This is a genomic window from Candidatus Epulonipiscium sp. (genome assembly GCA_012519205.1).
Classification (GTDB): domain Bacteria; phylum Bacillota; class Clostridia; order Lachnospirales; family Defluviitaleaceae; genus JAAYQR01.
The window spans coordinates 1-57,671 of the sequence record JAAYQR010000022.1 but is presented as its reverse complement, the minus strand read 5'-3'; the positions used below and the strand labels follow the sequence as shown (position 1 = coordinate 57,671).

Genomic DNA, 57,671 nt, shown 5'->3' with positions numbered 1-57,671 from the left:
GTTTTATAATAAAGAATATCTAAAAGGAATTATATATTTTTTAATAGAAGTCGTAACCATTATTTTTATTCCATACTTTAAGAAATCAATATATGGACTAATAACCCTAGGGGATACTCCTCTGCATTATGTGGATGGTATAGCACAGGGAGATCATTCTATATTTCTTTTAGTAGATGGCCTTATAGCAGCATTATTATTAACTTTAGTAGTTATAGTATATATTCTTAATATTATAGATGCTAAAAAATCTGGAGAGCTAAGAGCACAGGGAGAACCTGTTTTGACTACAAAGGAATTTTTATTATATGTATGGGATAGATATTTTCCACAATTTATTTTAGCAATACCGATGGTATTTATAATCTTCTTTGTGTTACTTCCGATTGTATTTACAGTATCTATAGCATTTACCAACTATTCAAGTCCTAACCATCTGCCTCCTAAGAATTTAGTTGATTGGGTAGGTTTCAAAAATTTTAAGCAATTATTTACCTTAGATATTTGGAACAATACTTTTGTAGGGGTAGGGGTATGGACTGTTATCTGGGCAATAGCAGCTACAGTATCCAATTACTTTGCAGGATTATTTATGGCACTTATTGTCAACTGGAAAGAAGTTAAGCTGAAGAAATTCTGGAGAAGTATTTTTATACTTCCTTATGCTATACCCGGCTTTATTTCTCTTCTTATTATGCGCCTGATGTTTAGTGGCCCAGGCCCTATTAATAACCTTTTGGTATCTTTGGGAATGAATAAAACCCCTTGGCTTACCGATTCAATACTGGCTAAGGTTATGATTGTAATTATTAATATTTGGCTTGGTTCTCCTTACTGGATGGCACTTATGTCGGGGGTATTAACAAACATAGACAAGGGTATGTATGAAGCGGCAGAAATTGACGGTGGAAATAAATTTCAACAGTTTATCCATATAACTTTGCCCATGGTACTTTATCAAACCTCTGCTCTTATTGTAATGACCTTTGCACACAACTTTAATAATTTCCAAGCTATATACTTATTAACCGATGGAAATCCTGTCAATGGAAACTACAGATATGCGGGTTCAACTGATATATTAATATCATGGATTTATAAATTGACAAGGGACCAAAATAAATACCATATGGCATCGGTTATTACGATTATACTATTTTTATTTATAGCAAGTATTTCTGCATATTCATTTACTAGAACAAAATCCTTCAAAGAGGAGGACATGATGTGATGGATACGAAGCTAAACAACCAAATTCCAGAATTAAATAAAAGATTTAGTCCCTTAAGGATTATAAAGATGATTTTTGTTTATGGATTACTTATACTGATGTCAGCAATTATATTGGCACCAGTTTTATGGATTGTAGGTTCTTCTCTTAACTCGGGAAGCAGTCTTTTTAGTTCTACAATGTTTCCCAAGAACCCTACTTTTAAGCATTATATTGATTTGTTTACCGAAACGGATTACGCCATATGGTATCTTAATACCATAAAAATAGCAACAGCTAATATGGTTTTATCGGTTGTTTTCACAACTCTAACGGCATATGTTTTTTCAAGGTTTACATTTAGGGGAAGAAAATTAACTATAATGACAATATTAATATTACAAATGTTCCCGGCCTTTATGTCAATGACAGCCATATATGTTCTTTTATTTAGACTTAATTTATTAAATACCCATTTAGGGTTAATATTGGTTTATGCTTCAGGACAGATTCCATACAATACATGGCTTTGTAAGGGTTATTTTGAAGGAATTCCAAGAAGTCTTGATGAGGCTGCCAAAATTGATGGGGCAAGTAATATCACCATATTTAGAAAAATTATTATACCCCTTGCAAAACCTATCATTACCTTCGTGGCTATAAGTAATTTCATAGGACCTTGGTTTGATTTTATATTCCCACAAATAGTTCTTAGGTCATCTAATAAGCGAACTTTAGCTCTAGGATTATTCCAGTGGATTCAAGAAAACCAAAACACCTATTTTACAAGATTTGCAGCGGGCTCTATCTTAGTAGCAATTCCGATTACAATACTATTTTTATTCTTACAAAAATACATTGTACAAGGTTTATCTGCAGGAGCTACTAAAGGTTAATAATTATTTAAAATTATTTTTATACTAAGTAAAAATATTTTACTAGTACTACCAAAATATTTAGAAATATGCTATTCTTATAAGGATTATGAAATTATGAAGAACATGAATTATTGGAGTAGGAAGTGAGTAGTTATGGTAGTTACGATTAAGGATGTGGCTAAGGCAGCTAATGTATCGCCTTCTACTGTTTCTAGGGTAATAGCAGATAATCCTAAGATTAGCGATGAAACAAAAAAAAGAGTTTTAAAGGCAATGAAGCAGTTACATTATCACCCTAATGCCATAGCAAGAAGTTTGGCAAATAGATCCACAAAGACCTTGGGAGTTTTACTTCCCAATACAGATGAAGATTTATTTAATAACCCTTTCTTTATTCAAGCTATGCGAGGAATAAGTGTATACGCACAAAAAAGAGGGTACTATATTATGTATAGTTATAGTGATAATGAAGAACAAGAAATGGAATTTATTAAAAAGTATATCCATAGTAAGTGGGTAGATGGCATTATACTACTGTCTGCAAGAGAAGAAGATGAATCTATAGAATATCTTAAAGACATTAAGTATCCATTTGTTGTTGTAGGACGTCCAAAAGATACCTCTAATGTGTTATGGGTTGACAATGATAATTTTCAAGCTATGTATAATGTAGTTACTACCCTCATTGAAAGAGGCAATAAAAAGATTGCTTTTATTGGTGGACCGGAGCAATTTAATGTTACAAAGGATAGATTGGCGGGATATAAAAGAGCTCTAGAAGGAAGAGGTATAAGCATAGATGATAACCTTATTATTACCTCAGAGTTTTCTGAATTAAAAGGTTATGAAGGTGCAAAAGAACTCATGGAATATACTATTCCCCATGCTATTGTAACAACGGATGATTTGATTGCCTTTGGAGTATTAAAGGCAATCAAAGAAAAAGACATGGGGGAAGTTTTAGTCGCGGGGTTTAATAATACCTCCCTTGCCCCTTACCAAACTCCTTCCCTCTCTTCTGTAGATATTAAAGCAGAAAAAATCGGATACTATGCAACTAAGCTTCTCATCAATAAGCTAGAAAGTAGCATAGAAAAAGGGGAAATAGCCACCCATTATATAATAGAAACAAATTTTATAGAAAGAGAGTCAACACAAAAAGCCCTACTAAAAAAGTAGGGCTACTTTGATTCTAATATGATTATATCAAAAGGCTTAAGGTCTATTTTTATTTTACCATTTCCAGCTGAATAAACGGTGTCGCTGAATATATTTTTAAAAGAAATAGCAGAATGATCAATGTCAATACTTACCTCTTTTTGCTTATCTTTTATGTTAATTATTACAATAACAGCTTTATCATCAGTATATCTACTGTATGAAATAAATTCATTATCATAATCTAAGAGTTTAAACTCTCCAGATTTTAGAGCCTCATTGCTTTGCCTTAAGGTAACTAAGGTCTTATAGAATTCTAAGGTTTTAGAATCCTGAATTTTTTCCCACTGCATATCCCTTCTGTTATCAGGATCATCTCCGCCTTCCATGGCTATTTCTGTTCCATAATAGATTACAGGAATGGCTTTATAGGTCATGACAAAAGCTAGAGCTTGTCTTAGATATTCTTCCCCATTATCCCCAGCCTGGGTTATTAGTCTTTTATTGTCATGATTATCTAGAAATACCCCATTTATCTCGGGATTAGAATAGAACTTTTCCTTTTCGATAGCACTTACTAGGGCACTGGTTTTCCCAAACTGTTTAAAGGTATCTCTAATTCCATCAAATAGAGGATAATTTGTCATACCGTCAATTCCTACCTGATGATATAACTCTAGATACCTTGGATTATTGTTCCAGACTTCCCCAATTAAATAAAAATCGGGATATTTATCTTTGATTTCCTTAGCAAATTCATTCCAAAATTCCTTTGATACATGGCGCATGGTATCAAGTCTCATGCCATCAATACCGGTATTTTCAATCCACCAAAGGGTGTTATCATAAAGATATTTACTAACTTCAGGATTATCCTGATTTAGGTCTGGGAGACCATGGAGCCATCCATCCTCAACCTGTTTTTGGTCATTCCAATTGGTAATGTCCTTTTTTGGGTGGAACCAATCTTCTTTCTCAGGAGCGGTTACCCAAGGATGGTTGTATCCTGTGTGATTTACAATATGGTCAAATAATACCTTTATGTCCATACTATGTGCCTTTTCAACTAATAATTTTAAATCCTTCATAGAACCAAAATGAGGATCGACATCATAGAAATCATAAGTCCAGTAACCGTGATAGCCATTAGGCTCATTTTTAAGAACCGGGGTAAGCCAGATGGCAGTAGCTCCTAGGGATTTTATATAATCAAGTTTCTCAATTATTCCTTTAATATCTCCCCCATGAAATTTTATTGGATCATTTTTATCGACATCATCGAAATTGTTATTTGTTTCATCCCCATCATAAAATCTATCCACCATAATAAAGTAAATTAAATCTTCACTTGAAAAATTTCCACCATCATTTTTAACAGTATATTTAATTTCAGAATCCACCGAAGGAGTATTATTATTTTCCTCTTTAGTGGAGGATTCTTGCTTTATATGAGATTTGTCTTCTATTTGTTCGGGAGCTTGTTTTGGATTACATCCTGTAAAAAGTAAAAGAACTAGGAAAAATAAGAGCAACCTTTTCAAATTATCCCTCCCTAATATGAATTAATAAGCAACCGTTTGCCTTGTACATCTAGGCAAAGATTTCATAAATTATTTAAGTAAGGGCGAACAATGTTCGCCCAAGTTTTATGCCTTGATATAAAGTTTTTCGTAATACTCTTCTAGCATTCTTTTAACTGCAAATTTGTCTTTTGTACTTAAGATACTTTCTTTCATCATTTCAACCCATTTATCGCGATTATCGTAATAGGTTGGCAGCACTTCTTCTAAAAGTACTTTATAAAGAGCCTTTAAATCATGGGCATCTAATACTTTTTCATCTTCACTTTCAAAACCATCCCCGAATTGCCATCCATTAACACCATGATCACAGGCTTCTGGCCACCATCCATCTAGGGTGCTTAGGTTTAGGATTCCATTCATAGCTGCTTTCATTCCGGAAGTTCCGCTAGCTTCCTTAGGTCTTCTTGGATTATTCAACCATACATCAGAACCTCTTGTAAGCATGGCACCAATAGTCATATCATAATTTTCAAGGAAAACCACTGCATTAGGGTATTTTTTAGACATACGAACTATATTTTCAACGATTTCTTTTCCGGTATCATCTAGGGGATGAGCTTTACCGGAGAATACAATTTGGAGTTTGCCTTCCTTCAACAAAGGATCAATAATGCTTTCATCTGTGAAAATAAAGTTACTTCTCTTATATGGAGCAGCTCTTCTTGAGAAACCAATGAGAAGCTTATTGGCATCTAGTTTAACTCCATTTCTTTCTTCAACGAAATCTACTAGTTTTTTCTTGTTTTCCATATGGATTTCCCATAAGTCTCCACCATTAGTCGCGGCATCAACCATGCGATTGTCAACCCAAGTTGGTAGATGAATCGCATTAGTAATCCCTACAATTTCAGAACGGTTGTCTATATGAGCCCACATTTTATTTGCGGTTTCGTTATGAAGTTGAGCAACTGCATTGGACTTTCTTGATAACTTAAGAGCCCCTACAGTCATATTGAATGGAGAACCGCCTAGGGAAACCAATTGTTCTAGGGTTAGCCCATTATTAGCACCCATGTACATAAGTCTATCCAAGTAGTGGGATTCGTTTCCTTGTACAATAGGAGTATGGGTTGTAAATACAATTTCATCTCTTGAAGCTTCTGCAGCTTCTGCGAAAGTCATTCCTTTATCCATTCTTTCCTTTACTAATTCAAAGCCTGCAAAAAGTGCATGACCTTCATTAAAGTGATAAACATCTACATCAATACCTAAAGCCCTAAGAGCTCTAACTCCCCCAATACCTAAAACCATTTCTTGAGCAATTCTTTCTTCCCCAAACCATCCATATAATTGGCCGGTAATCCAATTATCTTCATTTTCAGGAAGGTCTGTATCTAGAAGATACAATGGATTAGTTCCAAATTCGGTAACTTCCCAAACCTTACATACAACATCTCTTTGACGGATTTTTACAGTAACCTTAACCCCTGTATCTTTCATACAATCATAGTCATAATTATGATATGTATCGTAAGGACGACCATCTTCACCAATTTTTTGATCGGTATATCCTTGTTTCCATTTAAGACCAATCCCAATAATAGGGAAATTATGATCTTTAGCACCTTTCATATAGTCCCCAGCTAATATTCCAAGTCCACCTGCATAGGTCTTTAAGGATACATCAAGACCATACTCCATACAGAAATAGGCAACCTTTGGTAAGTTTTTATTAACCATGTGAACCCTCCTAAAATAATTATTTTTTAAAATATCAGTAAAACTGCGCCCAAAAACTTAAAACAGATACTTTATTTTATATGATTATGTATTAAGTTTTAGCAGCACTTTACTATAACATTTTAAATCTTATCTAATATTATACAAAAAAAATATAATTAACGCAATCGGTTGCATTAATTATTTATTTATTGTATAATAGCATTAAAAATATTTATTAATACCGTATCTTTATTGTACAAATGAACTAACAAAACGTCAAGCAGTAAGAAAATTAAATGAACTAAGCTGCCAGAAAAAGGAGGGATTTTGCCATGAAGAAACTTAAACTGCTTAAGCCTAAAAAGAGTGTCCTGAAAAGCCAGCATCCTTCTAAAGATTCTTTAAAAAAAGAGAGCAAAAAGGGTATAAAGATTGTTACCGGCATAATATTAATTTTATTTTTTTCTATTACCCTTTTGTTGTTTGTTGGTACACTGGGATATAGTTCCATGGGTAAGATTGAAAGAAATGCAGAGGCAATTTATGAAGATAGGCTTTTGCCGATTGTAAAAATAGGAGAACTACAAAATCAATATTATTCAATCCGTTACAATTTATCCCGAGGAACGGAAACTACATTTTATCATGAATATGATAACAGAATCAAGTCTAGTCATAAATTGATTGAAAGTATAATTAACGAATACGATCAAATAGAAATGGACGAAAACGAAGCTAAATATCTTGAAAAATTCAAAAAAGAATATAAAGATTATTTGGAAACCTGGGAAGTAATCAAATCAACTATATCAGAAAAAGGCAAAGTGGAAAGTTTACAACAAAGCAAAGTAAAGACTATAGAATCTAATATTGATTCTTCTTTACAAGGACTGGTAAGATACAATAAATCCCTAGCGGAAGGTTTGAAGGAAGAAAATAAAGCTATATACGATAACAATTTAAAGTTTTACATAATTATTATCACTATCTCTCTTTTTCTTCTGGTAAGTTTTAGCTTAGTTATTACAAGAATTATAAGAAAATCCATGAAATTAATGATAGGCAATTTAGACAAGATTTCCGAAGGGGATTTTACGGAAGAAATCAGCATCAATGGTAAAAATGAATTTGGAATCATGAGAAAGGCCCTAGCAAAAGTATCTGATGAAATTTCCAATGCATTTAAATTAGTCAAACAAAGCACATCAGATATAGAAGTATATTCTGATGATTTAGCCTCTGTAGCAGAGCAGATGAGCGCATCGGCAGAGCAAGTTTCAGAAGCCGTGCAGGATGTATCTAAGGGTGCTCTTCATCAATACAATGAACTACAAGGTATAAGCGAGAGTGTTACTGAATTTGGAATGGAATTAGATAGTATTGTTATTTCCATAGAAGATGTTCACGAAAATGCAATGAACACGAATACAATGGCTAAGGGTGGAAATGAAAAGCTAGAGAGCCTTATGTCTTCTATAAAGAGCATTGAAAGCTTATTTGGTACAGTAATTGAAAAAATTGAAAGATTAGGTGTAAACATAAGTTCTATAACAACCATTACTAATATGATTAATGCAATTTCAGATCAGACGGATTTACTAGCTTTGAATGCAGCTATCGAGGCTGCTAGAGCAGGGGAGGCAGGGAAAGGATTCGCGGTTGTTGCCGATGAGATAAGAAAACTAGCAGAACAATCAAAAAGAGCATCTAAAAACATAGATGATATGATAAATATGATTGAGGAAGAATCAGATACGGTTATAGAAACAACAGACGATGTGAAGAATCATTTAGTAGCTCAAACAGAAGAAGTTAACAGTACTATAGAATCTTTTAAAGAAATAATAAGATCTATTGAGAGTATCCTTCCACAGATTGATGCTGTAAGTAAATCTATATTTGTAATTAATGGTAACAAAGATGGCATAGTTGAAAAAGTAAAGACAGTATCCTTGTATGCAGAAGGGACATCAGCGACATCCAATCAAATAGCAGCTTCATCGGAAGAGGTGAATGCGGCAGCACAGGAATTGTCAGCAACCTCCCAACAATTAAATGAAATGGCAAAGATACTTAACCAAAGGATTAACAGTTTTAAACTTAAATAGGAATAAATTTATAAATGGATAAAGAAGGTACATGCTGCTTTAAGGGCAGGTGCCTTCTTTGATAGATGGGGAAAGTATGAGGAGGAAGGTTCTTGTATAAATTAAAAAAATTACGTGAAAAGTCAAAGCGTCAAGGAAGACATAAGGAACCTAGAGTTAGTTCTACAAATAATATAGGAATCGCTCAAAAACTAATTACGGCTTTTATATTATTAAGCATTATTCCCCTAGCTATTGTGGCAGGCTTCTCCTATTTCAATGCGGAAAAAACTGTTAAAGACAAGGTAGGGCTTTATTCTGAAAAGATGATTAAGCAAATGGCTGTAAATATAGATTATACAATAGAAGATTTTGAAAGTTTATCCAGGATGATTATTTCTAATACGGAATTAATGGAAAACCTTGAAAAGCAGGAGTTTAAAAATTCATTTGAAAAGGTTCAAAGTTTGGACAAGATAAACAAGGCTTTAATATCCATAACAACCTCCAGTGAATATATAGAAGGTGCCAATATTTACAAAGACAATGGCGATGTTTTAGGCTCAGGTATCGTGATAACAACAAGGGACGGTAGAGCAATTAATAAAAACCAATTGTTGCGACAATTTACGGAGATTGTTAAGGATACCAATGGTACACCTGTATGGGTTACAGGTCTTAATGACTCCTACGAGTATATCTATATTTTGACATCCTTAAAAAGCTTAAAAGCCCATGAACAAATAGGAGTTTTAAGTATCTGTATTAACATGGAAGGAATCAACTCGATTTTTGAACAAGCAAATTTAGGAAGCGATTTGGAGATATTTCTATTAAATAATGATAGAAAAGTCATATCCCATTTGGATTTTGATATGCTAGGAATTGAGTTAGAAGACGAATATCTAAACAATATATATAGTAATGAAGAAACAGATAACTTTACAGATTCAAATTATGTAATAAGTTATGGAACCACAAAAAATGGTTGGAAATTAGTTACTAAGGAGCCGATAAACTCTTTAATGTCAGAAATGACTACTGTAAGGAAGAGTATTATTATAATTAGCATTATATGTGTCTTGATATCCATCATAGTGGGAATTTTTATTGCCTTTAGCATATCTACCCCCTTAAAGAGCATAATAAATCTCATGGCTAAGGTGGAGGGTGGGGACTTAAGGATAGCCTCATCTATCGAAGGAAAAAATGAAATAGGAAGATTTGCAAAAAGCTTTAATAAGATGGTCCAAAACATTCAAAATTTAATTATACAAACCTCGGATGTAGCTAAACAAATAGAAAACGATAATGATATTATAAAAAACAGTTCCCATTTATCGGCAGCAGCAGCAGAACAGGTTTCTTTTGCCGTTGATGATTTAGCAAAGGGCTCCCTAGAACAGGCAAAGCAATCGGAAAATACCCACGGGACAATGGAACACTTAGCTCGTAATATCAATGACATTATAAAGCATACTGAAAACATTATGAATATGGTCGATAGAACCCAACAATCAAGGGATTACGCTGTAAATACGATAAAAAACTTAAACAAAAAGACACAAGCAGCAGTAGAATCCTCCAATATAATCAATGAAGAAATCAATAAATTAAGTGAGGAAACCTCAGAAGTCATTCAAGTTGTAAAGGTTATAGAAGATATCAGTGAGCAAACGAACCTTCTCGCTTTAAATGCAGCTATTGAGGCCGCCAAGGCAGGGGAAACAGGAAAAGGATTTGCGGTTGTAGCTGAAGAAATCCGCAAATTATCTGTAGAGACAAAAAAAGCTACAGAAACAATTGCGATAATTATATCCAATATTAAAGTAAAGACAGAGAAAACAGTATACAAGGTAGAGATGTCAGATGAGATATTTGAAGAACAAAAAGAAATCGTTTTAAAAGCCAATAATGCTTTTAATGAAATGGCAGAGTCCATACAAAAAATAATCAGGCAGGTAGAAGATACCAATATAAACATACAGGATATAAGAAGGCAGAAGGAAGAATCTGTGGGGTCAATTAAAAGTATTTCAGATATTGCTGAGAAAAGCGCAAAATCTCTTCAAGAAGTTGCACATGTTAGTAAGGAACAGACGAGTTCTGCCGAACAACTGGCTAAATTAGCAGATAAGTTATCGGAGGCAACCACTAATTTAAGCAAGTCCCTAGAACAATTTAGAGTGTAAAGTTTCTTCTCTATAATAATTATATTGAAACTTAACTAATTAATTAAAATTTATTAGAATAAGTATACAAAAATAAATACTGGGTAATTATAAATGTATAATAACAATAGCATATCTGTGAAAAACTGTTGCAAAAGATAGGCAAATATGCTAACATACCCTTGAGGTGAAAACGTTACCGATAAGGATACCGATTCCTTCAAAGTATATGCTGGTAATGTATTTCATAAAAGAATTAAAAAACAAAAAGAAAGAGGGAGAAACAATGAAAATCAAAAAGTTATTAGCATCTGCGTTATTAGTGACAATGCTTGCCGGACTAACAGCAGGATGTGGAAAGCAAGCACAAAATGGTAATCAACAAGGGGATAATAACGCAACACAACAAACAGAAAAAGATGATTCAAATGCATCTACATCTGACGTAAAAGAAATATATTTCTTAAACTTTAAACCTGAGATTGCAGAAGTATACGATAAGGTTGCAGCAGATTATGAAGCAGAAACAGGGGTTAAAGTTAAAGTCGTAACAGCAGCAGCTGGAACATATGAGACAACCTTAAAATCAGAAATTGCTAAATCCCAACCACCTACAATATTCCAAATCAATGGACCCGTTGGTTATGCAAATTGGAAAGAATATTGTGCAGATTTAGGAAATACAAATCTTTATAATACTCTATCCGATAAGAGCTTAGCAGTAACAGAGGGAGAAGGGGTTTATGGTATCCCATATGCAGTTGAAGGATATGGTATTATTTATAACAATGCCATTATGGAAAAATATTTTGCTCTAGAAGATAAAGCGGTTTCCGTATCTTCAATGGACGAAGTGAATAACTTTGATATATTAAAAGCTGTAGTTGAAGATATGACTGCAAAGAAAGATGCTTTAGGCATTGAAGGTGTATTTGCTTCTACATCCTTATCTGCAGGAGAACAATGGAGATGGCAAACTCACTTAGCAAATATTCCTTTCTACTATGAATTCAAAGATAATACAGACTTTGACAATACTATTTTAGCAGGTCTTGCAGCTGACGAAATTGAATTCAAATATGCAGATAACTTTAAAAACATCTTTGATTTATATGTAAACAACTCAACAGTTGCAGGAACCATGTTAGGGAGTAAATCCGTTCAAGATTCCATGGCTGAATTTGCTCTTGGTCAAGCAGCAATGGTTCAAAACGGTAACTGGGCTTGGTCACAAATTGACGAAGTAGAAGGAAACGTGGTAGCATCTGAAGATATTAAATTCTTACCAATCTACACAGGTATGGCTGGAGAAGAAAGCCAAGGTTTAGCTGTTGGAACAGAAAACTACTTTGCAATCAACTCTAAGGTAGCTCCTGAAGTACAACAAGCTTCCGTTGACTTTTTAGAATGGTTATTCTCTAGTGAAAAAGGTAAAGGATATGTAGCAAAAGACCTAGGATTTATTGCACCATTTACAACTTTTGGTGAAGATGAAAAACCAACCGATCCATTGGCGAAGGAAGTATTGACATGGATGGAAAAAGATACTACTGCTGTAACTTGGACTTTTGCAGCATTCCCAAGTGAAGAATTTAAAAACTACTTTGGAGATGCATTACTTCAATATGCTCAAGGAACAGGAACTTGGGATGAAGTAGTAGACGTTGTGAAAGAAGCTTGGAAGTCTGAAAAAGCTAAATAATAACTTTTATACCTTAGGGTGAGTATGACTTTATCTTACTCACCCTTTTTATAGATAGAAAAATAGAAAAGACTATTTAATAGGGGACTATAATTAAAGTTAGGAGAAGGGTACATGGAAAGGACACTTAAAAGATATTTCCCGATTTTTGCATTACCAACCTTAATAGCATTTGCGATAGCATTTTTTGTACCGTTTGTTTTAGGAATATACCTGTCCTTTACAGACTTTACCACAGTAGTTGATGCGAAATGGGTAGGTCTAGAAAATTATATTAGAATATTCTCCGATAAGGAGTTTTTAAATGCCCTTTGGTTTACCACTAGATTTACAGTGGTATCGGTTTTAATGATTAATATCCTTGCATTTATTCTTGCTATATTATTGACCAGGGGGATGTTTGGCACTAATATTTTTAGAACTATTTTCTTTATGCCTAATTTAATAGGTGGAATTGTATTAGGTTATATATGGCAGTTGATTATTAATGGGGTACTGTTAAAGTTTGGGGTAACCTTAACTTTCAGCGCTAAATATGGTTTTTGGGGATTGGTAGTTCTAATGAACTGGCAGTTAATAGGCTATATGATGGTCATATATATAGCAGGTATCCAAAGTATTCCTAAAGAATTGGTTGAGGCTGCCAACATAGATGGAGCCAACCATTTTCAAATATTAAAAAATGTAACCATACCTTTAGTAATGCCGTCTATTACAATATGTTTGTTCTTAACTTTGTCGAACTCATTTAAGTTATTTGACCAAAACTTAGCGCTAACAGCAGGGGCGCCTTCAAAACAGACAACTATGTTAGCCTTAGATATCTATAATACTTTTTACGCCAAATTATTAGAAGGCACAGGACAAGCAAAAGCAGTCATATTTTTTATACTAGTAGGATTAATTTCCTTGGTACAACTTTTGATTACTAGAGGAAGGGAGATTGAGGGCTAGTGAAAAACGCAAGGCTAAAGGATTATATAATATTCATAATTTTGTGTATATTATCTATTTTGTTTTTGGCTCCTATATTTATTGTTTTTATGAATTCCTTTAAAGGTAAATTTTTTATCAGCAATGCGCCATTTGTTTTACCCGATGCTAAAACATTTGTAGGTCTTAATAATTATGCCAGTGGTATATTAAAAACGGGTTTTATAAATGCATTTATTATGTCTTTATTTATTACGGTATCATCAGTTATTGTAATTATCTTATTTACTTCTATGACTGCTTGGTACATTACAAGGGTTAAATCAAAATTGACTGATGGATTGTATTATATGTTCGTATTTTCAATGGTAGTTCCATTTCAGATGGTGATGTTTACCATGAGTAAAATTGCTAATATGCTACGTATCGATAATCCAGTTGGACTTATATTAATTTATTTAGGATTCGGTTCAGGCCTATCGGTGTTTATGTTTTCAGGTTTTGTGAAATCGATTCCAATAGAAATAGAGGAGGCAGCTATCATCGATGGCTGTAACCCATTACAAACCTTTTTCCAAGTTATAATGCCTATACTTAAACCAATAGCCATTACGGTGGCAATACTTAATACGATGTGGATATGGAATGACTACTTATTGCCAAACTTAGTTATTGGTACAGACTATAAGACAATACCTATTGCTATACAATACTTAAAAGGTGGCTATGGATCCATCGATATGGGTGCCATGATGGCTATGTTAGTGTTAGCTATCTTGCCTATAGTAGCATTTTATTTGGCCTCCCAAAAATATATAATAGAAGGTGTTGTTGCAGGTGCAGTAAAAGGCTAAATTTTACTTGGAACTTACGCACAAGTTTGATATATTATTTATAGTCAAACAATTTCAATATTACCCATGGGCTTAGAAAGCCTTTGGAAAAGTATAATGTAGGGGAAGAAGTAAGATGGCTGCAATTACAATTAAAGATATTGCTAAAATGTGTGGAGTGGGAGTAACTACAGTATCAAGAGCAATCAATAATCATCCCGATATTAATGAGAAAACAAAAGCAAGAATAATGAAGGTAATAAAAGAAAATCATTATATTCCTAACAATAGTGCAAGAAACTTAAAAAGATCAAATTCAAAGACAATAGCAGTATTAATTAAAGGAATTACCAACCCATTTTTTAATAAGTCAATAAAGATATTCGAAAAAGAAATCAAGGATAAGAAATATTCTTTTATATTACAAAGAGTAGAAGAAAAACAAGATGAAATAGAAGTTGCCATTGAATTAGCAAAGGAAAAACGCCTAAGAGGAATTGTTTTTTTAGGGGGGGCGTTTTCCCACTCAAAAGAAAAACTCCAGCAGCTAACGGTACCTTTTGTATTAAGTACAATGAGGATGACCCAGGAATTTGATTTAAGTGATTATTCCTCTGTATCGGTGGATGATTTTAGGGAAAGCTATAAAATAGTTGATTATTTATGTAGCCTAGGCCATGAGAAGATTGCCATTATTACGGCTCCGATGAGTGATGTAAGTATTGGAAAGCTAAGGTATGAAGGATATAAAAGAGCCTTAGAGAGCCATGGATTAAAAGTCGATGATGCTTTAGTGAGAATAATGAAAGAAGGCATTGAGAGTTATTCTATGGAAAATGGATATTTGGTTACAAAGGAATTACTAGAATTTAATGAAGAATTCACAGCCATTTATGCCGTATCTGATAGTATGGCAATAGGGGCATGTAAAGCTATATTTGAGGCAGGGAAAAGAATTCCTGAGGATTATTCTGTAGCTGGTTTTGATGGGCTTGATATCTCATTTTATTATCAACCATCCATAACTACCATAAGGCAGCCTGTTGAAGAGATGGCAGAAGAAACTATAAAAATCCTATTTGATTTAATTAATGAAAAGGAAACCTACTCTCATAAAATTTTTTCGGGGGAGTTATTAATTAGGGATTCAACTAAGGCATTAAATTAACGAATAAGAAATCCTGACACATTGTGTCAGGATTTCTTATTCGTTTTTCATTACCCGCATGGCATTTAAAACTGCTATCAAGGCAACACCTACATCAGCAAATACTGCAGCCCACATGGTTGCAAGACCTAAAGCTCCAAGGGCTAATACAAATACCTTAACCCCAAGGGCAAAAGAAATGTTTTCCCATACAATACGGCGGGTTTTTTTGCAATCTTAATGGCATCTGCGATTTTAGAGGGTTCATCGGTCATAAGAACAATATCGGAAGCTTCGATAGCAGCATCGGAGCCTACCCCCCCCCATGGCAATTCCTATATCAGCCCTTGCTAATACCGGTGCATCATTTATACCATCTCCAACAAATATTAGTTTTTGTTTTTTAGGGAGCTGTCTGTGGAGGATTTCTAGTTTTTTAACTTTTTCATGGGGAAGAAGCTGACTATAAAAATCATCTAATTCAAGACTAGTTGCAACTTCTTTAGCGGTAGAATCATTATCACCAGTTAGCATGGCTATTTTACTTATACCTAGGGATTTGAGTTCTCTTATAGCCCCCATAGAATCTACTTTTATTTCATCAGAAATGATTATCATTCCTTCATAATTTCTATTAATAGCAATATAGACAACAGAACCAGTTGCATTAGAATCGACTTTAATATTATACTTATCCATTAGTTTTTTGTTTCCAGCTAAAACTTCTTTTCCATCTATCATGGCCCTAATTCCGTGCCCTGAAATTTCTTCTACTTCACTTATCCTACTTTTATCTATATTTTTTTATAGTCATTTAATATAGAAACTGCTATAGGATGGGTTGAATAACTTTCGGCAAGGGCAGAATATTCTAACAAGGATTCCTTTGAAAGATTCCCTTTTGAATCTATTTTTGTTACCTTAAAGACTCCTTTAGTTAAGGTTCCTGTTTTATCGAATACAATGGTGTGAACATTATTTAAGGCTTCTAGGTAGTTGCTTCCTTTAATTAGTATGCCTTTTTTAGACGCTCCTCCGATGCCGCCAAAGAAACCAAGGGGTATGGAGATAACCAAGGCGCAAGGACAAGAAATTACAAGGAAAACAAGGGCCCTATAAAGCCAGATAGAAAAACTTTCTCCCGGAATAAAAATAGGAGGAATAACTGCTAAAAGTACTGCACTAATAACTACTGCCGGGGTATAATATCTTGCAAACTTAGTGATAAAATTTTCTGTCGGTGCTTTTTTAGAACCTGCATTTTGAACTAAATCCAATATCTTTGATACAGTGGACTCTCCAAATAGTTTCGACACCTTTATGGTAAGGAGTCCTTCTTGATTAATGGAACCTGATAGAACTTCATCATTTGTTTTGACCTTCCTAGGAAGGGATTCACCTGTTAGGGCAGAGGTATCCAAGGTTGAAGCCCCATCTACAATAATCCCGTCAAGGGGAATCCTTTCTCCAGGCTTTACAAGGATTAAATCCCCAACACTAATCTTCTCAGGAGATACCTTTTTAACTGTATTTTCTAATTTTAGATTAGCATAATCAGGGCGGATATCCATTAAGGATTTAATTGATTTTCTAGAACGATTTACCGCCATATCTTGGAATAACTCTCCAATCTGATAAAAAAGCATTACGGATACTGCTTCAGGAAATTGCCCGATGGCAAAAGCTCCAATAGTTGCGATAGCCATCAAAAAGTTTTCATCAAAAACTTGCCCCTTGAATATGTTTTTGATAGCTTTCATAAGTACTTCAATACCAACAAAAAGATAACTAACTAAAAATACAATATTTTCTACAATAGGGGGCAAGGGAAGGATAAATCCTAAAGTAAAAAATAAAATTCCAATACCAAGGATAATCAATTCCCTTTTGTTTTCTTTTTCATTCTCTGCGATTCCCTCTTCATCATTTTCAAGAATGGAAATTCCAGATTCGATAGAGGTAGCAATAGAAGAAGCCTTTTTTACTATAGAATCCAGTTCTCTTATATTATCTACTTCCATGGTAAGTCTTTGGGATACAAAATCTACGGAGGCATCCACAACTCCGGGAATAGACTTAACTTGGGTTTCTATTTTTATTGCACAATTCGCACAATCAAGACCCTCTAATATCAGTTCTTTTTTAGCCATATTCTATCCTCCTTTATATTATTCCCTAACATGTTCTAAACCTTGAGCGAAAATCACGCTAATATGTTCATCTGCTAGAAAATAGTAAACTACCTTTCCTTCTTTTTTATATTTTACAAGTTTGGATTGTTTTAAAACTCTAAGTTGATGAGAAATAGCCGATTGACTCATTCCAAGTAGGGCAGCAATATCACATACGCACATGGAAGAAGCCGAAAGGGCATGGAGTATCCTGATTCTCGTGCTATCTCCGAATACTTTAAATAACTCCGCTAAATCATATAGGTGTTCCTCAGGGGGCATGCTTTGTCGGACTTTTTCTACGACATCCTCATGAATGACGGTACAGTCACATTTTTCGATTTTATTCTTTGTCATAATAGTCTTCCTTTCATATTTGAACATATGAACGATTATTCATACGATAATTTTATTATAAATCATTTCTTTGTAAAGTCAAGATATTTTTATTATACTAAAAAACATTTTTACTTATACTTTCAATAAAATCCCCCGTGACTTACTAATAATAAGGTTATGATTGAAAATGGTTTAAAAGTATGATAAAATCAAAAAAATCATTTTATCATAGAAGGACTAAAAGAAAGTTAAGATTAGCTTAAGGTAATTCTTCGTAATTAGAAAGAGTTTATGTATATGATGATAAAAGGACAGATTGAGGCCAATATTGATTCAATATGAATCGGTATTGGCATTTTTATATATAATAACTAAAACATCAAGGAGGAAGTGTAATGGGACAAGATATCAAAGAAACATTTATTTTATCAAAAGAAGTACAAGGTATTCTAGAGAAAGTAAAGAGTATTACAATCCCAAAGGATAGAGAACATTTACTTTCTTTAGCTTTAGGAGAGCAAGATGCAGATTTATTTCAGGTTGCCTATGATGTGGTAGGCAAGGGGAAAATTATAGAAGCGACTGTGGTAAAATGTAAAAATGGTGCGGCAGCAAATTACGAAGATATTTATATGAGAAGAAGGGATTCTAACTCCATGGTAATTGGAGATACTAGGGAAACGGATAAGGAAACCTACTCTAAAAGGTATGGTAAAGATTTAGCGAGCTTAGAGAAGCGGCTTTCACCTGGTTAGAAGAACAAAGTCTAATAGTTATGTCCTTTATGATGGGGCTCCCAATGCAACAGCATTGATATGGGAACACATTGAAGATGAGCCAGGGAAAACTTGCCCTAATCCTAGGGTGATAATGCCAAGAAATCTCGTTCCTAATGTAATCCCTGACTCGGTGAAAATAGATTATAATAAAAACTATTTAAAAGTGAAGGTGTCATTATGAAATTTCTTATATATGGATTATCAAAGCCTCTAAGATACATATCCTCTGGAAAGTTTATAACTAATGGAGATTGGAAACATTCAAAACGTAATATTGACAGCTTTGTTTTAATTATTGGACTAAGGGGGAGCTTATATATTGAACAGGGGGGACAAAGGTATGAAGTAAAAGCCGGGGATGTCTTGTTGCTAACACCTCACGCATATCATCAGGGCTTTAAAGAATCAGGAGAAGAAACTTCATACTACTGGTGTCATTTTTATTGTGAGGGCCGCTACGAGATTGCAGAAGAATACGATTTGTTTTATGGAGACAGAGCACTATTTTTTAATACTCAAAGGGAGTTAGTCATCCTACCGATTTATTGTGAATATGAGAATACAGATTATTTCAAGATCCTATTTAGGCAGCTTATTCATAATGGAAGCAGTAACCAATATACAAAGCACATTACAGATTATATATTGACTACCCTAACGATTATGATTACCGAAAATACCATTATTAAATATAGAAAGGATAGTTACTCAAAAAATAGATTAGTTGAGGTTGCCGAATGGATTCGGGTTCATTACAACCAAAAGATATCAATCAAAGAAATAGCAGAACAGTTTGACTACAATACTTCGTACCTATCAAGAAGATTTAAAGAGCAAATGGGGGTGGGCCCTAAGGAATACCTGCTTTTGCTTCGCCTCACAAAGGCTAAGGAATTACTAACCAATACGAATCTAAGTATCAAAGAAATTTCCTATAATGTAGGGTTTGAAGACGATAAATATTTTATGAAGTTGTTTAGGAAAAAGGAGAGTATTTCCCCTACCCAATATAGATATAATTTTTCCTATACTCACCTTAATAGTGATAAGAATTTATAAGGTAAAAAAAGTACACCTATTATACGTATTTGTATACTGCTTTTGAAGATTCTATATAGTATCATTAGAGCATGAAGACTATCAGATTAACCAAAAAGATGGAGGTTAGTAGAATGATAAAGCCAATTGATTTAAAACAAATCACTATCAATGAAGGTTTTTGGAAAGAAAAGATTGAATTAATAAAGGATAAGGTAATACCCTATCAATGGAAGGCCCTAAATGACTTGCTAGAAGATACAGAACCCAGTCATAGTATTGATAACTTTAAGATTGCAGCAGGAATTATGGAAGGTGAATATCATGGTATGGTATTCCAAGATAGTGACTTATATAAATGGCTAGAAGCTGTAGCTTATGTCCTAAATATATATAAAGATTCAGAATTAGAAAGTAAAGCAGACGAAATGATAGAATTAATTGGGAAAGCCCAGCTTCCAGATGGATACCTCAATACCTATTTTACAGTTAAAGAACCAGATAAAAAATGGACAAATCTAAAGGATTGGCACGAACTTTATTGTGCAGGGCATTTCATAGAAGCGGTAGTGGCATACTATCAGGCTACTGGAAAATCAAGGGGAATTGAGATTGCATCTAGATTAATCCATCACATAGAATCTATTTTTGGCCCCGAAGAAGATAAGATGAAGGGTTATCCAGGGCATGAGGAAATAGAATATGCCCTTATTCGCCTCTATAGAATTACAAAAGATGAAAAAGCGCTAAAGTTGGCTAAGTATTTCATTGAAGAAAGAGGAAAAGAGCCTAAATACTTTAAAAATGAAGCTCAAAAAAGAGACGATATAATAGACTTTTGGGAGCGTGCCAACAAAGACTATGCCTACTATCAAGCTCATAAAGAAGTTAAAAATCAAGAAGTGGCTGTAGGCCATGCAGTTAGGGCAGTATACTTCTATACCTCAGTAGCCGCCCTAGCAGCAGAAACAGGAGACCGTTTTTGGTATGAAGTGAGCGAGAGACTATGGGAAAATATAACCAATAAGCAGATGTATATCACGGCAGGTATAGGATCTAGTGAGTATGGCGAGGCATTTACCATAGACTATGATTTACCTAACGATTTATCCTATACGGAAACCTGTGCTTCCATAGGACTTGCCTTTTGGGCATCCGAAATGCTAAACTACACTATCGATAGCAAATACGCAGATGTTATAGAAAGGGCCATATACAATGGAACCATCAGTGGAATGTCCTTAGACGGCACTAGGTTTTTCTATGTTAACCCTCTAGAAGTATGGCCTAGGGCAGTAGAAAATAGACATGATCTGCGACATGTAAAGCCAGAGCGTCAAAAATGGTACGGATGTGCCTGTTGTCCTCCTAACATTGCCCGCATGACAGCATCTGTTGGCAGATTTATGTATTCTTCCATCGAGGAAAAAAATAAAATATACATTCATCAATTTGCCTCATCAGAAGCAGAAATAAATCTAAGCTGTGGCGATGTAAAACTAAATCAAAAAACTAACTATCCTTGGGATGGAGATATAGAGATAGATGTTAACCTCGGAAAAGCTTTGACTTTCTCAATATATCTACGTATGCCTTCCTGGTGTAAAAATAAAGAAATATACATTAATAACAAAAAGATTGATGAAAGTGAAGTACTCCTTAGGAATGGGTATGTAGTTCTCAACAGGCTTTGGAACAATGGGGACAAAATACAATACAACCTAGAAATGAAAATACAAAGGGTTCACTCTAACCCTAAAATATGGAGGAATGCAGGGAAAATTGCTCTGCAAAGAGGACCTATAGTGTACTGCCTAGAAGAAGTTGATAATGGATCTGAACTTACCGATATAGCTATACCAAAGAATGAAAAGCTAAGAGGTGAATATAACCCTGATTTACTCGGGGGAGTTTATGTAATCAAGGGAACTGCAAAGAGAAGCAAAATAAAAACCGATGATTTATATTTTGGAGGGGAAAATGAATTAATAAATACCCCTATTATAGCAATACCTTATTACGCCTGGGTTAATAGAACACCAGGGGAAATGCTAATATGGATTAGAGAAATGTAAAAAATAAAAAGCCTTGATGAATTTATCAAGGCTTTTTACTATGCGTTAAAGGGTGTTATGTGAAAATGAAGCAATCATATATACAGGAATGTTAGTGATAGAACCTGTATTATATATTCCGCTATATCCTCCGTAACCCCCGTAACCACCGCAGGCATTTCCTAGGGGACAAGCAGGGGCAGGACCTTGGCCTGTCACTAAAGTAACGAAGTAGGGATTTACCCCTATTAAAACTCCCGTAAATCCAGAGCCTGATTGGCCTCCGCTAGTAGTAAAAATAGTAACGGTTTCGCCTATAAATCGACTTAATTGACCTAGTATTCCACCATATCCATACCCATAGCCGTATCCATAACCAAAGGGCATAAAATTGCCTCCTTCCATAATGTGTTAGGATTTCTAATCCTGTTACATATTATGACATTTAGAGTGAAATGTTACTTATTACAAGGCTGTATAATTACTTTAAAATATATTTTATTATGTAAGGGCGAACTTTGTTCGCCCGTAAATTTTATGGGGTTATATGGCATTATGAACAAAGGAAACAATAGCATCGATAGGAATATCTGTAACAGAGCCAACAGTATAAACGGGATAACCATTCCACCCGCCGGCAGAAATAGCACCATATCCCCCTCCATAGCTACCACCATAACCACTATAACCATACCCAGGATTAAATCCCGTGCAGGCATTTCCAAGAGCACATCCAGGGGGAGGACCAACACGAGTAAGAAGGCGTATAAAAGAGTTATTTACACAAAGGACAACTCCAGTGAAACCAGAACCGGACTGACCGCCGCTAGCTGTAAAAAGAGTGACAGTTTCACCAATATAATCTGCTAAAAGAGTTGCAAGGTTTCTGCCGCTAATATTACATTTTGACATACAGTAACCTCCTTTCATTATATAAAGTCCTACTATAATATATGGAAGGTTCTATTAAAAAGTTCCGAAACCAACGTCTTATATATTTTTTATAAATAAAAACGCGTTATAAAAAGGGATTGAATTCTATGGTATAATAGGGGTAAAATAAAAGCGAAAAGTATTATAAAGGAAGCGAAAATATGGACACCATAATTAGAATGATAGACCCAAACAATATTGATTTAGAAATTATTAAAGAAAGTGCAAATATTATAAAATCCGGAGGTTTAGTTGCTTTTCCTACAGAAACCGTTTACGGATTAGGTGCTAATGCCCTTAATGAAAAAAGCATTAAAAAGATATTTTCTGCTAAGGGGAGGCCCTCTGATAACCCCCTTATTGTGCATATTTCCTCTATAAAGGAATTATCTTTATTAGTTTGTGCCATTCCCGATAATGCTCGGATTTTGGTGGAAAAATTTTGGCCAGGGCCCTTAACCCTTGTCTTTCCAAAGTCGGAAGCAATCCCAGAGGCGATTACAGGGGGGCTTTCAACTGTTGCCATAAGATTTCCCCGAAATGAAATAGCAAGGAGATTAATTGAATATTCAGGGGTTCCTATTGCTGCACCTTCTGCTAATACTTCAGGAAAACCTAGCCCGACTAGGGCTTCACATGTTATAGAGGATTTAGATGGTAAGGTTGATATGATTTTAGATGGGGGTAGTGTAGAAGTAGGACTTGAATCGACGGTAGTGGATATCAGCGGGGAAATCCCTATGGTTCTAAGACCGGGTGGTATTACCATAGAGATGTTAAAAGAAGTAATGGGGAATATATCAGTAGATCCTGCGATTCTTTCCCAAAAGAGTCTATCCTCCATCCCAAAATCTCCAGGAATGAAATATAAGCATTATGCCCCTAAGGCTAAGGTTACCATAGTAGAGGGAGAAATCCATAAGGTAATAGATACCATTAATAATCTCACGAGGGAAAAACGAAGACAAGACCTAAAAATTGGTGTAATGGCAACAAAGCAGACAAGGGATTTATACAATGCAGATTGCATAATTTCCGTTGGGGACAGGGAGAATCCAAAAACAATTGCTTCAAATCTATTTAATAGCCTAAGAGATTTTGATGAGGCAGGAATGGATATAGTTTTTTCTGAGAGCTTTTCCTATGATGAAATAGGATTTGCGATTATGAATAGATTAGAAAAAGCAGCTGCTTATGACATACTTAAGGTATAAAGGAGAGTCATAATGAAAAAGATAATATTTGTATGCACGGGGAATACTTGCAGGAGCCCTATGGCAGAGGCACTAGCAAAAAAAATAATACAAGAATCCCCTCTTAATATAGAAGTAATTTCAAGGGGGATTTCAGTTTATTTCCCATCAAGTGCTAGCAATTATGCTCATGTAGCGATGAAGGAATATGATATTGATTTAAAGGATCATAAATCAAAGGGTTTGGAATCCAAAGACATGGAAAATGCGGATTTGATATTAACTATGACACAGGGACATAAACATTACTTACTACTTAACTTTCCCGAATACGGGAAAAAAATATATACCATAAAAGAATTTACAAATGAAAATGGGGATATAGAGGACCCTTTTGGTGGGAATTTGGATAGCTATAAGAATTGCGCAGCTAACTTAAATAGGGTGATTAAAAAAGCAATAAAAACCATAAGTAGAACTATGTAAAATTAGGGTTTGCCATAGCTTTTAGAAAGTGATATATTAGAAAAGGAAAAATGGAGGGACTAGATATGCTAGCAATAGGAAGTGACCATGGAGGGTATGAACTAAAACAAGAGATAATAAGATATTTGGAGGAAAAAAACATCAGTTATAAAGATGTAGGATGTTACAGTGCAGAGGCCTGTGATTATTCAGAGTTTGGTAAGAGTGTGGCTAATCTTATTATAGAGGGAATTTGTGAAAAGGGAATAATTATTTGCGGCACCGGAATAGGAATTTCTATTGCAGCCAATAAGGTAAAGGGGATTCGTGCTGCCTTATGTCATGACTGTTTTTCTGCCCAAGCGGCAAGGGAACATAATAATGCCAATATATTGGCTATGGGAGCAAGGGTTATAGGTCCTGGTCATGCCCTTAAAGTTATAGAAACATTTTTAGGAACAGAATTTTCCAATGAAGAGAGACATATTCGCCGTATAGGACAGATAGAAGGATAAAAAAGAGGAGGATTATTATGGCGCAAGTAATCGTAATGGAACATCCACTTATTCAACACAAGGTATCCATGCTTAGATGCAAAGAAACTGGGTCAAAGGAATTTAGGGAATTGGTAGAAGAAATAGCTATGCTTATGTGCTATGAGGCTACAAGAGATTTGCCACTGGAAGAAATAACCGTGGAAACCCCTGTAGCAAAGGCAAAGGCAAAGGCATTAGCTGGTAAAAAGTTGGGTATTGTCCCTATACTCCGTGCAGGGCTTGGGATGGTAGATGGCATGCTTAATTTGATTCCGGCAGCTAAGGTTGGACATGTCGGACTATATAGAGATCCAGAAACTCTCGAGCCTGTGGAATACTACTGCAAATTACCTTATGATGCGCCAGAAAGAGATATCTATGTATTAGACCCCATGTTAGCCACAGGAGGTTCTGCTTCTGCCACTATAAAATTTATAAAGGAAAAAGGTGTAGAAAGAATTAGATTCTTATGCCTTATTGCAGCACCAGAAGGGGTTAAAAGATTAAAAGAAGATCATCCCGATGTAGATATTTATGTGGCAGCTTTAGATGAAAGGTTAAATGAGCATGGATATATTATTCCAGGTCTAGGAGATGCAGGAGACCGTCTATTTGGGACTAAGTAATCTAGGGGGATGTTTATGAGGCCGGGATGGGACGAGTACTTTATGGAGATTGTGGATTTAGTAAAAAAAAGGTCGACTTGTCTTAGAAGACAGGTAGGTGCATTAATTGTTAAGGAAAGAAGAATTTTATCAACCGGTTATAATGGGGCTCCTACAGGATGTTCTCATTGTGAAGAAATAGGATGCCTGAGGGAAAAATTAAATATCCCTTCAGGACAAAGACATGAATTGTGCAGAGCTCTTCATGCAGAACAAAATGCTATTGTTCAGGCAGCTATGCATGGAGTATCTGTCCTAGGGGGAACTTTATATGTAACCCATCAACCTTGCGTCATGTGTGCTAAAATGGCTATAAATGCAGGAATTAAGAGAATAGTGTTTAGAGGGGATTATCCCGATGAATTATCTATGGAACTTTTAAAAGAAGCAGGTATTGATATTGTTTCCTTCTAAATTCTAAAAACCGATACTAATGACAGTATCGGTTTTTTAATAATTTTAAATAATTGTAATATGAATTTAATTTGACAACTATTACAGATGAATATAGAATATACATGGTCCACATTATAATTTTAGATTGATTTTTACATAATGTGTTATATATAGCTTAATCTTTATAGTGTGAAATTTATAAAATAGGAAAAAATAAATATAGTTACAACTATTAAGGAGAGATGAAAGTGTTCCAAGGAATAGCTGTTCAAGAAACTTTTTTAATATATATAATAGCATTTATTTCAGCTTTTTTAATCAGTCTATTTACTACCCCATTAAGTAAAATTATTGCCTTTAAGGTTGGAGCGGTAGATTTGCCGAAGGCTAGGGGAATGCATAATAAACCCATGCCTAGAATGGGTGGCATAGCTATTTTTCTTGGATTTATAATTACGGTTTTTCTTCTTACTCCTATGGTTAAAGCCTTTGAATGGAAACAAATATCGGGACTTTTAGTTGGAAGCTTCATAATATTTTTATTAGGTTTCTTTGATGATATTTATAATCTAAATGCAAAGCTTAAATTATTCGTACAGATTATAGCGGCCCTTGTAGTTATATATTCTGATATTAGAATTGAGTTTGTTACTTGGCCCTTTGTAGAAAGTAATACTCTTTTCTTAGAAAAAATTAGTATACCTATTACTTTATTTTGGATTGTAGGGATTACTAATGCTGTTAATCTTATAGATGGATTAGATGGATTAGCTGCAGGAATATCTTCTATAGCAGCAATATGCCTTATGATTTTATCTATATTATCGCCAAATCCAATAGGTCCTGTAGCAGCAGTGATGACTGCGGCTCTTGCAGGTTCCTGCATAGGTTTTTTGCCCTATAATTTTAATCCTGCAAAAATATTTATGGGAGATACGGGCTCTACATTTTTAGGATTTATATTAGCAGTTACATCAGTACAGGGATTTATCAAGGGATATACAGCAGTTACGATTACAATTTCAGTTTTAATATTGGCACTGCCAATATTTGATACTACCTTTGCAATATTTAGAAGAATTATTAATAGACAACCTATTATGCAGGCAGATAGAGGACATCTCCATCACCGTCTTGTAGATAAAGGATATTCCCAAAAAAGAGCGGTCATCACTCTTTACGGAATTAGTGGGGGATTTGGGATAATAGGTATTTTAATAGCCCATAGGGATACACAGGTTGCCCTAGGAGTATTTATAGCTATGGCAGCAGCTTTATATATGATTACAAAAACAAAAAAAGAAGTTTAAAAAATGACATACTATGGTATGTCATTTTTGCTTTTAAACTTTACATAAATTAAGAAGTATCTATCTCCTTGCGCAACTAAAAAATATATGGTTAAATAGTAGTAATTATTAATCATGAAGGGTTGGATATACTAATGTCAATAAAGGTAATGAGTGTTTTTGGGACGAGACCTGAAGCTATAAAAATGGCACCCGTAGTAAAAGAATTAGAAAAAGCAGATGGGATAAAAAGTATTGTATGCGTGACAGCACAACATAGAGAAATGTTAGACCAGGTATTAGATATTTTCAAGTTAGAACCTGATTACGATTTGGATATTATGAAATCGAGGCAGAGCCTTATGGATATAACAATTCGTGCCTTAGAGCGTTTGGATGATACGATGAAAAAAGTGTCACCGGATATAGTTTTAGTTCATGGTGATACTAGCACAACTTTTGTAGGAGCCTTAGCTGCATTTTACAACAAAATAAGAGTGGGCCATGTTGAGGCAGGATTAAGAACATATGATAAGTATCAGCCATTTCCAGAGGAAATGAATAGAAAGCTTACAACTTCCCTAGCTGATCTTCATTTTGCACCTACCGCCCTAGCTAAGAGCCATCTACTAAAAGAAGATATTCCAAAAGAGCAAATTTTTGTTACAGGAAATACGGTTATAGATGCATTAAAGACTACCATAGAGGAAGACTATACCTTTGGAGTAGAACTTTTAAATAATATAGACTATGCTAAAAAGCGAGTAATTACAATGACAGCCCATAGAAGGGAAAACTTAGGGGAACCCCTAAGAAATATCTGTAAGGCTGTATACAAATTGGTAGAAACCTTCGAAGATATAGAGGTTGTTTATGCTGTACATAAAAATCCTGCTGTTAGGGAAGTCGCTTATGAAATTTTAGGAAATCATCCAAGAATCCATTTAATAGATCCCTTAGATATGAAGGATATGCACAATTTAATGAATTTATCCTATCTTGTAATGACTGATTCAGGAGGATTACAAGAGGAAGTGCCTTCTATGAAAAAACCAGTATTAGTCCTTAGAAATGTAACAGAAAGACCGGAAGGGATAGAAGCGGGAACCTTAAAATTGGCAGGAACTAACGAAGATAAAATATTTGACATGGCATATACATTGCTTACCAATAAAAAAGAATACAATAAGATGACAAGTGTTCAAAATCCATTTGGGGATGGTAATGCATCTACAAGGATTGTAGAGGCAATACTTTATTCATTTGAAATGAAGAAGGAAAGACCCAAAGACTTTTAAAATACTAGGAAGACCTTGTTATAGACACTATAAAAATAAAGGTGTATAATTATGAAATACTATTGAAAACCAATCAGTATCTTAATTTAACTATTATATTTAGGGTTGGTTTTCTTAAATAACTATATGGGTGGATTTTATGAACAAAAACAGAGACTTTTTAGCTGCTCTTTCCTTGATATCTCAAATTGGTATGGTGATGGCATTACCGATAATAGGATGTATTATATTAGGAAATTATTTAGACATTAAGTTTAATACAGGAATATTTTTTCTGATTGTATTTACTATTTTAGGAGTGGGGGCGGCATTCCGTAATTTATTCGTCATTACATCAAAAGTACATAAAAACGGAAAAAATAGAAAGGATTAATAAAATGAAGCGGCTCATTCTTCAGATACTGGGTATTGGCATTATCGTTGGGGTTATAGGCCTCTTCTTTGTAGATGAACCGTTACCCTGGATAAAAGGCCTTGCCTTTGGGATTATATTTAGTATTTTAAGATTAAGGCTTATGGATATCTCTGTAAAAAGGTCCGTGAGGATGGCACCACAAAAAGCACGAAATTATGCCATCGCTCAATACATGATTAGATATGTGTTAACTGCAATAATATTAATGATTGCTGTCTTAGAACCTAGCATTAGTTTTCTAGGCGTAGTTAGTGGCCTTCTTACGTTAAAAGCTTCTACCTATTTAATGATTATAGGTGAAAAAAAGAAAAATTAGAGTGATAATAATTTTATAGGTAATACTACATATTATTATGGAATTTTTTCAGATAAAGGGGTGTGGTAAATTTGGAAACCTTAGATTTTGCTAACAAATACGTCATTCCAATCAATATAGGTAACGAAGAATTTTATATTACACAAAGTATGATAAGTACATGGATAGTTATGGCAGTTCTTATTATTCTTGCACTAGTTATTCGTTATTCTCTTAAGAATTTTGAAACCATACCTAAGGGATTTCAAAATGGGATAGAAGCATTTGTTGAGATATTCGATTCATTTACTTCAACTACTATGGGAGAACATAATAAAAGATTTGCCTCTTTTTATGGAAGCATGTTTTTATTTATATTGTTTTCTAATTTATGGGGACTGCTTGGATTTAGACCTCCCACATCAGATTATGCCACCACTGCAGTAATGGCATTAACAACCTTTACCATGGTTCAATTTTACGGGATTAAGACTCAGGGCATAAAAAGGTATCTAAAAGGATTTTTAGAACCCATGCCATTTCTTCTTCCCTTAAATATCATCGGTGAGTTGGCAAATCCGATATCCTTGAGCTTCCGTTTATTTGGTAATATAGCTGGAGGACTTGTTATTATGGGTCTTATATATGCCGCATTGCCAGGAATATTTAAAATAGGTATCCCAGCAGTTTTACATATATATTTTGATATATTTGCAGGGGTTTTGCAGGCATTTATTTTTGTCATGTTAAGCATGATTTTTGTATCTGGCTCTATTGCGACTGAGGAGTAGAAATTCTGCTATTTTCTTTAAGAATTTAGCATTATTAAATATAGTATTTATTATAATTATTTTGTCTAATATCAAAGGAGGAATTTATAATGGGTCAAATTGATGGAAGTGCTTTAATTTTAGCATGTTCGGCAGTAGGTGCAGGACTTGCAATGATTGCAGGGATTGGACCTGGTATAGGTCAAGGGTATGCAGCGGGTAAGGCAGCAGAAGCTGTAGGTCGTCAACCAGAAGCTCAAGGAGATATTACAAGGACTCTTCTTTTAGGTGATGCGGTAGCTGAGTCTACAGGTATTTACGGATTAGTTGTTGCTATGATTTTACTATTTGCTAATCCGCTGATTACTAAATACTTATCAATACTAGCAGGGTAATACTGAAGGGGATTACCCCTTCAATTATTTTAATTATGCTTGTTTTGTAAGATGGAGAAAGGAGGATTTTCTCTTGGGTGGTAATTTAGGTGGAAGTTTTCTTGAATTTGGTAAACAATTTTTATTTTCTGCAGGGGGGCAGCTGATTAATACGCTTATTTTGTTTTTTATACTTAGTAAGCTCCTATTTAAGCCACTAAGTGATTTCATGGAAAAGCGTACAGAAAGAATAAAGGAACAAGTAGAAAACGCCAAGGCAGAAGAAGAAAAAGCATTAAAATTAAAAGTTGAATATGAAACTAAATTAAAAGAAATTCAACAAGAAGCAGATAATATTTTAAAAGAAGCAAGACAAAAGGCTCTCCAAAAGGAAACCGGTATTTTAGAAGAAGCAAGAAAAGAATCTGAAATCATAAGGAATAGAGCCCTAATAGAAATAGAAAGAGAAAAAGCTAAAGTTAAAGATGAAGTAAGAAAGCAAATTATAGAAGTATCTTCATTGATGGCAGGGAAATTTGTTGCATCTTCCATAGATGATATAAAACATAGGGATTTAGTTGAAGAGGCAATTTCTAAGATGGGGGATGTGTCATGGCACAGTTAATTTCAAAAAGATACTCTAAGGCATTATTTGATTTGGCAATAGAAAAAAATGCCGTTGATGAATTTGAAAATCAGATACATAACCTGTATCAGATTCTAAATTCTGAAAAGGAATTTATGCAGGTATTACAACATCCTCATATATTAAATGAGGAAAAGATAAGGCTTGTTAAAGAAGTATTTTTATCGAAAATATCTGATGAAATTATGGGACTTTTAATATTGATTATACGGAAAAATAGGCAAGAGCACCTTCTAGAAATACTAAATGCATTCCTAGAAAATATAAAAGAACATAAAGGAATTGTAACCGCAGTAGTATTTTCGGCTATTCCTTTAGATAATGAACAAATAAATAAAATCAAGCAAAAATTAGTAATGGGATTAAAAAAACAGGTACAAATCGAAACCATAGTTGATTCATCACTTATTGGAGGATTGAAAATTCGGGTTGGCGACAGGGTTTTAGATGTAAGTATTGAAGGAAAACTTCATTCGTTAAAAGCCAGTCTATATGATTTGCAACTCGTGTAAGAAGGGGTGTAAGGAAAAAATGAATCTTAGACCAGAAGAGATAAGTGCTGTTATAAAAAAGCAAATTAAAAATTATAAGACCCAGCTAGAAGTTGCCGATGTGGGAACCGTTATGCAGGTTGGGGATGGAATTGTTAGAATTCATGGATTAGAAAAGGCCATAGCAGGAGAGCTTTTAGAATTTCCTGGCGGAGTATATGGAATGGTATTAAACCTTGAGGAAGATAATATAGGAGCAGTACTTCTTGGTTCCGATGAAGGGATAAAAGAAGGTGATACAGTAAAATCTACTGGCAGAGTAGTTGAGGTTCCTGTAGGGGATAGTCTAATAGGTAGGGTAGTTAATGCCTTAGGACAACCCATTGATGGTAAAGGACCCATTTCATCTACTAAGTATAGGCGGGTAGAAAGAGTAGCACCGGGAGTTATTGAGAGAAAATCAGTAGATACCCCTTTGCAAACAGGTATCAAGGCTATTGACTCCATGGTACCCATAGGTAGGGGACAAAGAGAATTAATTATTGGAGATCGTCAAACAGGGAAAACTGCAATTGTAATTGATACAATAATAAATCAAAAAGAACAAAATGTCCTTTGTATTTATGTTGCTATTGGACAAAAAGCATCCACTATTGCACAGCTTGTTAGGACTCTTGAAAAACATGGTGCTATGGACTATACGACTATTGTTTCATCCACAGCCAGTGAACTGGCACCCCTTCAATATATAGCACCCTATGCAGGGTGTGCAATGGGAGAAGAGTGGATGGAAAAGGGTAAAGATGTTTTGGTTATATATGATGATCTTTCTAAACATGCCGTAGCATATCGTGCGATGTCATTACTTCTTAGGAGGCCACCAGGAAGAGAGGCCTATCCAGGAGATGTCTTTTATCTTCATTCTAGACTTCTTGAAAGGGCTGCCAAACTTTCCGATGAAAATGGAGGGGGCTCTTTAACGGCGCTTCCCATTATAGAAACTCAGGCAGGTGATGTTTCGGCATATATTCCTACGAACGTTATATCTATCACCGATGGGCAAATATATCTAGAAACAGAATTATTTAATGCAGGGGTTCGCCCTGCTATAAACCCAGGATTATCCGTATCCCGTGTTGGAGGAGCAGCCCAAATTAAAGCAATGAAAAAGATTGCAGGGCCAATTCGAGTAGAATTAGCTCAGTATCGTGATTTGGCATCCTTTGCTCAATTCGGCTCGGAACTTGATAAAACTACAAGGGATACTCTAGCTCAAGGAGAGCGAATTATGGAAGTATTAAAACAGCCACAGTATAAACCGATGACTGTAGAACATCAGGTTTTAATTTTATTTGTTGTTACCAGGAAACACCTGATGGATGTTAAAGTATCCTTAATAGGAAGATTTGAAGAGGAGTTCTTAGAATTTATTGAGACTAAGTATTCAGATATTATCGAAGCCATCAAGCAAAGAAAAGAAATTGATGATGAATTAGAGAAGAAGATAGATGGGGCAGTTAAAGAATTCAAAACCATATTTAAAAATGATTAGCAAAGGGGTGTCATAGTGGCCTCCATACGAGATATAAGAAGACGGATCAAAAGTGTTGATAGCACCAGCCAAATAACAAAGGCAATGAAATTAGTAGCTACAGCTAAGATGCAAAAGGCTAGAAGAAACTTAGAAGAAACAAGACCGTTTTTTAATAAAATGAAAAGTAGCATTTCCTCTATTGTAAATGGTAGTAAGGGGATTACACACCCCTACCTAAGAGAAAGAGAAGTAAAAAAAACAATGTATATTGTTATGACTTCTGATAGGGGATTAGCTGGGGGATACAATATTAATGTATCTAGACTTGCCCTGCAGCATATGAAGAAAAAGGAAAACCTAGAAGTTATAACGGTCGGAAGAAGGGCAAGGGACTACTTTAGTAGGAGAGCATATACTATACATGACTCATACCTAGGGATTTCAGAAGAACCTAAGTATTTCCACGCAGCAAGAATAGGGGAAATCGTATTAGAATTATACAAAAAACAGGAAATAGATGAAGTCTATTTGGTATATACTGCGTTTAAATCAACTATTAATCAAGAACCTGAAATAATGAAGTTATTGCCTGTGGATATTTCTGATTTTGGGGAAGCACAAAATAAGAGGGCCGCCCTTATGGATTACGAACCTTCCCCGGAGGGAGTATTGGATTATGTTATTCCAAAATATATAAAGAGTGTTATTTTTGGAGCTATGGTTGAATCTGCTGCCAGTGAACAGGGGGCAAGAATGACTGCCATGGATTCAGCAACAGAAAATGCGAAAGATATAATCGAAAGATTAACAGTTCAATACAATAGAGCCCGTCAAGCAGAAATAACACAAGAGATAACAGAAATAGTAGGTGGTTCGGAGGCTTTAAAATAAAGGTGGTAAATGAATGAAGGAGTGAAAATCCATGGCAGATGCAAATATAGGGAAAATCGTACAGATTATAGGACCTGTACTGGATATCAAGTTTTCCCCCGAGCATCTTCCTGCCCTTAATAATGCCATAACGATTAAAAGGCAGGATGGTGAAAAAATAACTGTAGAAGTAGCTCAACATTTAGGGGATGATATAGTAAGATGTGTTTCTATGGCTTCTACAGATGGCTTAATGCGGGGAATCGAAGCCTTAGATACAGGAAGACCGATTCAAGTTCCCGTAGGTAAAAAAACCCTTGGGAGAATGTTTAATGTGGTTGGAGAAGCAATCGATAATAAACCAGCTCCAGAAACCGAAGAATTGTGGTCAATTCATAGATCAGCTCCGGATTTTGAGGAACAATCGACAGAGATTGAAATCCTCGAAACAGGGATAAAGGTAGTAGATTTATTATGCCCTTATTCCAAGGGAGGGAAAATTGGACTTTTTGGTGGAGCAGGGGTAGGTAAAACAGTCCTTATCCAAGAACTTATCAGAAATATTGCAACAGAGCATGGAGGTTTTTCTGTATTTACAGGAGTAGGGGAAAGAACTAGGGAAGGAAATGACCTCTATTACGAAATGAAAGATTCAGGAGTATTGGATAAGACCACCATGGTATTTGGACAGATGAATGAGCCCCCAGGGGCAAGGATGAGGGTAGGACTTACAGGACTTACCATGGCAGAGTACTTTAGAGATAAAAGTGGTCAGGATGTACTTTTATTTATAGATAATATATTCCGTTTTATTCAAGCAGGTTCCGAAGTGTCGGCGCTATTAGGACGTATGCCTAGTGCTGTGGGATACCAACCCACATTGGCAACGGAAGTAGGTGCTCTTCAAGAGAGAATTACTTCAACAAAAAAAGGTTCAATTACATCGGTTCAAGCGGTATATGTACCTGCCGATGACTTAACAGACCCGGCACCGGCAACGACCTTTGCTCACTTAGATGCAACAACAGTGCTTTCTAGAGCTATAGTTGAGCTTGGTATTTATCCGGCAGTGGACCCCCTTGACTCAACTTCAAGAATACTCGACCCTTCTATTGTAGGGAGAGAGCATTATGAGGTAGCCAGGGGAGTACAAGAAATACTTCAAAGGTATAAAGAACTACAAGACATAATAGCAATGCTCGGAATGGACGAATTATCCGAAGAAGACAAAATAATAGTAAGCCGTGCAAGAAAAATACAACGCTTCTTATCCCAACCCTTCTTTGTAGCAGAAACATTTACAGGGATGGAAGGAAGGTACGTTCCGCTATCGGAAACCATAAGAGGATTTAGGGAAATATTAGATGGAAGATATGATGAACTTCCAGAAAGTTCATTCCACATGGTTGGAACCATTGATGATGCCGTAGAAAAAGCTAAAACCTTATAATTATATTCCTATGGTCATCCTGGGTGCAGCGAAGGATCTTACCCCAACATTGCAACTGTTTTACAACTTATTTAATGCCGCAAGTCGTAGGGTGGTGAATAAATGGCAAAAAAAATTAAGCTCCAAATTATAACACCGGATAAAAGATTTTTTGATGATGAAGTGGATATGGCAATTTTCAGGACGATTCAGGGAGATATAGGGGTATTGCCTAACCACACCCCCTTAACCACTATTGTTTCTATTGGAACAATTAGAATTAAACAAGAAGAAAAAGAAAAGAAAGCATCTCTAATAGGAGGCTTTGCAGAGATTCAACCGGATAGAATTACAATTCTTGCCGATGCAGCAGAGTGGCCCCAAGAAATAGATAAGTCAAGGGCAGAAGCCTCAAAACATAGAGCCGAAGAAAGGTTAGCTTCTAAAACTTCCAATATTAACATAGCAAGGGCGGAAAGTGCTTTAAAAAGAGCATTAGTAAGACTTGAATTGAGTAAATATAATTAGGGCGCATTTATTGCGCCCATTTAATTTACTTTATTTTAGTAAATCTTTTCAAAAATGAATAAATTTTTCCTACCTGTTCATACTTTAAATAAATCATAGGGTGGGAGGAATGAAAATGAAAAAAAAGGCTATCATTTTTTTATCTATTTTAGTAATTGTTTATAGTGTAGCTTTTTTACAAATGGGAAACAATAAAAATGGAGAAGAAACTTTCATAGCAGCTTTTCTTAATTCAGAATTCGAAACAATACAAATCAATTTAAATAGTTGGGGACTTTTGAACCAGTCATTTTCTAGTATAGAAGAGATGAAGTATATGGCAGAAACGATAACTGATTCCTTGGGAATATATGATACAACTATAACAGATGAAAAAGATAGTGATATATTTAAAGAAATAACGATGACTAAGGCATCTAAGAACGCAAAGACCACAGTTAAACTAGAATCCATTAAATACGAAAAAGAAAATACTACAAATACCTATATAATAGTTGATATTACTTTATATGGTCAATATGAAAGTATACCTTATTTAAAACAAAGTATCGATAAGATATTTGAGGAAAATGATATTAAGCCCACAACCAATATTACTCTTACAGGTAATAAAGATGGTAAACTAACAAAAGAAAAAAAACAAACTATTGCTCTAGATATATTAAAAAACTTAGGGGCAAAAATAGAAGAAACATATGAAACAGACGAGATTTATAGTGTTTATGGCTATACTAAACTAATAGATGATTGGCTAATTTCCAATGATAAAAAAATTAATATAAATTGTGCATTCCGGTATAGTGATTATGAAAAAAAGACCTATGTTTATTTAGCAACTCCTGTGATTATAGTAGACTACTAGAAAGGAAAGAGCATATTGGCAAAATTTATTATTCAAAAAAGTCCATCCCTAAGAGGAAATGTTAAAATAAGTGGATCCAAAAATTCTGTACTGCCTATATTAGCAGCTTCACTTCTTGCAGAGGGTAAGAGTAAAGTCGGAGACGTTCCATTCTTAAAAGATGTAGTTATCATGCAGCAATTGCTCCAATATCTAGGGGCAAATATTAAATGGAGTAAAACGAAGTCTGAAATAGAGATTAATAGTGACAATATTATTGAACATGAGGCTCCCTACGATTTAGTAAGTCAAATGAGAGCATCGTTTTTGGTAATGGGACCCCTCCTTGCTAGAGTAGGAAAAGCTAAAATCCCCCTTCCAGGAGGTTGTGCTATAGGAAGCAGACCTGTAGATCTCCATCTAAAAGGATTTGCTGCTTTAGGTGCAGAGATATCTCAACAAAATGGATATGTTGAAGCTTATGCTAAAAAATTAACAGGAGCTAAAATTTATCTGGATTTTCCTAGTGTAGGTGCTACAGAAAACATTATGATGTCGGCAGTATTTGCAGAAGGCACAACTATAATAGAAAATGCAGCAGTAGAACCTGAGATAGTCGATCTTGCAAATTACTTAAATGCCATGGGAGCAGATATAAGAGGTGCAGGCACGGATTCCATCAAAATAAATGGAGTTAATAAACTTACGGGAACAAATCACTGTGTCATACCCGATAGGATTGAAGCAGGAACTTTTATGATTGCAGCTGCTATTACAAGAGGAAACATATTTATCGAAAATATAGTAAGTGATCATCTAAAACCCATCATTGCAAAACTTAAGGAATGTAATATAGATATATATGAAACAGATAAAGGAATAAGGGTATGTGGTGAAAAAGATATAAGGGCCGCAGACGTTAAGACACTTCCTTATCCAGGATTTCCGACAGATATGCAGGCACCTTTTATGAGTTTATTAAGCGTAGCCGAGGGAACAAGCATGGTTATAGAAACAGTTTTTGAAAATAGATTCATGCATGTTGGAGAATTAAAAAGAATGGGTGCACAGATTAAGATAGAAAGTAGAAGTGCCATAATAGACGGGGTTAACAAGCTTACAGGAACCCAAGTTAAGGCCACTGATTTGAGGGCTGGAGCATCCTTAATACTATGTGCCTTGGCTGCCGATGAAACGACAGAAATCAGTGATATCTATCATGTAGAACGTGGGTATTCCGAGATGGAAAAAAACTAAAAGCTCTAGGTGCAAATATAGAAAAAGTAAAATAACCTACAGAAAAGACAAATTTCTGTGGGTTATTTATTGTAATGGGATTACTTTTTAATACATATAAATATAAAAGACATATCACATAAGAATGTTTGTTACTCTAAATGTGGTAAAGGATTTGATTTTCTAATAGATATTCATTTTATGTCATTCTCAAATTAATTGACGCCAAATTCACAGGGGGGATAATTTGAAAAAGTTTGGAGGGCTTTTTTTGATGGTTTTTTTGGCAATAATAGGGATACCTGCCTTTATTACATCCATAGTGGGTGAAAATAAAATAAATCAGCCGATGGTAAAAAGTAAAATGGATGATATCAATGAAAACAAAATGATTATCAGGGTATTAGATGAAAAGACTGGTAAAACTAATAATATTGAATTTGAAGATTACATAAAAGGCGTATTAGCCGCAGAAATGCCTGCATTATTTGAAATAGAAGCCCTAAAAGCCCAGGCAGTAGCTGCAAGGACCTATGCAGTTAAAAAAATGGATAAAAATAAGGATAATGTGGCAGATATATCAACAGAACCTTCTAAAGGACAGGCATATTTAAGTATCGACGAATTAAAAGAAAAGTGGGGAGAAAATTTTTATACATATTATGAGAAAATAACAAGGGCAGTAGAAGATACCAAGGGGCAAGTTATGTTTTATGAGGAAGAGCCCATCGAAGCAGTTTTTCATTCTACCAGTGCAGGGATGACCCAAAGTGCTAAGGATGTATGGCAAGCAGATGTTCCATACCTTCAAAGTGTGGAAAGTGATGGGGATAAGCAGGCTCCAGCCTTTGAAGAGGAGAAAAAAATTAAAAAAGAGGATGTAATTGAAATCCTCCTAACAAGGTATCCCGATATTATTATTCAAGACCTTGTGGGGCAAATTCAAATTGTAGAAAGAAGCAGTGGAGGATATATCAAATATATTCAAATCGGAAATAAGATATTAACCGGAGAGGAAGCAAGAGAAATATTTAAACTTAAATCTAGCGCCTTTATTCTTAAAGAAGAAGGAGAAAATATTATATTTGCAACCAAGGGGTATGGTCACGGGGCAGGAATGAGTCAATATGGTGCTAATTATATGGCTAAAGAAGGAAGGACTTATAAAGAAATTCTAAACCATTATTATAATGGGATTATAATTAAAGAAATAAAGGATTACGATGAAAATATTTTGAATGATGAATAGGTTAAATTACCTTCGGTTATACTATTAACGGAGGTGGATACAATGAAAAATAATAAATTTTGGATGTATCTAAATAAGAAGAGTTATTATGGCATTTTATTCTTATGTATTCTAACGATAATCGGAACAACCTCAGTTATGACTAAAAATAATAAAAAGGTTTTAGACAAGTTAAACGAAGAAAATTCTATTGATTTAAACGAGGAGTTTGGAGACTATGATTTGGAGGATGTAGGTACGATTAATGCCTATCAGAATGATTTGGAAATTACAGAGGAGGAAGCAGAAGGCGCGGGAGTTGCAATAGTAGAAGATAATCCTACTGATGAAGAGCAAGGGACGGTTACAGTGGTATCTAATAAGTCAGCTCAAGAAAATAAAGAAGAGGTAAAGCATTCCCAAGGAGAAGAAGTTATAGCTAAAGTTGAAGTCCCTGAACCAGATGAAGAAGCTCAGGAAACCTTTTCATTTAGTGAAGCAACCAACATATTATGGCCAGTATCGGGTGAAATTGTAATGGATTATAGTTCTGATAAATTGGTTTATGATAAAACTTTAGAAGAATATAAAGTTCATCCTGCTGTTTGTATTGCGCCTTCTGAAGAATCAAAAGTAAAGGCAGTGGCAAAAGGAAAAGTGGAAGTGATTAAAAAAGATCCAGAAACAGGTATTACAGTAGTTATCAATCACGGAAACGGCTGGAGAACTATCTATGGTCAATTGCAGAAAGATGTTTCCGTACAACAAGATCAGATTGTAGAAGAGGGACAAGTTATAGGGGAAATTGGTTCTCCTACAAAATACTCTGTTTTACTAGGTCAACATGTGTATTTTCAGGTGATGAAAGACGGAAAACCAGTTAATCCAAAAGAATTATTAAGTGAATAAAATTAAATACTAAAATCATAAAGTGACCTTCCTTAACATATATATTAAACAAGAGTTGTGTTAAGGGGGGCCATCTTTTGAAAGGGTATATTGAAGAAAGAGCCATAGAAGTAGCGAAGTATATCATAGGTTCTAATGCTACTGTAAGAGAAACAGCAAAGAAGTTCGGAATTAGTAAAAGTACCGTTCATAAAGATGTTACGGAACGATTGGAAAAAATAAATCCTAAACTAGCCATACAGGCAAGAAAGGTTTTGGAATTTAATAAAGCAGAAAGACACCTTAGAGGTGGTTTGGCAACCAAAGAAAAATATTTGGGAATAACAGAAAAAACAAAAAAAGAATTGGATAAAATAAAAAGGCGCTTTGGCGCCTTTTTATTTTATCGATATAATTTTACATAATTTTTATGTGAAAACCCTTTGAATAATTTAACTAAGTTATATATAATAGAAATAAAAGGCATATAGCGGCAAAAAATGGGAAAGAATTTCTTATAATGGAATAAGCATTATATGTCGATAACATAATAGAGAGAAAAAGGAGAATGAGCATGTTTGGAACAGATATAGGTATAGACCTTGGAACGGCAAGTGTTCTTGTATATATAAAAGGACAAGGCATAGTATTACAAGAACCAGCAGTTGTAGCCATCGATAATAATAATAAGACCATCTTAGCAGTTGGAGAAGAAGCAAGAAGGATGCTAGGACGAACACCTGGCAATATCGTAGCCATTAGACCTTTAAGACAAGGGGTAATTTCTGATTATGATGTAACGGAAAAAATGTTAAAATATTTTATCCAAAAAGCCGTAGGGCGAAGACTCCTTTTAAAACCTCGTATTGCAGTATGTGTTCCAAGCGGTGTAACAGAAGTTGAAAGAAGGGCAGTGGAAGATGCAACCAAACAGGCAGGGGCAAGACAAGTATTTGTTATTGAAGAACCTATTGCTGCTGCTATAGGAGCAGGCATAGATATAGGACGGGCTTGTGGAAGTATGATTGTAGATATTGGTGGAGGAACCACTGATATTGCAGTTATTTCCTTAGGAGGTTCCGTTGTTAGTTCTTCATTAAAAATAGCAGGAGATAATTTTGATGAAGCAATTGTACGGTATATGAGGAAGAAACATAATGTCCTAATAGGAGAAAGAACAGCAGAAGACCTTAAGGTAAATGTGGGAACGGCTTATGAAAGAACTCAGCCTGTTTCCATGGATGTAAGGGGAAGAAATCTAATTACGGGGCTCCCAAAAACAATCAATGTATCCTCAGAAGAAATGTTAGAGGCTCTACAGGAACCTGTTTCTAATATCGTAGAGGCAGTTCATGCAGTATTAGAAAAAACTCCACCGGAATTAGCAGCAGATATTTCAGATAGAGGTATTGTGATGACCGGAGGAGGAGGGCTACTTTATGGTCTTGATAAACTCATAAAAGAAAAGACAGGCATCAATGTAATTATTGCAGAAGAAGCAGTTTCTTGTGTAGCTATAGGGACAGGTCGCTATGTAGAATTTATGTCAGGTAATAAAAAACAGGAAGAATACATTAGATAGGGGGAATTTAGTTGATAAAAGGACTATATACTTCTGCAATAGGAATGACAACACAGTTTAAGAAAATGGACGTTATTTCTAATAATTTAGCCAATGTAGATACCACGGGATTTAAAAAGGACGTTGTTGTATCTCATTCATTTCCCGAAAAGTTGGCAAAGAGAATTAATGATAGGAAAAATGGATTTTCTAATAATAACAATATTGGGAGAATGAGTTTAGGTGTATATGTAGGTGAAGTCCATACAAATTATATGCAGGGATCCCTTAATCAAACCCACAATCCTTTTAATATAGCCATCCAAGGAAAAGGTTTTTTTGCCATTCAGACAGCGGATGGAAGTGAAAAGTATACAAGAGATGGTTCCTTTATCCTAGCTCCTGATGGAAGGCTTATGACAAAGGAAGGGAATTTAGTATTAGGAGAAAACGGGGTTATCTCTCTAGAACAAGGGGATATGCGAATTGATAATGATGGGAATATATTTCTAGATGATGAATGGGTTGATAAACTTAGGGTAGTAGATTTTGAGAATCCCGAAACCCTTAAAAAAGTAGGGGATAACCTATTAGAAAGAACAGGTAATACCCAGGGGAAAACTTTTGAAGGTAGCCTTATACAAGGGTTTTTAGAAACTTCAAATGTAAATATAGTTAAAGAAATGGTAGATATGATTACTGCTTCAAGAACCTATGAGGCAAATCAAAAGGCTATTTTGGCCCATGATGAGACACTGGGAAGGGCAGTCAACGAAGTAGGAAAATTATAATAGGGGGAATATAATATGATGCGTTCTTTATGGACAGCAGCCTCAGGAATGGTATCCCAGCAGATGAACGTAGATACTATTTCAAATAATTTAGCAAATGTTAATACAGTGGGGTATAAAAAAAGCAGAATGGAATTTAAATCTCTACTATACGAAACCATGGCAAAGGCAGGGGTGGATGGAAATGGAGCAGGACGACCGGTAAACTTACAAATTGGTCATGGGGTTAGAGCAATTTCTACCGCTAAAACTTACACAATGGGTAATATAGAAATGACTGATAACCCATTGGATTTAGCTATAGATGGGGAAGGTTTTTTTGCAGTTTTAGGTGCGAATGATGAATACCTATACACTAGGGATGGGGCTTTTAAAATTAGTATGCTTGATGGGGAAGCTATGTTGGTTACATCCGATGGATATCCCATACTAAGTACAGATGAAGAACCCATATATATTCCACCAGAAGTAAATATATCTAGTTTAATTATAGGGGAAGATGGAAACTTCTCCTATGTAGACGGTGAAGGGACTACTATAGATTTAGGTATACAACTTTTAGTTGTACAATTTCCCAATAGGGCGGGGCTAGAAAACATAGGACACAACTTTGTAAAACAAACCAGTGCTTCTGGAGAGGCTATGTATGAGATAGATGATGAAGTAAATACAAGAAGCAAGCTAATTCAAGGAAGCCTAGAATCCTCCAATGTTCAGGTAGTGGAGGAGATGGTAAAATTGATTATTGCCCAAAGGGCATATGAAACTAATTCAAAGGCAATCCAAACCTCAGATGATATGCTTGCTCAAGCAAATCAGTTAAAAAGATAGGGGTCTGATTTAAAATGAAAATAAATGGAATTAACCTACCGACTTCTTATCCCATAGAAAATGCATTTCAGATTCAAAGACAAAATCAAAAAACTGAGAGTTTTGAAGAAGCATTAAAAAAAGCTTCGAAGGATAAAGATGAGGTAGTTCTTAAAAAGGCATGTAAAGAATTTGAGGCATATTTTATCAATCAGATGTTTAAAGAAATGAGAAGTACGGTACAACCAGGAGGTCTCATAGAAAAAAGTAGAACTGAAGAAATATTCCAGGAGATGCTAGATGAAGAATATTCCAAAGGTGCTTCTCAAGGAACTGGTATAGGTTTAGCAGATATGCTCTACAAACAACTTTCCAAAGAATCCAAATAAAATCGCCATTTATGGCGATTTTATTTATAAGTATACACCCCAAGATTTTTCGATTCCCTCAGGATGACATATTAGAGACATACCTCATCATTCTGGAGCAGCGAAGAATCTTATTTAAATCTACAGGGATTGTGTTATAATCTTTATAAAAACAGTATACTATTTATATTAGAATACAATATGATAGGTGTGAATCTATGGATTTTTTTCCAGACGAACTTATGACATTTTTTATTGCTGCGGTTCCCGTATTAGAGCAAAAGGTAGCTATCCCATATGGGATTATACAGGGAATCGGCTTTTGGGAAGTATACCTTTTAACACTCCTAGGAGCTGTTTTTCCAAGTCCATTTATTATTTTGTTCGTAAATAAGATATTTAAATTATTAAGAAAAATTCCCAAAATGCATACTATTACTCACTGGATTGAAGAACGAACCATGAAAAAAAGCAAAAGCATTGCTAAGTATCAGCTTTTGGGTCTTTTTATATTTGTGGCGATACCTTTGCCGGGTACTGGGGTATGGACTGGTTCCTTGGCAGCAGCCTTACTGTATTTAGAATTTAAAAGATCGATTTTGGTTGTGTTTTTGGGAGCTATGGTATCGGGAATCTTAATATCCTTTTTAACCTATGGCATTGGGATTTTTATTTGAAAAGTCATCTACATAAATCCAAGTACAACAATATCAATGATACTCATGGCACCTAACGCCTTGACAAGGTCTTATTTAAACTGATATACTCAGTTTATCATGAATTTCATCTTAATTTCTTATCAAGAGAGGTGGAGGGATGGGCCCGATGAAACTCAGCAACCAGCATTATTATGCACTGGTGCTAATTCCCTTAGAATATTCTTATATTCTAAAAGATGAGGAAGTTCAAAACCTTGTCAAAGGTTTTTTTTGTTGGGATAAACTTCCCATGTCTTCGATTAAACGAATGAAAAATGATTCTTTAATCAAAATATAATACAAGGAGTGATACATATGTCAAAGAGACTATTTACATCGGAATCCGTGACAGAGGGACATCCGGATAAAATATGCGATCAAATTTCAGATGCAGTATTAGATGCCATATTAGCCCAAGATCCTTATGCTAGGGTGGCATGTGAAACAGCAGTGACAACGGGGATGGTACTAGTGATGGGGGAAATAACAACCAACTGTTATGTGGATATCCCTAAGGTTGTAAGAAAAAAAATCAAAGAAATAGGTTATGATAGGGCAAAGTTTGGTTTTGATTTCGATACCTGTGCTGTCCTTACATCCTTAGACGAGCAATCGGGAGATATTGCTATGGGAGTAGATAAATCCTTAGAGGCAAAACAGGAGGATTCTACCGTAATTGATGAATCTATAGGGGCAGGGGATCAGGGAATGATGTTTGGGTTTGCCTGTGACGAGACCGAGGAACTTATGCCAATGCCTATTTCCCTAGCTCATAAATTATCAATGAAATTATCAGAAGTACGTAAAAATGGCACCCTTCCATACCTAAGACCTGATGGCAAATCCCAAGTTACGGTAGAATATGAGAAAGATAAGCCCATTAGGGTGGATACAGTCGTCATTTCAACACAACATGGGCCGGAAATAGATCAGTCCACCATTAAAAGAGATATAATGGAATATGTAATAAAACCGATAATACCAAAACACCTTTTAGATAAAGATACGAAATATTATATTAATCCTACAGGTAGATTCGTAATAGGAGGCCCCCAAGGGGATTCTGGTCTTACGGGAAGAAAGATTATTGTAGATACCTATGGTGGATATGCAAGCCATGGTGGTGGGGCATTTTCCGGTAAGGATCCAACTAAGGTAGATCGTTCGGCAGCTTATGCAGCTCGCTATGTAGCTAAGAATATTGTGGCTTCCGGCATAGCGACAAAATGTGAAATAGAACTGGCTTATGCCATAGGGATTGCAGAACCTATATCCATTCTAGTAAATACCCATGGCACTGGTAAGATATCCGATGAAGCCATTACAGATTTGGTAAAAAAGCATTTTGATTTAAGGCCAGCAGCAATCATTAAGAATTTGGATCTTAGAAAACCGATTTATACAAAAATAGCAGCCTACGGACATTTTGGGAGAACAGATTTAGAACTTCCTTGGGAAAAGGTGGACAAGGCAGAAGAACTAAAAAAAGCAGCAAACATATAATTAGATTTAATAGGGGACGCTTTCCACGGCGTCCTTTTCATATTTCCCTTTTCTTTTGCACAAAAATATCTTATGGTGACATGCTCCCCCACTAAACCTAAACAGTTTTGAGGGGGCTTCTTGGGACGTACTAACCTAATGGTTGCTATTATTACCAAGCTCTACGGGTAAGCCATACCCTGTTTGTATTTAATATTTTAACAACAAGTTACCTTGATTTTTAATATTTATACTTGCGTTTAAATCTCTCTCTACCTTATTGCCATATTCACAAGTATATACTCTATCTGATAGTTTCCTTTGTGCTTTTACAAGTTTAGATTCTAATAATCTAAAAAACCTTGGATAACTAGTTCTTTGGTTTTTGGAGCTAACAAATAATTCTTTCATTGAAAAATCTAAACCTACTATGTTGTCATTACTTGGAACTTGAACTACTTCTTTTTCAAATTCCGTAGTAATGTTGACAAAATAAGCACATATAGGTACTTGGCTAATAGTAGCAGATAATATTTTACAATTTGAAGGGATTTCTCTATGAAATTTAGTTTTTAATAATCCTAATTTGGGAAACTTTAACATGTCTCCTTCAATTCTTATTGAATTGTTCGTGTTTTTAGTTGTATATGATTTAGTATTATTTTTTAGATTTGAATTTAGGATATTTAGTTCTCTTTTGAAAGAAATTTTTAAAAGCAGTGTCTAAATTTCTAAGTGCCGATTAGGGAGAAACACTATCGACTTCTTTAAGACAAATTAAGTCTTTCTTCAAAGAAGTTAATTCCTTAGCTTGATTAACATAAGTAGTTGATTTTTTTTCATTCCTGTATAATTCAATTCTTTTGTTAAGAAAATGATTATATGTAAATCTAACACAGCCAAAAGTTTTATGAATTAATGTTAGTTGTCCTTTGGTAGGATATATTCTAAACTTAAAAGCTTTATTGATTTTCATAGATTTCACACCTCCATTGTGCTATAATTGTATGGTAATTTAGCTTAGCTGTAAAGGAGTTTTAAGGTGAAAGATAATGAATTTAAAAGCAATAGACATTCAATATATAATCTAAAATATCATTTGGTTGTAACAACTAAATATAGACACAAATGTATTAACAAAGAAATATTAGATGATTTAAACGAAATATTTAAAAATATAATCAAAGGAAAGAACGGGACTATAATTGAATTTAACGGAGAACCCGACAACGTTCACTTACTATTTGAAATTCCTCCACAAGTAGAATTAGCAAAATTAGTTAATACTTTGAAAACTGTTTCTTCAAGGTTGATTAGGAAAAAGCACAGTGAATATTTAAAAGAATACTACTTGGAACCAGTGTTTTGGAGTAGAAGTTATTGCATTTTAACAACTGGAGGGGCAACAATAGAAATAATTGAAAAATATATTCGTTCTCAAGCAGGAGTTAAAGATTAAAACCGTTCCGATTCATCCTCTAGGTAGAGGAGAGAGTTTTTTAGAAACGTATTGATAAAATAAATAGATATATAAAATGAATGGTGTGAACATATGAGCGAACAAATAATAATAGAAGGAATTATGGAAGATATTATATTCCGTAACGAAGAAAATGGTTATACGGTCTGCTCTATAGAATCGAAAGAAGAAGAGATAGTATGTGTTGGGACCCTTCTAGGAGTGCACCCAGGGGAAAACATTAAAATAGTAGGAACATGGGTAATACATCCAATCTACGGGAAGCAGCTTCAGATAGATAGCTATGAGAAAACAACTCCTAAAACAGAAGAAGGTATAGAAAAATACTTGAGTTCGGGAGTAATAAAAGGCATAGGCCCGGCTCTTGCTAGAAGGATTGTAGAAAGATTTGGTCTTGATACCCTTCGTATCATAGAAGAAGAATGGGAGCGCTTAGATGAAGTAAAGGGTATAAGTAGGGAAAAGGCACTCCAAATAGGGGAAATATTTCATGAGCAAAGGGAGCTTAGAAGGGCTGTTTTATTTCTTCAAGACTACGGAATTTCCCCCACCTATGCCCTAAAAATCTATAAACAGTATGGTGAAAAAACTATAGATATAGTTAAAAACAATCCCTACCGTCTCGCGGAGGATGTTTTTGGTATAGGTTTTAAAATGGCGGATAAAATAGCAGAAACCATAGGTATAGACGGGGATTCCCCCCCTAGAATAAAGGCAGGAATTAAATTTATTCTTAATCAATATTCAAATAACGGGCACACCTATATGGTAAAAGAAAACTTAATAAAGTCTAGTTATGAATTACTTAGGGTACCGGAAGAATTAATAGAAAATGCCTTAATAGAACTCCAAATATATAAACAGATATGGCAGGAGAAAATTAATGATAGTGAGGTGGTCTACTTAACCCCCTTTTATTATGCGGAAATGAACGTGGCTAGGAGACTTATGGATTTTTTAGATGTAGAAGACGAAGATAAGAATGAAGAAATAGACAAAAAAATAGATAAATTAGAAAAACAAAAAAATATAATGCTTGCCGAGGAACAAAGAAAAGCAGTGAAAGAGGCCATCCAAAAAGAATTACTTATTATAACAGGGGGACCCGGAACAGGAAAAACCACCACTATAAATGCAATTATATCCTTATTAGAAGAACAAGAGTTAGAAGTAACCCTAGCAGCTCCCACGGGTAGAGCAGCAAAGCGTATGACGGAAGCTACAGGAAAAGAGGCGCAGACAATCCATAGATTATTGGAAATCAGCTTCTTAGAAGAGGATAATAAAAAACAGATATTTGAAAGAAATGAGGAAAGACCCTTAGAAACCGATGTACTTATAGTAGATGAAATGTCCATGGTAGATATACTTCTTATGAATAGCCTCCTTAAGGCAATTGCCTCTGGAACTAGATTGATTCTTGTAGGGGATGTAGACCAGCTCCCATCCGTAGGACCGGGCAATGTGTTAAGGGATATGATTTACAGTGAAACCATAAAAGTTGTAAGACTTACAGAAGTATTTAGGCAGGCAAGAGAAAGCGCCATAGTAATGAATGCCCATAGAATAAATAAAGGAGAACACCCTCTACTTAACGAAAAAGAAAAGGACTTCTTTTTTATTCAGAGGAGTATTAAAGATGAAGTCATAGAAACCATCCAGCAATTGGTCTTAAAGAGGATACCAGCCTTTGCAAAATGTGACCCTATAAAAGATATACAAGTTCTAACTCCTATGAGAAAAACCCCCCTAGGGGTAATGCATCTTAACACCATGCTTCAACAAGCCCTAAATCCTCCCTCTAGGAAAAAGAGGGAAAAGGAATACCGCATGAACTTATTGCGGGAGGGAGATAAGGTAATGCAAATTAAGAACAATTATAATATCCCTTGGAAAATATACAATGAAGTGGGTATAAAGATGGAAGAAGGAGTGGGGATTTTTAACGGAGATGGAGGAGTCATACTAGAAATTGATGATGAAGCTCAAACTCTAACTGTATTATTTGATGATTTTAAGACTGTGGAATATGAATTTAGTCAGCTGGATGAACTAGAATTGGCTTATGCAGTGACCATCCATAAATCCCAAGGCTCGGAATATCCCATAGTCATAATACCCATCCATAGCGGACCATATATGCTCATGAATAGAAATCTACTTTATACGGCAGTTACAAGAGCAAAACAACTAGTAGTTATTGTAGGACTTGCTACTACCCTCTACCATATGGTAGATAACAACCGCGAAATTAATAGATATTCTGCATTATCTTATAGATTAAAGAAAATAAAATCATCAATGACGCCATTTTGAAAAGAATAATCGTTTAAGAATAGCAAAGAAGCTATCTAAAGGGTGATAAAATGAGGTACTTAGATATAATTCTAGATATCATCTACCCCCCTAGGTGTATATTTTGCAAAGATATCATTCCTATCCAAAAGGAAAAGGGGATATGCGAAGAATGTAAAAAAAACCTTTCCTTCGTAGAAGGTAAAACCTGCCAAAGGTGCGGTAAACCCATAGAAAAAAAGAGAGATACATGTCTAGATTGTATCAAGTATCCCCCTGAATATGAAAAAGGGTGGGCAGTTTTTGTATATGAAGGCTTAATAAGGGATATGATGTATAGATTTAAATATGGGGGCTATAAAGAATATGCTAGATACCTAGGTCATTTAATGGCTGATAAAATAAGAAATGAGGCCCCAAATGAAAAATTTGATTTAATTATACCTATTCCAATTCATCCAAACAGAAAAAAATCAAGGGGATATAATCAAGGGGAAGAACTGGCAAAAACAATCTCCAAAGAATTAAATTCGCCCATGGATACTTCTATTTTAATTAGAACAAAGGAAACAAGGCCCCAAAGTGGGCTAACTATAATCGAAAGAAAAAACAATATAAAAAATGCTTTTAAAATCAAAATCAATATGGATTTAAAACAAATGAAAATCCTATTAGTAGACGATATATATACTACAGGGGCCACTATTAATTCCTGTGCAAAACTACTGAAGAATAAAAATGCCGGTAAAATTTACTTTGTTTCATTGAGTATAGGGCATAGCTAAACTAAGGGGGAATACTATGGCATACGATATCTGTAAAATTTGTGGAAGATTTTTTCCAAAAAATAGTAGGGAATATTGTAAAGAGTGTTATGAGAAGGATAAACAAGAATACAATATAGTAAGGGATTATGTTTTAAAGCATAGAGGGGTTAATGCAATGGAAGTATCAAATGTAACAGGGATTTCCATTAAAACAATTTACCGTTTTATAGATGAAGAAAGAATCGACATTGACAAAAAAAGCAAAATAAATGAAGAGGAGTGGGAAAATGGATGTAAGAAATTGTAGAAGATGCAATAGGCTATTTCAATACATTGTTGGGAGGATGATTTGTCCTAGTTGTAAGGAGGAAGAAGAAAAGGAATTTAAGAGAGTAAAAGATTATTTATATGATCATCCAAAGGCAAATATGATTGAAGTATCAGAAGCAACAGAAGTTCCTGTTACCTCAATAAAACATTATCTTCGCGAAGGAAGGCTTATTATTACTAATGATTCACCCATAGGCATTGAATGTGAAAAATGTGGTGCAACGATAAAAACAGGGAGATTTTGTGAAAGGTGTGCCTATGAATTAGAAAGGGATATGCGTTCTGTTACAAACAGTCTTCAAAATTCAACAAAAAACATAAGCACCGATCCCAAAAAATCAAGAATGCACTATTTAAATAAAGATAAAATCGGGGGAAAATAAGGGTGAACATTGTTCCCCTTATTTTTTTATGATATAAGACTAAATTCTTATTCCACTGGTGACGATATAAGTAGTAAGAGAAAAAACAAAAAAGAAGGTGAGCATATGAAAATAACTGGCGTAAATAAAGTATTAGAAGCTTATAACACGACTAGTACTAAAAAATCAGAAAGGCAAAAGCCGGTTCATAAAAAAGATATTTTTGCCCTATCAAAAGAGGGAAAGGACTTTCAAACAGCCCTTAACGCAATTTCTAAGACCCCTGATATAAGGGAAGAAAAGGTACAAGAAATAAAGCAAAAAATACAATCAGGAATCTATAATGTGGGTGCTAAAGAAGTAGCAGACAAAATAGTTGATAATTCTTTTGATATTAAGATTTAATCATAAATGAGGGATTAATGTGGCAGGATTAATATACGATTTAATAGAGGTGTTAGAAGGAGAAATAGGATTTTATACGATTCTTTTAAAAATATCCAAAGAAAAGACAGATATCATTGTTTCAGGAGATGTTTTAGCTCTTCAAAAACTAACAAAAAAAGAACAAGAAGCTGTATCCCAAAATATAAGGCTAGAAAAACAAAGAGAAACAATAGTAGGGGATATAGCCCTAGTCTTAAACGAAAAAAAGGAAGGGCTAACCATAACTAAGTTAATAGAAAAACTTGAAAACACCATAGAAGAAAAAGAAAAGTTAAAAACAATCCAAAAAAGAATAAATGACTTAATTATTCAATTAAAACAAGTAAATGAGCAAAATAAAGTTCTTTTAAATCAATCTATGGAAATGATTAATTTTACCATGAATGCCATACAAAGTACCCGTTCCTTTACAACAAATGATTATGGAGATGGCGGAAGGTTCCAAGGTGCAAGTGGTCGAAACTTTTTTGATACGAAACAATAGGGGGTAATTTTGTGAGTTCAATGGCGAGTTTATCCAGGGTCATATCCGGCCTTAATGCAAGTCAGACAGGACTTGAAGTAACAGGGCATAATTTAGCCAATGCCAATACCGCGGGATATGTAAGACAACAGGTACTACAAAATGATAGTTTTTATATGGTAGTTGGGCGAAATGGAAAGGACCTTCTTTCTGTTGGAGCCGGAACCGATGTAACCGAGATAAGGCAAATTCGAGATGAGTTTTTAGATAAAGCATATAGGACCCAAATTTCTTCACAGCAATTTTACAAGGTTCAATATGATGCAGTAATGGAAATAGAAACTATATTAGGGGAAGTAGATGGAGAAAGTTTTAGCGGTGTTTTAAGGGATTTTTGGGGACAACTGCAAAACCTTTCTACAGCACCCCAAGACCAAAGTATAAGAACCCAATTTATACAAAGTGCCAGTGTTTTAGTAGATAAGGTTAACTATATTGATGAAAAACTTACGGACTATCAAAATAGCCTAAACTTACAGATAAAAGAAGCAGTAGGCAGGATTAATTATTTAGCAGAGGGTATAAAGGAGCTAAATGAAAAAATTTCAAAATATGAGATAGGTGGGGACCGAGCAAACGATTTAAGGGATCAAAGAAATAATCTTCTAGATGAACTAGCACAGTATATCGAGATATCATATAAAGAAGATAAGGCAGGCAGAGTAGATGTTCTAGCAGAAGGACATACCTTAGTATCGGGAAATCTAGTATCAAAAATAACTACAACGGGTATCGATTCAAGTACTGTCAGTTCATTTATAAAACCTGTCTGGGAAGCAGATAATTCAGAAGTAATCAGGTTTAACAAACCAATAGGAGCAGAATTTCAAAATGATACAGGAAAATTAAAGGCTCTCCTTTTAACAAGGGGTAATACCTCAGCGGATTATAGAGATACCAAGGATCATGAGGCATATAAAAAGGTAGAACCTTATTTGATTCCTAGAATTCAAGCAGAATTTGACAGGTTAATTCATGATCTAACAATTGAAATCAATAAGGTATTAACTAGTCCACCGCCATCTGATGAAAATGGTGAACCACCAAAGGGTTTAGATGGAGAAAAAGGAGTGGAATTGTTTATTGCCAAGGAAACGAGGGATGGAAAGTTATATTCCGCAGGAAATATAATAATAAACCCCATTCTTTTAGATAATGATGGATATAAAAAGCTAGGCTTATCCTATGATGGGACTGTAGGGGATACTCAGGTTGTCCAGGAACTTTTAGATATATGGAAAAGGCCAAATTCAACCTATGATGAAACCATAGCCCATAAACTTAATTTTGAAGATTACTACTCGGAATTTGTCACTAGGGTTGCAGAAGGAGGCAATAAGGCCTCGCAAAAGATGGATGAAAAACAAGTTATAGTAACTAGCATAACCAATAATAGAAGTAGCATTTCAGATGTTTCAACGGATGAGGAAATGACAAATTTGATAAAATATCAGCATGCGTATAATGCATCTGCAAGGATGGTAAATATTATAGATTCTATGATTGATACCATTGTAAATCGAACTGGATTAGTAGGTAGATAGGAGGGAATATATTGAACTCTTCGTTTTTTGGAATAAATATCGGAGCCCAGGCTTTATATACAGCTAGAACAGCCTTAGACGTAACTTCCCATAATATATCAAACATGGGTACGGAGGGTTACTCAAGACAAATAGCAAAACAAAAAGCAACCATGCCCATTCCCCTAGGAACAGGGAAGGGGATGGTTGGAACGGGCTCAGAAGTATATGATATAGTAAGGCAAAGAGATGTATATTTAGACACTAAGTTTTGGAATGAAAATAAAATGCTTGGGGAATTTACCATAAAAAGAACCCAGCTTTCATTGATAGAAGGGATTTTCAATGAGCCTTCAGATGAAGGATTTAATACAATTTTTAATGACTTTTTCAGTGCTTTCCAAGAAGTGGCAGATAACCCAGAAAGCATGGAGGCGAGAAATGGGCTGAAGGAACAAGCCTTAACTTTTACCAAGTTCTTTAATGATGCAGCCACAAGATTAAAAGAGTATCAAAAAGATATTAATTTTGAAATTGGGGTAAGGGTAAAAGACATAAACACCATTGCTCAAAAGATAGAAAGTCTAAATAGGGAAATTTTCCGTTACGAAAGACATGGGGATAAAGCTAATGATTTAAGGGACCAAAGAGACCTATTGGTTGACAGACTTTCTAGAATCGTAAATACTGAAGCCAAAGAAATAGAAGCTCAAACCCCATCGGGGGAAATGCAGAAACAATTTATAGTATCTATCAATGGACAAACCCTAGTAAACCACTTTACATACAATCAATTGGAGATAAAAGTTAGGGAAAGTAAAAACAATCCAACAGATGCAGAGAATTTGTATGATATTTACTGGGGGGGTGGGGTGAAATTTGACACCACCAGCCCAACCTTAAGTGGAGAGATAAAGGGATACATGGATATAAGGGATGGTAATAATAACAATGGGTTTAAAGGCAAAATAGAATCAGTAGACATTGATACAAGAGAAATAGTAATAGCAAATGCATCCAAAGGGGATATGAATGAAACAGGCGAGATTAAGATTAATGGTAAAGCCTATAAATACTCCTCATTTAATTATGATGAAGATAGTAAAAAAGTAACTATGATACTGGAGATGGAAACTCCAATAGAACCAGGTTCACTTGAAAATCAAGAGGTACAAATAGGTTCTGATATGGGTTACAAAGGAATTCCTCATTATATGAACAGACTTAATGAATTTGTAAGAACCTTCGCTAGGGCATTTAATGAAGGAAAAACCAGAGGCGGAAAAGAAATACCAGAAATGACTGGCCATGCCGGTGGTTATGGTCTAAATGGTGAAACGGAAAATCACTTTTTTGCATATAGGAACGCAGATGGAAATATTAAGAATATGACCACGGGCATAGATTACGAAACCCTGACAGCAGAAAACTTTACCCTTTCAAAAGATATAGATGATGTAGCCAATATTGCAGCAGCTAAAGAAAAGGGACTTAAGGGCGATGGAAGAATGATGCAGGAACTCTTTTCTATAAAGATAAACACAGAAGTATTTAACGAAGGAACCCCGGGTTCTTATATGGAATCCATCATGGGGGAATTAGGGGTAAACACAAAACAAGCAGTTATGATTGAAGATATGCAAATCAACATATCAAAGATTGTAGAAAACCAACGGATGTCCGTATCCGGAGTAGACAGTAACGAAGAAATGACCAACCTAATTAAATTTAATCAAGCCTATAATATGGCAGCAAAAATGATTAGTGTCATGGATGCTATATACGATGTAACCATCAATCGCATGGGAGTTAGTTAATAAGGGGTGAGACAATGCGAATTACTAATAATATGATAATGAATAATACATTATTGGGTTTGAATAAAAATATGAAAAGGCTAGATACACTCTATAGCCAAATGACAACCTTAAAGAAGATACAAAGACCATCTGATGATCCAATTATAGCAGGCCGTGCCCTAAAATTCAGAACAAGAATAGCAGAAACTCAGCAGTTTCAGTCTAATATAAAACAAGCAAAAAGTTGGATGGGTGGTAGTGAGCAAGCCATAAAAAATATAGAAAGCATACTGGGAAGCATGAGAGATAGTTGTGTTCAAGGCTCTAATGATACCTTAGGAATAGATGAGCAAAAAAAGATTGCTGATCAATTGATGGAATTAAAGAAACAATTAATAAACGAGGGAAACGTAAGTTATGATGGAGGAAGATATTTATTTTCTGGATTTAGAACAGACACGAAGTTAGTGTTTGATAAAACAACCGACAAAAAGTTTGAGATTACACAAAGCTTTACCAAAGAGGATATAGAAGAAATAGAGATAGCGGGGAAGCATACCCAAGATAAAAAACCAGGAATTGCATATCGTATAAGACTGGCATATGATAATTTAAAAGATAATGTATCTGGGCTTACGGTTACGACGATGGATTCAAATTCTAATGATGCATATTACCCAACTAATTCAGGAACAGTCCACTATCTGAGAGATACAGGAGAACTTATTTTTCATGAGGAAGACATAGATACTATTGCTGATTTTACCATATCCTATGAAAAACACAGTTTTAAAGGGGGCGATTTAAACCCCGTTCATTACTTCGAATGCGAAGATTTAGATGGGGGAGAAAAATACGTTCCATCTACAGAAAAGATACAATATGAAGTTGGAATTAATAATAAAATAGAAGTTAATATCCTAGGAAAAGATATTCTAACCACAGATTTAATGAGGGATATTGATGAATTATCGAGACTGGTTGATGAAATTTATAGCATCGAAGAAGATGTCAAAAAGGGAAACAAGCCCGAAGATGAAAGGATGGGCCTTCTTGATGTATCTAGAAGGTTTAATAGTCTAATTGGCAAACTAGATAAACATCTAAGCCAAATTTCCACGGAAAAATCAGGACTAGGAAATAGAATGAAACGTCTTGAACTGGTATCCAACCGTCTAGCAGCCGATGAATTAAACTTTAAAGAACTTAATAATGATAATGAGGGGGTAGACCTAGAGGAAGTATATACTGAATTTAGTATGCAGCAAATTATTTATAATTCTGCCCTTAATGCAACTGCAAAAGTAATACAACCAACCCTCCTAGACTTTATCAGATAAAACCATGGGCGGCTAAAACCGCCCATAAAATCTTTAGTAATGTATTTCTAAAAAATTATACCCTTAAAATGTCTTATGCATCACAACTGTCAACAACCTAAAACGGAGGTAATCGAAATGACTGTAAAAACCAAACACTTCGGTGAAATAGAAATAAACCAAGAAAAAGTAATAAACTTTAAGGAAGGGATACCGGGATTTGAGGAGCATAAACAGTATCTACTGATAACCGATGAGGAAGATTCCACTAGCCCCTTTAGTTGGCTCCAATCATTAGAAGACGGAGATACGGCCTTTGTTTTAATTAATCCGTTTTCATTTATGCCAGATTATGCTCCCAATATAGATGAGGATTATCTAAAAACTTTAGGAGAGATTAGGGAAGGGTCTTATCTAATCTATGCCATAGTAGTAATACCCCAAGATATTACTGCTATGACTGCTAACCTAAAGGCGCCTATTATTATAAATATAGAAACACAAAAGGCCATGCAAGCAATATGTCAAAATGAAGAGTATCAAATCAAACACAGCATATATGCAGAATTTGAAAAGTCTCAATTAAAAAAGGCAGGTGAATAAAATGCTGGCCCTAACAAGGAAAAAAGGCGAATCCATAATAATCGGAGACGGCATAGAAATCACCGTACTAGAAGTGCAAGGAGAGCAAGTGAGAATAGGTATAGAGGCTCCAAAGTACATCCCAATTCATAGAAAAGAAGTCTACCTTCAAATACAAGAAGAAAATAAAGAAGCAACAAAATCGGACAAAGAGTCAATAGAAAAATTAAAAGAATTATTTAAAAAGGATTAATAAATTGTTAAAGTTATTTTTTCATTATCCGATATATAATATGAAACCAAAATGGTTGGCCAACCATTACCGCCTACTACGGAAAAATAGTACCGACGGGGTAGGCTGAAGGTACAAATAAAAGGACAAGGATGTCCTATATAATTCAAGGAGGAATGTATATGAGTAACATGGTAATCAATAATAATATGTTAGCAATCAACTCCCATAGGTCAT

60 protein-coding genes, 1 pseudogene and 1 riboswitch (1 of these 62 running past the window's edge) are annotated in these 57,671 nt (G+C 34.9%); of the genes and pseudogenes, 53 read left to right on the top strand and 8 right to left on the bottom strand.

Features of this window, described 5'->3' with window-relative positions:
* The 3 genes from GX308_07160 to GX308_07150 all read left to right on the top strand — a co-directional run.
* Window positions 1-1,231 carry the 3' portion of a sugar ABC transporter permease gene (locus GX308_07160; GenBank protein NLK21850.1) on the top strand. It extends 56 nt beyond the left edge of the window, so only the last 1,231 of its 1,287 coding nucleotides appear in the window; its start codon lies off the left edge, out of view; it ends in the stop codon at window positions 1,229-1,231.
* The gene (locus tag GX308_07155) at window positions 1,231-2,106 is read left to right on the top strand and encodes a sugar ABC transporter permease (GenBank protein ID NLK21849.1); all 876 of its coding nucleotides are present in this window, start codon (window positions 1,231-1,233) and stop codon (window positions 2,104-2,106) included. Before GX308_07160 ends, GX308_07155 begins: the two co-directional genes overlap by 1 nt.
* A 135-nt stretch (window positions 2,107-2,241) precedes the next feature.
* Window positions 2,242-3,267 (top strand): LacI family transcriptional regulator, encoded by a 1,026-nt coding sequence (locus GX308_07150; protein ID NLK21848.1) that lies wholly within the window; start codon window positions 2,242-2,244, stop codon window positions 3,265-3,267.
* 2 nt (window positions 3,268-3,269) lie between these two features.
* On the opposite strand, the gene GX308_07145 is transcribed toward GX308_07150, so the two are convergent.
* Window positions 3,270-4,787: an alpha-amylase gene (locus tag GX308_07145; GenBank protein NLK21847.1), complete on the bottom strand. Its 1,518-nt coding sequence runs from the start codon at window positions 4,785-4,787 to the stop codon at window positions 3,270-3,272.
* A 105-nt stretch (window positions 4,788-4,892) separates the two neighbouring features.
* Entirely contained in the window at window positions 4,893-6,509 is a 1,617-nt protein-coding gene (gene glgP, locus GX308_07140; protein ID NLK21846.1) for an alpha-glucan family phosphorylase, read from the bottom strand.
* Window positions 6,510-6,823: 314 nt separating this feature from the next.
* Between glgP and GX308_07135 the strand changes: the two genes are divergently transcribed.
* The 6 genes from GX308_07135 (at window position 6,824) to GX308_07110 (ending at window position 15,385) form a co-directional block, all read left to right on the top strand.
* Window positions 6,824-8,599: a methyl-accepting chemotaxis protein gene (locus GX308_07135; GenBank protein ID NLK21845.1), complete on the top strand. Its 1,776-nt coding sequence runs from the start codon at window positions 6,824-6,826 to the stop codon at window positions 8,597-8,599.
* 92 nt (window positions 8,600-8,691) lie between these two features.
* Entirely contained in the window at window positions 8,692-10,770 is a 2,079-nt protein-coding gene (locus GX308_07130; protein ID NLK21844.1) for a methyl-accepting chemotaxis protein, read from the top strand.
* Window positions 10,771-11,035: 265 nt separating this feature from the next.
* The gene (locus GX308_07125; GenBank protein ID NLK21843.1) at window positions 11,036-12,451 is read left to right on the top strand and encodes a carbohydrate ABC transporter substrate-binding protein; all 1,416 of its coding nucleotides are present in this window, start codon (window positions 11,036-11,038) and stop codon (window positions 12,449-12,451) included.
* A gap of 114 nt (window positions 12,452-12,565) precedes the next feature.
* Window positions 12,566-13,405 (top strand): sugar ABC transporter permease, encoded by an 840-nt coding sequence (locus GX308_07120; protein NLK21842.1) that lies wholly within the window; start codon window positions 12,566-12,568, stop codon window positions 13,403-13,405.
* The gene (locus GX308_07115; protein ID NLK21841.1) at window positions 13,405-14,238 is read left to right on the top strand and encodes a carbohydrate ABC transporter permease; all 834 of its coding nucleotides are present in this window, start codon (window positions 13,405-13,407) and stop codon (window positions 14,236-14,238) included. The genes GX308_07120 and GX308_07115 overlap by 1 nt, the downstream gene beginning before the upstream one ends.
* 115 nt (window positions 14,239-14,353) lie before the next feature.
* Window positions 14,354-15,385 carry a LacI family transcriptional regulator gene (locus tag GX308_07110; GenBank protein NLK21840.1) on the top strand — a complete coding sequence of 344 codons (1,032 nt, stop codon included), beginning with the start codon at window positions 14,354-14,356 and terminating at the stop codon, window positions 15,383-15,385.
* Between the two features lie 36 nt (window positions 15,386-15,421).
* On the opposite strand, the pseudogene cadA reads toward GX308_07110, so the two are convergent.
* Window positions 15,422-17,514, bottom strand: a pseudogene (gene cadA, locus GX308_07105) (cadmium-translocating P-type ATPase).
* An 18-nt stretch (window positions 17,515-17,532) separates the two neighbouring features.
* A complete protein-coding gene (locus tag GX308_07100; protein NLK21839.1) occupies window positions 17,533-17,892 on the bottom strand; it encodes a winged helix-turn-helix transcriptional regulator in 360 nt (119 codons plus the stop codon).
* A 377-nt stretch (window positions 17,893-18,269) separates the two neighbouring features.
* Between GX308_07100 and GX308_07095 the strand changes: the two genes are divergently transcribed.
* From GX308_07095 to GX308_07080, 4 genes are all read left to right on the top strand, one after another.
* Window positions 18,270-18,629: a DUF4914 family protein gene (locus GX308_07095; protein NLK21838.1), complete on the top strand. Its 360-nt coding sequence runs from the start codon at window positions 18,270-18,272 to the stop codon at window positions 18,627-18,629.
* 55 nt (window positions 18,630-18,684) lie between these two features.
* Complete coding sequence (locus tag GX308_07090) at window positions 18,685-18,834, top strand: hypothetical protein (protein NLK21837.1); 150 nt, start codon at window positions 18,685-18,687, stop codon at window positions 18,832-18,834.
* Window positions 18,831-19,712, top strand: a complete 882-nt coding sequence (locus GX308_07085; GenBank protein NLK21836.1) for an AraC family transcriptional regulator — start codon at window positions 18,831-18,833, stop codon at window positions 19,710-19,712. The genes GX308_07090 and GX308_07085 overlap by 4 nt, the downstream gene beginning before the upstream one ends.
* Window positions 19,713-19,825: 113 nt before the next feature.
* The gene (locus tag GX308_07080) at window positions 19,826-21,766 is read left to right on the top strand and encodes a glycoside hydrolase family 127 protein (protein ID NLK21835.1); all 1,941 of its coding nucleotides are present in this window, start codon (window positions 19,826-19,828) and stop codon (window positions 21,764-21,766) included.
* A 45-nt stretch (window positions 21,767-21,811) separates the two neighbouring features.
* On the opposite strand, the gene GX308_07075 is transcribed toward GX308_07080, so the two are convergent.
* Both GX308_07075 and GX308_07070 read right to left on the bottom strand, forming a co-directional pair.
* Window positions 21,812-22,132: a hypothetical protein gene (locus GX308_07075; GenBank protein NLK21834.1), complete on the bottom strand. Its 321-nt coding sequence runs from the start codon at window positions 22,130-22,132 to the stop codon at window positions 21,812-21,814.
* 156 nt (window positions 22,133-22,288) lie between these two features.
* The gene (locus tag GX308_07070; protein ID NLK21833.1) at window positions 22,289-22,657 is read right to left on the bottom strand and encodes a hypothetical protein; all 369 of its coding nucleotides are present in this window, start codon (window positions 22,655-22,657) and stop codon (window positions 22,289-22,291) included.
* Between the two features lie 182 nt (window positions 22,658-22,839).
* On the opposite strand from GX308_07070, the gene GX308_07065 reads away from it, so the two are divergent.
* The 28 genes from GX308_07065 (at window position 22,840) to GX308_06930 (ending at window position 45,796) form a co-directional block, all read left to right on the top strand.
* Window positions 22,840-23,892: a threonylcarbamoyl-AMP synthase gene (locus GX308_07065; protein NLK21832.1), complete on the top strand. Its 1,053-nt coding sequence runs from the start codon at window positions 22,840-22,842 to the stop codon at window positions 23,890-23,892.
* Between the two features lie 12 nt (window positions 23,893-23,904).
* Window positions 23,905-24,357 carry a low molecular weight protein arginine phosphatase gene (locus GX308_07060; GenBank protein ID NLK21831.1) on the top strand — a complete coding sequence of 151 codons (453 nt, stop codon included), beginning with the start codon at window positions 23,905-23,907 and terminating at the stop codon, window positions 24,355-24,357.
* A 65-nt stretch (window positions 24,358-24,422) separates the two neighbouring features.
* Complete coding sequence (rpiB, locus tag GX308_07055) at window positions 24,423-24,851, top strand: ribose 5-phosphate isomerase B (GenBank protein ID NLK21830.1); 429 nt, start codon at window positions 24,423-24,425, stop codon at window positions 24,849-24,851.
* Window positions 24,852-24,868: 17 nt separating this feature from the next.
* Complete coding sequence (gene upp / locus GX308_07050; protein NLK21829.1) at window positions 24,869-25,498, top strand: uracil phosphoribosyltransferase; 630 nt, start codon at window positions 24,869-24,871, stop codon at window positions 25,496-25,498.
* Window positions 25,499-25,513: 15 nt separating this feature from the next.
* Window positions 25,514-25,951 carry a cytidine deaminase gene (locus tag GX308_07045; protein ID NLK21828.1) on the top strand — a complete coding sequence of 146 codons (438 nt, stop codon included), beginning with the start codon at window positions 25,514-25,516 and terminating at the stop codon, window positions 25,949-25,951.
* Between the two features lie 224 nt (window positions 25,952-26,175).
* Complete coding sequence (locus GX308_07040) at window positions 26,176-27,243, top strand: undecaprenyl/decaprenyl-phosphate alpha-N-acetylglucosaminyl 1-phosphate transferase (GenBank protein NLK21827.1); 1,068 nt, start codon at window positions 26,176-26,178, stop codon at window positions 27,241-27,243.
* Between the two features lie 134 nt (window positions 27,244-27,377).
* The gene (gene wecB, locus GX308_07035) at window positions 27,378-28,520 is read left to right on the top strand and encodes a UDP-N-acetylglucosamine 2-epimerase (non-hydrolyzing) (protein ID NLK21826.1); all 1,143 of its coding nucleotides are present in this window, start codon (window positions 27,378-27,380) and stop codon (window positions 28,518-28,520) included.
* Between the two features lie 139 nt (window positions 28,521-28,659).
* Window positions 28,660-28,893, top strand: a complete 234-nt coding sequence (locus GX308_07030; protein NLK21825.1) for an AtpZ/AtpI family protein — start codon at window positions 28,660-28,662, stop codon at window positions 28,891-28,893.
* 4 nt (window positions 28,894-28,897) lie between these two features.
* Complete coding sequence (locus GX308_07025; GenBank protein NLK21824.1) at window positions 28,898-29,251, top strand: ATP synthase subunit I; 354 nt, start codon at window positions 28,898-28,900, stop codon at window positions 29,249-29,251.
* 149 nt (window positions 29,252-29,400) lie between these two features.
* The gene (gene atpB, locus GX308_07020) at window positions 29,401-30,021 is read left to right on the top strand and encodes a F0F1 ATP synthase subunit A (GenBank protein ID NLK21823.1); all 621 of its coding nucleotides are present in this window, start codon (window positions 29,401-29,403) and stop codon (window positions 30,019-30,021) included.
* Window positions 30,022-30,110: 89 nt separating this feature from the next.
* Window positions 30,111-30,395 (top strand): ATP synthase F0 subunit C, encoded by a 285-nt coding sequence (atpE, locus tag GX308_07015; GenBank protein ID NLK21822.1) that lies wholly within the window; start codon window positions 30,111-30,113, stop codon window positions 30,393-30,395.
* Between the two features lie 73 nt (window positions 30,396-30,468).
* Entirely contained in the window at window positions 30,469-30,999 is a 531-nt protein-coding gene (gene atpF / locus GX308_07010) for a F0F1 ATP synthase subunit B (GenBank protein ID NLK21821.1), read from the top strand.
* Window positions 30,987-31,532 (top strand): F0F1 ATP synthase subunit delta, encoded by a 546-nt coding sequence (locus GX308_07005; protein NLK21820.1) that lies wholly within the window; start codon window positions 30,987-30,989, stop codon window positions 31,530-31,532. Before atpF ends, GX308_07005 begins: the two co-directional genes overlap by 13 nt.
* 19 nt (window positions 31,533-31,551) lie before the next feature.
* Entirely contained in the window at window positions 31,552-33,063 is a 1,512-nt protein-coding gene (locus GX308_07000; protein NLK21819.1) for a F0F1 ATP synthase subunit alpha, read from the top strand.
* A 12-nt stretch (window positions 33,064-33,075) separates the two neighbouring features.
* Window positions 33,076-33,936: an ATP synthase F1 subunit gamma gene (gene atpG / locus GX308_06995; GenBank protein ID NLK21818.1), complete on the top strand. Its 861-nt coding sequence runs from the start codon at window positions 33,076-33,078 to the stop codon at window positions 33,934-33,936.
* Between the two features lie 31 nt (window positions 33,937-33,967).
* Window positions 33,968-35,365 carry a F0F1 ATP synthase subunit beta gene (gene atpD, locus GX308_06990; GenBank protein ID NLK21817.1) on the top strand — a complete coding sequence of 466 codons (1,398 nt, stop codon included), beginning with the start codon at window positions 33,968-33,970 and terminating at the stop codon, window positions 35,363-35,365.
* 102 nt (window positions 35,366-35,467) lie between these two features.
* Window positions 35,468-35,872 (top strand): F0F1 ATP synthase subunit epsilon, encoded by a 405-nt coding sequence (locus tag GX308_06985; GenBank protein NLK21816.1) that lies wholly within the window; start codon window positions 35,468-35,470, stop codon window positions 35,870-35,872.
* A 115-nt stretch (window positions 35,873-35,987) separates the two neighbouring features.
* Window positions 35,988-36,734 carry a hypothetical protein gene (locus GX308_06980; protein ID NLK21815.1) on the top strand — a complete coding sequence of 249 codons (747 nt, stop codon included), beginning with the start codon at window positions 35,988-35,990 and terminating at the stop codon, window positions 36,732-36,734.
* A gap of 12 nt (window positions 36,735-36,746) precedes the next feature.
* Entirely contained in the window at window positions 36,747-37,970 is a 1,224-nt protein-coding gene (gene murA, locus GX308_06975) for a UDP-N-acetylglucosamine 1-carboxyvinyltransferase (GenBank protein ID NLK21814.1), read from the top strand.
* A 226-nt stretch (window positions 37,971-38,196) separates the two neighbouring features.
* Window positions 38,197-39,198 (top strand): stage II sporulation protein D, encoded by a 1,002-nt coding sequence (spoIID, locus tag GX308_06970; protein ID NLK21813.1) that lies wholly within the window; start codon window positions 38,197-38,199, stop codon window positions 39,196-39,198.
* Between the two features lie 42 nt (window positions 39,199-39,240).
* Window positions 39,241-40,086 carry a M23 family metallopeptidase gene (locus GX308_06965; GenBank protein ID NLK21812.1) on the top strand — a complete coding sequence of 282 codons (846 nt, stop codon included), beginning with the start codon at window positions 39,241-39,243 and terminating at the stop codon, window positions 40,084-40,086.
* A gap of 77 nt (window positions 40,087-40,163) precedes the next feature.
* Window positions 40,164-40,490, top strand: coding sequence for a sporulation transcriptional regulator SpoIIID (gene spoIIID / locus GX308_06960; GenBank protein NLK21811.1), 327 nt, complete (start codon window positions 40,164-40,166; stop codon window positions 40,488-40,490).
* 149 nt (window positions 40,491-40,639) lie between these two features.
* Window positions 40,640-41,647 (top strand): rod shape-determining protein MreB, encoded by a 1,008-nt coding sequence (gene mreB, locus GX308_06955; GenBank protein ID NLK21810.1) that lies wholly within the window; start codon window positions 40,640-40,642, stop codon window positions 41,645-41,647.
* Window positions 41,648-41,658: 11 nt separating this feature from the next.
* Window positions 41,659-42,417 carry a flagellar basal-body rod protein FlgF gene (gene flgF, locus GX308_06950; GenBank protein ID NLK21809.1) on the top strand — a complete coding sequence of 253 codons (759 nt, stop codon included), beginning with the start codon at window positions 41,659-41,661 and terminating at the stop codon, window positions 42,415-42,417.
* A gap of 15 nt (window positions 42,418-42,432) precedes the next feature.
* On the top strand, window positions 42,433-43,248 hold the full coding sequence (gene flgG, locus GX308_06945) for a flagellar basal-body rod protein FlgG (GenBank protein NLK21808.1): 816 nt from the start codon (window positions 42,433-42,435) through the stop codon (window positions 43,246-43,248).
* Window positions 43,249-43,262: 14 nt separating this feature from the next.
* Window positions 43,263-43,616, top strand: a complete 354-nt coding sequence (locus GX308_06940; protein ID NLK21807.1) for a flagellar biosynthesis protein FlgJ — start codon at window positions 43,263-43,265, stop codon at window positions 43,614-43,616.
* A gap of 197 nt (window positions 43,617-43,813) precedes the next feature.
* The gene (locus GX308_06935) at window positions 43,814-44,272 is read left to right on the top strand and encodes a small multi-drug export protein (GenBank protein NLK21806.1); all 459 of its coding nucleotides are present in this window, start codon (window positions 43,814-43,816) and stop codon (window positions 44,270-44,272) included.
* A 116-nt stretch (window positions 44,273-44,388) separates the two neighbouring features.
* A riboswitch (SAM riboswitch) is annotated at window positions 44,389-44,497 on the top strand.
* 111 nt (window positions 44,498-44,608) lie between these two features.
* Entirely contained in the window at window positions 44,609-45,796 is a 1,188-nt protein-coding gene (locus GX308_06930; GenBank protein ID NLK21805.1) for a methionine adenosyltransferase, read from the top strand.
* 189 nt (window positions 45,797-45,985) lie between these two features.
* On the opposite strand, the gene GX308_06925 is transcribed toward GX308_06930, so the two are convergent.
* Together GX308_06925 and GX308_06920 are read right to left on the bottom strand one after the other, a co-directional pair.
* Window positions 45,986-46,378, bottom strand: coding sequence for a hypothetical protein (locus GX308_06925; protein ID NLK21804.1), 393 nt, complete (start codon window positions 46,376-46,378; stop codon window positions 45,986-45,988).
* Between the two features lie 139 nt (window positions 46,379-46,517).
* Window positions 46,518-46,751, bottom strand: coding sequence for a helix-turn-helix domain-containing protein (locus tag GX308_06920; GenBank protein ID NLK21803.1), 234 nt, complete (start codon window positions 46,749-46,751; stop codon window positions 46,518-46,520).
* A gap of 66 nt (window positions 46,752-46,817) precedes the next feature.
* Here GX308_06920 and tnpA point away from each other — a divergent pair, with 66 nt between their 5' ends.
* The 12 genes from tnpA to csrA all read left to right on the top strand — a co-directional run bounded on the left by tnpA (window position 46,818) and on the right by csrA (window position 57,455).
* Window positions 46,818-47,234 carry an IS200/IS605 family transposase gene (tnpA, locus tag GX308_06915; GenBank protein ID NLK21802.1) on the top strand — a complete coding sequence of 139 codons (417 nt, stop codon included), beginning with the start codon at window positions 46,818-46,820 and terminating at the stop codon, window positions 47,232-47,234.
* 93 nt (window positions 47,235-47,327) lie between these two features.
* Window positions 47,328-49,571, top strand: a complete 2,244-nt coding sequence (locus tag GX308_06910) for an ATP-dependent RecD-like DNA helicase (protein ID NLK21801.1) — start codon at window positions 47,328-47,330, stop codon at window positions 49,569-49,571.
* A gap of 50 nt (window positions 49,572-49,621) precedes the next feature.
* Window positions 49,622-50,335 carry a ComF family protein gene (locus tag GX308_06905; GenBank protein ID NLK21800.1) on the top strand — a complete coding sequence of 238 codons (714 nt, stop codon included), beginning with the start codon at window positions 49,622-49,624 and terminating at the stop codon, window positions 50,333-50,335.
* A 16-nt stretch (window positions 50,336-50,351) separates the two neighbouring features.
* A complete protein-coding gene (locus GX308_06900) occupies window positions 50,352-50,624 on the top strand; it encodes a hypothetical protein (protein NLK21799.1) in 273 nt (90 codons plus the stop codon).
* Window positions 50,605-51,030, top strand: a complete 426-nt coding sequence (locus GX308_06895; GenBank protein NLK21798.1) for a MerR family transcriptional regulator — start codon at window positions 50,605-50,607, stop codon at window positions 51,028-51,030. The genes GX308_06900 and GX308_06895 overlap by 20 nt, the downstream gene beginning before the upstream one ends.
* 105 nt (window positions 51,031-51,135) lie before the next feature.
* Window positions 51,136-51,414, top strand: coding sequence for a flagellar biosynthesis anti-sigma factor FlgM (flgM, locus tag GX308_06890; protein ID NLK21797.1), 279 nt, complete (start codon window positions 51,136-51,138; stop codon window positions 51,412-51,414).
* Window positions 51,415-51,433: 19 nt separating this feature from the next.
* Window positions 51,434-51,940: a flagellar protein FlgN gene (locus tag GX308_06885; protein ID NLK21796.1), complete on the top strand. Its 507-nt coding sequence runs from the start codon at window positions 51,434-51,436 to the stop codon at window positions 51,938-51,940.
* Window positions 51,941-51,951: 11 nt separating this feature from the next.
* The gene (gene flgK / locus GX308_06880; GenBank protein ID NLK21795.1) at window positions 51,952-53,523 is read left to right on the top strand and encodes a flagellar hook-associated protein FlgK; all 1,572 of its coding nucleotides are present in this window, start codon (window positions 51,952-51,954) and stop codon (window positions 53,521-53,523) included.
* An 11-nt stretch (window positions 53,524-53,534) separates the two neighbouring features.
* Entirely contained in the window at window positions 53,535-55,319 is a 1,785-nt protein-coding gene (gene flgK / locus GX308_06875) for a flagellar hook-associated protein FlgK (GenBank protein NLK21794.1), read from the top strand.
* A 14-nt stretch (window positions 55,320-55,333) separates the two neighbouring features.
* Complete coding sequence (gene flgL, locus GX308_06870) at window positions 55,334-56,641, top strand: flagellar hook-associated protein FlgL (protein ID NLK21793.1); 1,308 nt, start codon at window positions 55,334-55,336, stop codon at window positions 56,639-56,641.
* 117 nt (window positions 56,642-56,758) lie between these two features.
* On the top strand, window positions 56,759-57,223 hold the full coding sequence (locus GX308_06865; protein ID NLK21792.1) for a flagellar assembly protein FliW: 465 nt from the start codon (window positions 56,759-56,761) through the stop codon (window positions 57,221-57,223).
* A 1-nt stretch (window position 57,224) separates the two neighbouring features.
* Entirely contained in the window at window positions 57,225-57,455 is a 231-nt protein-coding gene (gene csrA / locus GX308_06860; GenBank protein NLK21791.1) for a carbon storage regulator CsrA, read from the top strand.
* Window positions 57,456-57,671: the final 216 nt, after the last annotated feature.

Excerpts from the sequence above, each read along its gene's own strand:
- csrA (NLK21791.1), top strand. The coding sequence starts at position 57,225 with ATGCTGGCCCTAACAAGGAAAAAAGGCGAATCCATAATAATCGGAGAC.
- GX308_06865 (NLK21792.1), top strand. The coding sequence starts at position 56,759 with ATGACTGTAAAAACCAAACACTTCGGTGAAATAGAAATAAACCAAGAA.
- GX308_07100 (NLK21839.1), bottom strand. The coding sequence starts at position 17,892 with ATGACAAAGAATAAAATCGAAAAATGTGACTGTACCGTCATTCATGAG.
- GX308_07025 (NLK21824.1), top strand. The coding sequence starts at position 28,898 with ATGAAGCGGCTCATTCTTCAGATACTGGGTATTGGCATTATCGTTGGG.
- rpiB (NLK21830.1), top strand. The coding sequence starts at position 24,423 with ATGCTAGCAATAGGAAGTGACCATGGAGGGTATGAACTAAAACAAGAG.
- atpB (NLK21823.1), top strand. The coding sequence starts at position 29,401 with ATGATAAGTACATGGATAGTTATGGCAGTTCTTATTATTCTTGCACTA.
- GX308_06940 (NLK21807.1), top strand. The coding sequence starts at position 43,263 with ATGAAAATAAATGGAATTAACCTACCGACTTCTTATCCCATAGAAAAT.
- GX308_07040 (NLK21827.1), top strand. The coding sequence starts at position 26,176 with ATGAAAGTGTTCCAAGGAATAGCTGTTCAAGAAACTTTTTTAATATAT.
- GX308_07110 (NLK21840.1), top strand. The coding sequence starts at position 14,354 with ATGGCTGCAATTACAATTAAAGATATTGCTAAAATGTGTGGAGTGGGA.
- GX308_07085 (NLK21836.1), top strand. The coding sequence starts at position 18,831 with ATGAAATTTCTTATATATGGATTATCAAAGCCTCTAAGATACATATCC.
- GX308_07070 (NLK21833.1), bottom strand. The coding sequence starts at position 22,657 with ATGTCAAAATGTAATATTAGCGGCAGAAACCTTGCAACTCTTTTAGCA.
- flgM (NLK21797.1), top strand. The coding sequence starts at position 51,136 with ATGAAAATAACTGGCGTAAATAAAGTATTAGAAGCTTATAACACGACT.
- GX308_06925 (NLK21804.1), bottom strand. The coding sequence starts at position 46,378 with ATGTTAAAGTTTCCCAAATTAGGATTATTAAAAACTAAATTTCATAGA.
- GX308_07120 (NLK21842.1), top strand. The coding sequence starts at position 12,566 with ATGGAAAGGACACTTAAAAGATATTTCCCGATTTTTGCATTACCAACC.
- flgL (NLK21793.1), top strand. The coding sequence starts at position 55,334 with ATGCGAATTACTAATAATATGATAATGAATAATACATTATTGGGTTTG.
- GX308_06965 (NLK21812.1), top strand. The coding sequence starts at position 39,241 with ATGAAAAATAATAAATTTTGGATGTATCTAAATAAGAAGAGTTATTAT.
- upp (NLK21829.1), top strand. The coding sequence starts at position 24,869 with ATGGCGCAAGTAATCGTAATGGAACATCCACTTATTCAACACAAGGTA.
- glgP (NLK21846.1), bottom strand. The coding sequence starts at position 6,509 with ATGGTTAATAAAAACTTACCAAAGGTTGCCTATTTCTGTATGGAGTAT.
- mreB (NLK21810.1), top strand. The coding sequence starts at position 40,640 with ATGTTTGGAACAGATATAGGTATAGACCTTGGAACGGCAAGTGTTCTT.
- GX308_07000 (NLK21819.1), top strand. The coding sequence starts at position 31,552 with ATGAATCTTAGACCAGAAGAGATAAGTGCTGTTATAAAAAAGCAAATT.
- GX308_07045 (NLK21828.1), top strand. The coding sequence starts at position 25,514 with ATGAGGCCGGGATGGGACGAGTACTTTATGGAGATTGTGGATTTAGTA.
- GX308_07135 (NLK21845.1), top strand. The coding sequence starts at position 6,824 with ATGAAGAAACTTAAACTGCTTAAGCCTAAAAAGAGTGTCCTGAAAAGC.
- GX308_06935 (NLK21806.1), top strand. The coding sequence starts at position 43,814 with ATGGATTTTTTTCCAGACGAACTTATGACATTTTTTATTGCTGCGGTT.
- wecB (NLK21826.1), top strand. The coding sequence starts at position 27,378 with ATGTCAATAAAGGTAATGAGTGTTTTTGGGACGAGACCTGAAGCTATA.
- GX308_07080 (NLK21835.1), top strand. The coding sequence starts at position 19,826 with ATGATAAAGCCAATTGATTTAAAACAAATCACTATCAATGAAGGTTTT.
- GX308_06895 (NLK21798.1), top strand. The coding sequence starts at position 50,605 with ATGGATGTAAGAAATTGTAGAAGATGCAATAGGCTATTTCAATACATT.
- GX308_07155 (NLK21849.1), top strand. The coding sequence starts at position 1,231 with ATGGATACGAAGCTAAACAACCAAATTCCAGAATTAAATAAAAGATTT.
- atpD (NLK21817.1), top strand. The coding sequence starts at position 33,968 with ATGGCAGATGCAAATATAGGGAAAATCGTACAGATTATAGGACCTGTA.
- GX308_07065 (NLK21832.1), top strand. The coding sequence starts at position 22,840 with ATGGACACCATAATTAGAATGATAGACCCAAACAATATTGATTTAGAA.
- GX308_07125 (NLK21843.1), top strand. The coding sequence starts at position 11,036 with ATGAAAATCAAAAAGTTATTAGCATCTGCGTTATTAGTGACAATGCTT.
- GX308_06900 (NLK21799.1), top strand. The coding sequence starts at position 50,352 with ATGGCATACGATATCTGTAAAATTTGTGGAAGATTTTTTCCAAAAAAT.
- atpE (NLK21822.1), top strand. The coding sequence starts at position 30,111 with ATGGGTCAAATTGATGGAAGTGCTTTAATTTTAGCATGTTCGGCAGTA.
- GX308_06930 (NLK21805.1), top strand. The coding sequence starts at position 44,609 with ATGTCAAAGAGACTATTTACATCGGAATCCGTGACAGAGGGACATCCG.
- GX308_07095 (NLK21838.1), top strand. The coding sequence starts at position 18,270 with ATGGGACAAGATATCAAAGAAACATTTATTTTATCAAAAGAAGTACAA.
- GX308_06980 (NLK21815.1), top strand. The coding sequence starts at position 35,988 with ATGAAAAAAAAGGCTATCATTTTTTTATCTATTTTAGTAATTGTTTAT.
- GX308_07075 (NLK21834.1), bottom strand. The coding sequence starts at position 22,132 with ATGCCCTTTGGTTATGGATACGGCTATGGGTATGGATATGGTGGAATA.
- GX308_06920 (NLK21803.1), bottom strand. The coding sequence starts at position 46,751 with ATGAAAATCAATAAAGCTTTTAAGTTTAGAATATATCCTACCAAAGGA.
- GX308_06905 (NLK21800.1), top strand. The coding sequence starts at position 49,622 with ATGAGGTACTTAGATATAATTCTAGATATCATCTACCCCCCTAGGTGT.
- GX308_06910 (NLK21801.1), top strand. The coding sequence starts at position 47,328 with ATGAGCGAACAAATAATAATAGAAGGAATTATGGAAGATATTATATTC.
- GX308_07150 (NLK21848.1), top strand. The coding sequence starts at position 2,242 with ATGGTAGTTACGATTAAGGATGTGGCTAAGGCAGCTAATGTATCGCCT.
- GX308_06985 (NLK21816.1), top strand. The coding sequence starts at position 35,468 with ATGGCAAAAAAAATTAAGCTCCAAATTATAACACCGGATAAAAGATTT.
- GX308_07005 (NLK21820.1), top strand. The coding sequence starts at position 30,987 with ATGGCACAGTTAATTTCAAAAAGATACTCTAAGGCATTATTTGATTTG.
- GX308_07030 (NLK21825.1), top strand. The coding sequence starts at position 28,660 with ATGAACAAAAACAGAGACTTTTTAGCTGCTCTTTCCTTGATATCTCAA.
- GX308_07060 (NLK21831.1), top strand. The coding sequence starts at position 23,905 with ATGAAAAAGATAATATTTGTATGCACGGGGAATACTTGCAGGAGCCCT.
- flgG (NLK21808.1), top strand. The coding sequence starts at position 42,433 with ATGATGCGTTCTTTATGGACAGCAGCCTCAGGAATGGTATCCCAGCAG.